Below are 57,671 nucleotides of genomic sequence, written 5' to 3' on the forward strand. Positions count from 1 at the left end.
CACAGGCGGCAACTACAACACGGATGAAGATACAGCGGTCGCGCTTACGGGCCTTACCGGTGCGCTGACGGACACTGACGGTTCCGAGACGCTGACCTATCGCGTGACGGGTGTTGATCCTGCTGCATCCTTCACCACCGGCACGGATGCTGGTGGCGGAGTGTGGACCTTCACCAAGGCCGAGCTCGACGCTGGCCTGACATACAACCCACCGCCACAGGCCGACGGCACCTTCAACATGGTGCTCGAAGCAACCGCAACCGAAGACGAAGGCGACACAGCCTCAAACACAGCTAATATTATTGTAACCGTGGCGCCTATCCTGGACGCACCTAATTTGGTGGCGGGTTCAAGTTCAGCGAACGAAGACACTGTAATCGCGCTGGGCAGCGACATTGATCTGACTATCGATGACCTCGATGGATCGCAAACACTGACTGTAGTTCTGGATGGAATTCCGGCTGCATCAATTACGTCTTTCAACGGCGGTTTGCCTGGGACAGTAACGCAGACAGGTCCTGAACAGTGGACCTTCACGGGCACGGCTGCCGAGACCAATGCGTTGCTGGACTCGTTCACGGTGCAGCCGCCAGCCGATACTGACGACAATTTCATCGTCGCTGTTTCTGCGACAACTGTTGAAAATGGTGGAGCAACGGCAACGTCCAACGCCAACCACACGGTCACGATTTCGGCTGTCGCCGATGCACCTAACCTGTCCCAGATAGCTGCTGCTACAGGTGATGAAGATACCGTCATCGATATTCCGATCACTGTGGGCCTCAACGATACAGATGGTTCCGAGACATTGGATTTCGTTTTGATTTCCGGCGTGCCAGCCAGCGCAACATTCGCCATCGCTACCACGGGCAGCGCGGTCGCTGTGGATGAAGGCGGCGGCGTGTGGCGCGTGACGGGTCTGACAGCGGATATTGTGTCGACCTTGGCCACTGGCGTTACAATTTTGCCAGGCGCCAACCTTGGCGACGACATTCCGTTGACCGTTACTGCTCAGTCCATCGAATCCAATCCAACACCGGGCGGAGAGATCGCTGTGCTGACCGCGCAGACTGTTTTGCCGATAGTCGTTGACGTCATTCCGATTGCTGATGTGGTGTCATCGACCGGTGGCAGCTATGCTGGCGAAGAAGACACCAATATCGCACTTACTGGGCTCGCTGGTAGCAGCATCGATACGGATGGTTCCGAAGTCGTAACCTTTGAAATTCAAAGCGTACCCATCGGTGCTTCCTTTGTTGACGCTGGCGGAAATCCTGTTGGTGTTAACGCGGGTGGTGGCGTGTGGGAGTTCACTGCCGCGCAGATTGCTGCTGGCATCAGTTTCACACCGCCGTTCAACACCCATGGTACCTACAATCTGATCCTTGAGGCGACAACGACAGAATTAGGAAACCCTGCCAGTTCGCAGGTTTCTACAGCGCCCATCGAAATTGTGGTCGATGCACAGGCTGACCGACCGAATATCACAGGCAACTCTAACGGGTTGGAAGATACTGCGATCAACTTTGGTGCCAGCTACAACGTTTCATTGTTCGATACAGATGGCTCTGAATCGCTCACCTCAATCACAATTGAATTGCAGGGCGGACAGACGGCGACGTTTGTTGAAACGTCCGGTGCAACGGTTGCTGTGAGCGGCACAACATACACAATCACAGGGCCGGAAGCTGGTCTGCAAGACACATTGGATACGTTTAGCCTGACGCCGCCTGCGCAGTCTGATGTTGATATTCCGGTGCGTATCATTGCCACAACAGAAGATGCCGACGGCTCTACCAATTCACGTACCAGCAACCGTAACATTCGTGTCCGCGCTGTTGCTGACACGCCGGATGGTACTGCGAACAATATCTCCGGCCAGGAAGACATGGCCATCGTGCTCAATCTCATGGCCATCGACAGTGTTGACACCGATGGGTCTGAAATTTTGTCCGTGAGGTTGTTCGATCTGCCGGCTGGTTCTGTGGTTGGAGGCAGCACTGCTGGTGGGGTGGAATACATGCGCTCTGGCAATGACTGGATCGTTACGGCGCCCGATACAGCTACACTCAATGCTGCCCTGTCCAGCGCAACATATACGCCACCGAACGATTTTTCCGGTGTGGTTTCGGCCTCTATGGAAGTGATCTCGACTGAGTCCGCAACTGGCAACCAAGTTGCGGTTCCAACGGCAAGTGTCGTGCGCACCTTCGATATTACAGTCGCGCAGGTGGCTGATGCGCCGGAATTGCGCGTTACAAATGCGACAGAGGGGGCTGCGGGTCTTGAAGATACGCCTATCCGTCTTGTTGTCGATATTCGTGCCGGTGATGATGACGGATCAGAATCGATCACGAACATCACTATTTCCGACATTCCAGCCGGCGCAACTATCGTTGATGCTGCTGGCAACCCGTTGGGTGCATTGCAGGGCGATGGCACTGTCATTTTGACCGGTGCTGAACTGCCTCAATTACATGTCTTGGCTCCAGCTGATTCAAATGATGACTTTCAGCTTTCAATCGCAGCGACGGCTACAGAAAACCCTCAGGGTCTACCCGGCGACGGGGATGCAGAAATCGGCACAGCCACAATCGATGTGGCGGTTATCGGTGTTGCTGACCCTGCAAATATCACTGTAGCTCCCATCATTTCCGATGAAGACAACGCCATACCAATTGGCGCTGCGATTACCGGTGGCTTGTCTGATACAGATGGTTCGGAGAGTTTGTTCTACGTTTTGACCGGCCTGCCTGCCGGGATCATTCCGTCCGTTGGCACCTTCATCGGTTCCGGTTGGCAGATCTCGGCTACCGACATGGCAAGCCTTACAATCCAACCGCCTGCGAATTTCTCAGGCGATTATATCGCCGAAATAGCACCGGCTTTGCAGATACGTGCCATCACGCAGGAAAATGACGGGGACCAGACATCGGTTACCGTTCCACTTTCTATAATAGTCAATCCGGTTGTTGATGCGCAGTCGTGGAATCCTAGTGCGCAGGTGCTGGAAGACAATGACATTCCGCTTTCCGGAGCAGCGCCTGCTGGTCTCGTTGATGATGATGGTTCAGAGCAAATCGTTTCATACACATTCAACCTCTCCAATATCGTAGCTGCTGCTGGTATTGGGGCCACTGTCACTGACACGGCTGATTTCATTGCGAACTTCATCAATGGCACTTTCACGGATAATCTAGACGGCACCATTACGGTGCTGCCGGGAAACCTTTCAGGTGTGTCGTTCGATGCCACAGCATTCCCGGACTCAAATCGTGATTTCGGGGTGCCTCTTGCGGTTGAGTTCTCCGATACGGCAGGCGGGACGGTCGTTACATCAGTGGTGAATGACGTGTTCGCTGTTGACCTGGTTGGTGATGCCGATCTGCCAACCGTGTTTGCCGATGACTATACAGGCGATGACAACACTATCTTCGCTCTTAACCCTACGGGTATCGAGTTCGGTGGCACGACTTCTGATGTCGATGTTGCTAACGGCCAAGCCCAGTCTGAAACGATTTATTACATCGTCTCAGGTCTGCGCGACCCAGGAACACCAATCTTGGCATTTGTTGATAGTGCGGGTGATCCGATTGGTCTGAACAACCAGGATGGCACTTGGTTGCTTACGCCTGCAGAGATTGCCGACTTGAACGTGATTACGCCGAGTGGGGAGTCTGGAACGGCAAATCTTACACTGACCACGGTAGCCACGGAAAATGATGGTGATCAGGCGACCAACGCAACCACATTTACCATTGATATAACTGCGAACGGCGTTTCTGGCACACCGATTGAGCCATTGCCACCAATTGTGACCGTTAGCCCGATGACTGTCGGTGAAGATGGAACACAGGTGGTTTTGGTGGATGTCCAGCCGGACCCCGCCGATCCGTCCACATCGACGCCATCTATTGCGGTTGTTCTAACGGGCATCCCGGCAGACGCTACGGTGACCGGTGCATTCTTCAACCCAACCAACAACACTTGGGTTACAGACGCTGCCACGATTTCTGCTGGCAATGTGACGATTGCACCTGCGGCAGACTACTCAGGACCTATAGACTTCACCGTTACAGCTACTGCGACAAATAATGAACAACAGCAGGCTTCGGCGTCGAATGTTCCGGTCAATATTGATGTAGCACCGGTTGCTGATGGCCCTGCGATTGCATTGACTTCCCCTGGTGGTGGCGAAGATTCTGCAATCGATCTCAACATCGGTTTGTCTCTGCAAGACACTAACGGCCTGGTGCCTGAGCAAATTCAGGATCCGGTGGTTATCACAATTCCTGTCGGCGCTTCTTTGTCTGCGGGTACGAATACTGGTGGAGGTGTTTGGGAACTGACACAGGCAGAGCTTGCCGGGTTGCAGATTACGCCAGCCGCTGATGACGACACCGACATCAGTGTCACTGTTCAAGCAACCAGTGTTGAACCCGCCAATGGTGACACGCGCACGACGACGGAAAATCTGACGATCCCTGTTACTGCTGCTGCGGATGCCGCCATCGTTACGGTGGCGGATTCCACCGGCGATGAGGACACGGCAATCACGCTGACGGGCTTGTCTGCAACCTTATCGGACACTGATGGATCGGAGGTTCTATCGACCACGTTGTCCGGTGTGCCGGAAGGAACGATCCTGTCTGCAGGTTCCAACAACGGTGACGGAACATGGACAATTGATCCTGCGGACTGGGCCGGGCTGACACTCACGCCGCCAATGAACTATTCAGGCACAATCGCACTCGAACTGGTCGCGTTTACTTTGGAAAGCACTGGTCAAACATCGGAGACGCGCGAAGCCTTTACGGTTACAGTTGATCCTGTGGCCGACGGAGTGGTCTTCACGGCATTACCGCAGAGCGGTGATGCAGGGGCGCCAATTGCACTCAACCTCGACCTATCACCGGGTGATGAGACAGGTAATGCGGCGGGCGAAAATCCTTCAGAGCTCATCACAGTTGTACTGACCGGGGCAGTGGATTTCGTTGCAACATCGACTGGTGGCTCACTTGTGAAAACCGGTGCCAACGAGTGGACGTTCAGCGGCACGGCTGCAGAAGGTAATTCACTCGCGGTCACGTCTTTCGGGGATACGACCGATTTCGACCTGGGGGTCTTGATCAACGCAACAGATGGTGCTTCGGTAGGAGCAGCTGTTGCTGCAACTATACCTATTACCGTCACCAACGCCGGTGGGAATTTCACTGGTACAGTTGCGTCTGAAACACTAACAGGCGGAGCAGGTGCAGACCTGATCGCTGGCGGTGGAGGGAGTGATATCCTGACGGGTGGCGCGGGTGCTGATCTGTTCACTTGGGCTGTTGGTGATACTGCAGGCGGTGCTACGGACACGGTTACGGATTTTGCTCTCGGTACAGATGTACTCGACCTCTCAGAGTTGATCTCGGCATTCGATCCGGCAACCGATGTGATCTCGGACTTCATCTCGCTCAGCGAGAGCGGGGGTGACACGACCGTTCAGATTTCACCGACCGGGACCGGCGGTCCTTTAGACGACGTTGTCGAGTTGACGGGTGTGTCTGGAACTGACCTTGCAAGCCTTATAGCTGCTGGATCATTGGTGGTCTGAAACTGAAGGGGACATCGTTTTTGATGTTTCATTAACCGCGATTAACTCGGGATTAACCATAAATGACGCATTCCTCTCGTTGAGACCAACTCTCGGTCGAAATGGGCGGAATGCGACATGGCACATAAAACACGGCGTTTAATACAACCAATTTCAACCGTTCTTCTAGCAGGCTTTCTTGTTGGCTTGGCGGGTGCCGGTACGGCCAGTGCAGAAAGTCTGGCCACTACCGCCCGTGATGCTGTTTCCTATCATCCCGACGTAAAAGTGCTTCAGGCCAACCGCGCTGCAATCGGCGAAGAGCTAGTTGCTGCCAGAGGCCTAGCTCTGCCAGGTGTGCGCCTTGAAGGCCGTACTGGTGGTATCGTCGACCGAACTGGCCGCCAAGGCTACAGCGAAGCGTCGGTCAAACTGCGTCAGCCACTTTACGACGGCGGCAAATACCGCTCCGAAACAGCCCGTCAGACTGCCCGTGTCGGTTCTGCTGATGGCCGTGTTGAGGATACAATCAACACCGTCGCGCTGAACGCTGTACAGGCATATCTCGAAGTCGTGCGTTCCCGTCGCGTGGCGCAACGCGCCCACCGCAATCGCAAAGCTATCGCTCACATCGTGTCGCGTGTCCGTAGCCGTGTCCGTGGCGGTGCTGGTAACCAAGCTGATCTGGAGCAAGCGCGTGCGCGCCTTTACGCTGCTGATAATTCGGTGGCGACCGCTGAAATTCAGGTTTCCGACGCGCTTGATCTCTTCCGCACAGCCGTTGGCCGTGAACCGGGCAAGCTTCGCCAAGACGATCTGCCGACGTCGAAATTGCCGCGTAAATTGCACGGTGTCTTGTCATCGGCCCGCGATGCCTCACCCAAGCTGATCGCCATTCGTTATGATGCTGAAGCTGCTGCCGCTGCGGTCGGTACCGCAAAATCTGTATTGCTACCGCAGGTCGCGCTGGAACTGTCTGCAAATTACAAAGACGATATCACCCGTCTGACCAACAAATCGAAAGGGCAAGATTCGCTTAAGGCGATGGTTGTTCTGTCCATGAGCCTCTACAATGGTGGCATCGATCGCGCCCGCATTCGTGAAGCTAGGCACCGTGCCGTTGAAGCTGAGCAGCAGGTTGGTTCTGCTCGCGTCAGCATCGAACGCGAACTGCGCCTGGCTTGGAACGCCTGGAAAGGCTCCACGCGTAAAGTTGGCCATCTGACCAAACAGTCTAAAGCCAATCGCCGTCTGGTTCGTCTGCGTCTCAACCAGTATGATTCCGGCCTCGCCACTTTGATTTCCATTCTTGATGCACAAAACGAAGCTTTCGTGTCGGGCGTTCAGGCGACCAACGAGTTCAACGCAGGGCGCTTCGCATTTTACAAGCTTCTTGCTGCCACCGGTGGTTTGGCCCGTACCTTCAATATCGAAAGCTAGACACGTGAACCCCGCGTCGACCAAGAGCGACGACGCTGTGCAGCGCGCCATGGACCCGATTGCTGCCGTCGCTACATCAGCGGGAGCTGCCTACACCGGAGATCACCGACACGCGATAACCGAAGCGTCGTTGCGTTCGAGCTTGCCCGATCTTGGCAGTGATCCTGATGAATCACTGCTGAAAATTGCTTTTGAGATGGCAGGCGTCGCTGGCCGCTGGCGTACCGTCGAAGCTGAAAAGCTTCGTGACGGTGATTGTCCATTCGTTGTCGTTTCCATGGCGAATGGTGCGGTTGAATGGCATGTGATCACCAGCGTGGCTCATGCAGGCCTAGCCACGCAGCGACTGCGTGATGGTTCATTGGCTCCTATCGCATTGGGACAGCTCGCAACGGGAAAAACACTTCGCGGTTGGTCAGTATCTGTGCTGGATGGGCCTAAACGTAGCGAAAGCAACCGAGTTTCCAGTGCTTCGCGTTTGAAGGCGTCTTTTTGGCCTGCCAAGCGCATACTTCCTCCACTGATCCTTGCCACCTTTGCGATCAATATTCTCGCGCTGGCCATCCCGCTTGCGACGATGAATATCTTTGACCGTGTTATTTCAAATGCCGCATTTGAGACCTTGTGGATGCTGGCTGCTGGGGTCGTAATGGCGTTGCTGTTCGACTTTGCTTTGCGGTCGTTGCGAGCTTCTGTTCTTGACCGGTCGTCTGCGCGTGCTGATGTGTTGGCCACGAATGGTGTCTTTGGACGTATTTTGGGTGCGCGGATGAAAGCTCGACGCATGGGTGTTGGCGCACAGGTGAATGGCCTGCGCGAACTCGATACCGTGCGTGAATATTTCAATGCTTCAGCCATCGCCACGTTGGGTGATTTACCGTTTGTCGCGCTCTATCTCTTGGTCATCTATCTGGTCGCGGGGTCGCTGGTTGTCGTGCCGTTGATTGCGGTTCCACTGTTTTTGATCACGGCACTGCTCATCCAGCTTCGCTTGCGGCGTATCGTAGAAGGAGCGTTCAACGACACCGCACATAAGAATGCGGTGGCAACCGAAATTCTGTCAGGCATGGAATCTGTCAAGCTTGCAGGTGGTGAGAGATGGGCCGCCGGTCGCTGGGAGAAAGCGGTCGCCTCACAGTTGAACCATTCACTGGCCGTGCGGTTTTGGACGAACCTATCCCTGCATCTCATCACTTTCTTTCAAGGTGCGGTGACGATCTCGCTTCTGGTCATCGGTGTTTATGCCGTGACAGCGGGTGATATTACTCCCGGTGCATTGTTTGCTGCTAATCTTTTGGCATCGCGTTGCCTTGCACCACTCGTTGCGGTTTCCGCGCTCGTGGCGCGCTGGACGCAGGTGAAAATGGCGCGTGATGTCGTGAATCAATTGGCGACGATGGAAAGTGAACGGCCTACAGAACGTAAGCTGGTGATACCAACTGCCCCCGTTCGCGGATTGAAATTAAACGATGTGGCCTTCGCCTATTCGGAAGATGCGCCCACTGTTTTGAATGGCGCTTCACTATCGATTTCGTCTGGCGAAAGGATCGCTGTGATCGGTGGTATTGGCTCCGGCAAGAGCACGCTAATGCGACTGCTGAGCGGTTTGGAAATGCCCACCGCAGGACAAGTTTTGGTCGATGGGCTGTCGAGCACAGATATGGACCTTGATGCGTGGCGTGGCCTTATCGGTGTTTCGCCACAGTCGCCTGCATTTTTTGCAGGCACTGTTCGTGAAGCCGTCGCTATCGGTCGTGAAACTGATGACGCAGCGATTATCAAAGCGCTGAAACTTGCTGGTGCTGACGTTTGGGTTGCCACAACCGGAATGGGTTTGGATACGCCAATCGGTGAACGTGGTGCTGGCCTTTCCGGTGGCCAATTGCAGACACTGGCCATCGCCCGAGCCGTATTGGGCAATCCCGAATTGCTGCTGTTAGACGAACCCACAAGCCATATGGATGGTCGCAGTGAAGCAGCTTTTGCAGCACGCCTTCAGGCTTTGCCACACCGTCCAACAACCATCACCGTGACCCATCGCCCGGCAATGATTGATGCTGCCGAACGGCTGATCGTTATGGAACGTGGTTCCATCATTCTCGACGGGCCACGGGCAGATGTGCTGAAGCAATTGCAGCAGGTGGTTAAAACGCGAACGACGGCGTCCGTCAAAGTGCAGGCTGCTTGATATGTTTTTACGTTCGAAGAACTCCGGCTCCGAAACACTATCTCCCGTGAGCGCCGACCTGCTGCGCCCGCGTAACGGCCTGTCTATCGCGTTGATCTGTGTGCTGGTGGGAACGTTGGCAACGGGCGTTGCATGGTCCACTCAAGCTGCCATGGTCGAGGTATCTTCGGGGCAGGGTAGGGTTATCCCATCAGGCCGCATTAAGTTGGTGCAAAACCTTGAAGGCGGCATCGTTCAAGTCATCCATGTCGATGAAGGCGAACGGGTGAATAAGGGAGATTTGTTGGTCTCTATTGACCCAATCGCGGCTGGTGCTGTGCTGGCAGAAAACAAAGCTGCTATCCGTGAGATGGACGCTGCGGTTCAATGGCTCACTGCGTTACTCAAAGACCGAGAGCCGCAATTTGCGTCCGCCGATGATACTGGTCATCAGCAATTATTGGATCGCAATCGAACCGAGTACCATTCTGTGCTGTCGGAACAAAAAGCCACGCTGAGATCCATTGCCAAGCAGGCAGAACAGAAGCGTTTGGAACTGTCTGAAACTCAGGGTCGCCTGTCCAACACAAAAGCTGCGCTGGTCGTGGCTAACGAGCAATACGGCATGATGGCGAAGCTGCGTAAAAGCCGTGCCGCAAGCCGTGCCGATGTGCTGACCGCTAAGTCCCGCAAGGTGGAACTGGAAGGCCAGCGAGACGCGATGCAGCTGGCTGTTCCCCGTCTGCGCGCTGCGATCTCCGAAGCAGAAGCCCGTCGGGAAGAACAGGTTGCGCGGTTCCGCTCGCGCATTTCCATGCGATTAAACGAAGTGTCTGCGAAACTTGCATCCGTTCGTCAGTCTGTCGCCGTCGATGTTGACCGCGTTAGCCGCGCTGAACTGCGCTCGCCTGTCAACGGCATCATCAAAGTGCTGCATGCCAACACCATCGGGCAGGTGGTCAAGCCTGCTGAGAACATCGTTGAAATTGTGCCAATTGAAGACAAGCTCTTGGTCCGTGTAGAGGTGTCTCCAAAGGATATTGCCTTCCTTCACCCCGGTCAGGAAGCAGTCGTGAAACTGACGGCTTATGACTACGCACTTTACGGTGCGCTGAAGGGTAAGGTGGTGCGTATTGGCGCTGACTCTATCGTTGATGACCGTGGCGACACCCACTTTCCCGTCGATGTCCGCAGTGATGTGAACTGGCTTGAAAGCGGCGAAGAACGCCTGCCGATCCTTCCTGGCATGGTGGCGACGGTAGATATCGTGACCGGTGACAAGACTGTTTTCGATTACATCACCAAGCCCATCCACCGCACAGCAACAGGCGCATTTGGCGAGCGTTAGACTGCTCTATCTTGGAAGATTTTTGCCATTTTGTGGACGAGGCCAGCGTCTTGTCCACCTATGAGAAGATATTGGAATTCGCCGCTCGACCAAGACGCGGCTTCCATACCTTCCATGTTTTCAACGGTCAGCTTTGATGGTTTCTCGCCATTGCGAAGAATACAAAGGGCGACGGGTACGCCACTGTTTGTGACGAAGGCGAACTGCGCCAACGCATTTCCTTCAAAGCCTAAAATTTGCGCCCGTCTGTATGTCAGATCGCCTGCCTGTTTTAAATCTGAGAGCGCGACTGGCTTTCCGATAACGCTACTGACACGGGCCAGTTCGATGTTTAATTCTGCATCGCTGCGTTCGATCGCAACAAGTGTATCGCTGGTGTAAAGCGCTTGATAGGCCGCCACATATTCCATCCAGTTAGCGGGTCTGTCGTTTGCGGTGAAGCGGCCGACAAGCACGCCCATCACGAGGCAAGCGGCCAACGCAGTTGCGGCGGTCGCAACTCCAAACGACCGGGAAAATGACTTTGTGGAAGATGCATCTGTAACGAACAATGATGGCGCAGCTTTGGTAGGTGAAATGCCATCGAACACGACCGCAACCGCGCTTCTATCCACGCGTAACGCTTCGATGCGTTCAGCCAACGCACCGTCCAATTTCGCTGCTTGGGTGATATCGTCGATGGGGGCGAATTCGGCTTCACCATCCAGCCACGCGGTCAGTTGTTCGTCGCTATAGTGTCGATTATCAATCACTGCATTTCTTCCTGCTTGGAGAAGATGTGGGACAGTTGTTTTCGAGCTGCCGCCAATCTGCTCATGACGGTGCCAACCGGAATTTCGATAATGTCTGCAGCCTCGCGATAGCTGTGTCCTTCGACATAGACAAGAAAGACGGTGCTGCGCTGCGCCTCCGGCAAACTCATCACCTCCCGCCAGACGTCTTGTCCAACTACTGATGCTTCCGGATTGGGGCTAGGGTCGATGAGATCTGCGTCTTCAATGGCGATGTGCCCGGCTCCTGTTCGCACCTTGTTTTTCCTCACCTCATTGATCCACAACCGTTGCGTTAGCCGGAACATCCACGGAGCGAACTTGATTGCCGGATCGTAGAGCGCCGACTTTTCTATGGCTCTCAAACATGCCGTTTGCGCCAGATCATCTGCATGCTCACGGCTACCTGTTAGCGCGACGCAGTAGCGCCACAGCCTTGGGTAGAGTTTTGAGATGCCTTTGCGGACAGCTCGGCCTCGGGGCGAAATCGACCAGATGATGAAGTCGGCCTCACGATAAAAATATAGGTCGCGCAGTGTTGCCAGAAATTTGCACGAACGGCGAACGCAATAGCACGATGTAACTTGAAACCTTCGTGAGTGCGCTCGTGGTCGACACCGGCTGGTTGCCAGCGCCGACCAAAAGCAATTTGCTTACTTCTCGAATACCATGCGCACCGCAACGGGTGTCACCCGCGTGATGCCGGGCAGCTTTGCCAGTTTCATGAGGGTGTCGATACCTTCGTTGATGCCCAGATCTTCAGTGGACACCATGATGAAATCGGCATTGGCGACCAGCACCCGATTTTCAGTTAATCGGGCTACGATCATTTCGGCATCAAAATCGTTTTCAGCGCCCAGGAATTTCAGGGTTCCTGTGACTTCCATGATGCTGGTGTCACCTGGCTTGAGGTTTTTCATCTCTTCCATGTCGAGCTCGCCAGTGATAGTTGCTGTAGCTTTGCCTTCCTGAAAGACCAGTTTACCCATACGCTCGTTGCGAATGTCGATATTGGTTTCGACGGAGCTAAGATCAATGTCGATACGAAGTTCACCTGCTTCGCTCACAGTGCCGGAAACCTTGTTGAAGTGATGCACTTCGCCGGTTTCATTGCTTTTGATGGAGCCAAAGGCAATGCGGGAACTGTCGTCGACGGACGTCCAGTTGGCGTGGCCACCAGCGTGTATCGGCGCAGTGATTGCCATTGCGAAAAGGCATGCCGTAGTGGCGGTTGTGCGGATTATGCGTGAAATTGTCATTGTGTCTGTCCTCCCGATAAGGTTGGCGTAATGCCTTCCTAAGGAGATGACACTTCAGCGTGCCGTTTTATTCGGATGTTCTAAGAATTATTATGAAATTTGTTCTGCTTACTAACTCGCTCCGATTTTATGGGTTTGTTCGCCAGCAACGAGGCGGTGCGTTTTCGGCAACGGCGCGCTGCTCGATAAGCACATGACCTGCCAATATTGTCTGCTCTATCTTCGGCCAAACAAAAATCTCAGTACGCGTCGAATTGCTGCAAACTGGATAAATCGCCAGTCTACTCCTGCTTGGACGTCAGAATTAAGGAAGCTCTATGTCTGTTCTCACTCGTCGTTCGTTTTCCCTCCGGTCAGTTGCACTTGCAGGTGCGGTCACTCTGGCGGCATTGCTGCCCGCCCAAGCCGCCGACACTGCGGTGAAATTCACGCTGGACTGGAAATTTGAAGGGCCGTCCGCTGGCTTCTTCCTCGCACTCGACAAGGGGTATTTCAAAGAAGAAGGCCTCGACGTCACAATCGATTCCGGCGCTGGTTCGCGGGAATCGATTCCACGTGTTGCCACCGGTACCTACGATCTGGGCTTTGGCGATATCAATGCGTTGGCCAAATTCCTCGACGAGGACGTGGCTGCCAAGGTGAAAGCTGTGATGGTCGTTTATGATCAGCCACCATTTGCCGTCATAGGTCGTAAGTCGCAGGGCATCACGTCCGATCCAAAATCGCTGGAAGGCAAGACGCTTGGTGCCCCGCCACCGGATGCTGCATTCGGCCAGTGGGCAGCCTTCAAAGATGCTGCCAAAATTGACGATTCCGCAATCAAGATTGAATCCGTCGGCTTCCCCGTTCGCGAGCCTATGCTGGCACAGGGCAAGGTCGATGCGATCTTCGGCTTCGCATTCTCATCCGTCCTGAACCTGAAGGCCAACGGCGTGCCCGCAGACGATATCGTGCCAATCATGATGTCTGAAAACGGCCTCGATCTTTATGGCAACGCGATCATGGTCAACACCGATTTTGCCGAAGCAAACCCCGAAGCTGTCAAAGGCTTCATCAAGGCTTTGACCAAAGGTTTCAAAGCGGCAATCGCAGACCCTGCAGAGGGTGTTGCCGCGGTATTGAAACGCAACCAGATCCTGGATGCCGATATTGAAGTCGAACGTCTGGGTATGGCGAATTCCATGAACATCAACACCGTCCACGTTCAAGAAAACGGCATGGGCGACATTGATGCTGACCGCATGAAAGCGTCTCTTGGGCAGCTTGCTACATCTATGGGCCTCAAAGGTAACATCACCGCAGAGCGCCTTTTTGATGCGCAATATTTGCCAGCCAAAGAAGACCGGATGCTCAAGTAGGCGCGGTCGTTCTAGGCCCATCGACATGTGCGGTGAACTTGTAAAAATCGACGCAGTCGACATGACCTATGGTGGTCATGGTGGCGGCTCTGGCACAAAGGCTGTAGCGGGTCTGAATATGGCTGTTGCGGCAGGTGAATTCGTGGCCGTGGTTGGACCCTCCGGCTGCGGTAAGTCGACACTCATGAAGCTCGTGACCGGCCTTCATATTCCCGAAGTCGGCACCATTACTGTTGCCGGAGACCGGGTCACCAAGCCCATTTCAATTGTCGGCATGGCTTTTCAAAATCCCACAATGCTGCCTTGGCGCACGACGCTGGACAACGTCTTGTTACCGCTGGAAATTGTGAAACCGCACCGATCGCGACTGCGCGCCAATAAAGCAGAATACGTGGCAAAGGCTGAAAACCTGCTCAAACTTGTCGGGCTGGAGGGTTTTGGCGACAAGTTCCCTTGGCAGCTTTCTGGCGGCATGCAGCAAAGAGCAAACCTGTGCCGCGCACTTATCCACGAGCCTGCCTTGTTGATGCTCGACGAACCGTTTGGTGCGCTGGACGCTTTTACGCGGGAAGAGCTGTGGTGTGTGATCCGTGATATTCACGCCAACACCGACGTCACCATCGTTCTCGTGACGCATGATTTGCGCGAAGCCGTTTTCCTTGCCGACCGTGTGCTCGTCATGTCGGCCCGTCCTGGTCGCATTATAGTCGATCGTACGGTCGAATTTGAACGTCCACGCCAACTCGACATCATGTATGAGCGCAGCTTCTCCAATGTTGTATCGGAACTGCGTGAACATATCGCTGAAGCGCGTGTGAAAGTGGGCGTATGACCGAACTAGCCGTCTCCGATGAACCGGACGACGCAGCTATCGCTGCCGCGCGTCGCCAATCCGGCATGTCGCCTCTCATGCTCACGCTGATGCCATGGTTGGTGACCATCGGGTTTTTGTTGGTTTGGGAATTTTCGGTTTGGGCGCTCGACGTCGCGAAATTTATCCTACCAGCACCAAGCGTCATCTTTGGCGCTATCGTACAATATTGGCCAGCCATCTGGTCGAATTCGCTGCAAACGCTCTACACGACATTGCTGGGCTTTGGCCTTGCCATCGTTTTCGGCCTTGGACTGGGTCTGGCCATCGGTTGGTCAAAAGCCGTTTATGCAGGGCTCTATCCATTGATGATCGGCTTCAATGCCATTCCCAAGGTCGCGGTTGTGCCAATCCTCGTCATCTGGATGGGCATCGGTACCGGTCCTGCGGTCGTCACAGCTTTCCTGATCGCCTTCTTCCCCATTGTCGTGAACGTCGCCACTGGCCTTGCCACCATAGAGCCGGAATCCGAGGACGTGTTGCGTGCCCTTGGGGCATCAAAGCTCGATGTGATGTGGAAAGTCGGCATTCCACGCTCGATGCCTTATTTCTTCGGCTCATTGAAGATCGCGATTACGCTGGCTTTCGTAGGCTCCGTTATTGCTGAAACCATTGCGGCCAACAGCGGCCTTGGCCACCTCATGCTGGCAGCCCAATCGCAATTCAACGTACCGTTGGTTTTCGCAGGCCTCGTTATGCTCGCCATCGAAGGCATCGCGATGTACGCCGTCATGGCCTGGATCGAAGGCCGCACCACCGGGTGGGCGCACAGGGGCGGCGTGGCCTGAGATAACTCGAGCACTAACTTCAGGTGAACAGAAAATGACTGAAGACACATCTATATCTCAGTATAGCCTGCGTATGCTGGCCAGCTAGTCGTCGCGATAGATTATGGGCACCGTGTCACTGAGGAAGCCAATATGGCAAAGATGATCGCTGCTGCTGCATGATGGGCTGCCGCTGAAACTTGCACCCATCTCGCGGAATATGGTTCTGGGCTATATCGGGCAGCACGTTTTAGGTCTGCCTCGCAGCTATTAGCCTTCAGCGGTCGTGACTGCCGTTTCGACCTCGTTGATCGTGCAAGAACTCGGTGGTTCAGAATCACAAGTAAGTGAGATTAAGGGGTGACCAAAAAAACCTCCGGCCGCCCCTTGGTTATTTTATGCGAAGTCTGCTTCCAGATCGATCACTTCATTGGTGAACTGGATCTCTTCGAAGGCGTAAAGAATGTCGTGGGTATCCTCGGCAGTGTTCCAGACAACAATACCTTCGTTGTCGAATGTGCGATCCCAACCATAGCTAGAAGAGGCGCCATCGATGACGAATGTGTCCGTCTTGTCGGTACCGGTCTCATACTGGGTCCGGGTTGGGTCGTCCTGTACGACGACACCGCCATCCGGGCCTGTCTCCGTTTTGAGTTCAACGCTTTTGTCGGCGAAGGTAATTTTCTCAAAATCGTATAGCAGGTCGTGACCTGTCGGTCCCCAGACGACGATGCCTTCGCCGTCTTGTGTTGCTCCCCATCCGTAGTCGGACGACTTTCCGTCTATAGCAAATGTGTCGCTGTCGGTTGTTCCGGTTAGATACTGTGTCTCGTTGGGAATGTCGTTGACGACATTGCCTGGTTCTTCAACACCCTTGCCATTAACCTCGAAGGTACCGCGCACGAAGTCTGGCCCTTTCCAATCGAGCTCCATGGTTGCGAAGCCTTGCTGCTCGAAGTAGCGCGCGTCCAGTGTGTGGGTGCCTGCGTCGAGCTGGATGGTAGCCTGTTTTTCGACATCAGCGTGAAGGCCGTCATTTGTGATGATCTGTTGGCCATTGATGGACAATGAGGAACCATCATCGGAGTTCAGGTAGAACGTGTACTGCCCCGCCTGAGCGACGGAGAATTCGCCGTTATATTTCGCCGCAAACTTGTCGGTGGGGCCGCCATCGTAGAACGCACCAGCAGATCCGGCCTCTTGGATTTTCGTGATGGTTTCCGTGAAGATCGGAGTGCCGTCAAAATCGACGTCGTCGAGCTTTTCAGCATCTGCGGCGAAATATTCGACATTGATCGTCCCATCGACCGGATCAAGCGCACCGGGTTCGCGGTAGAGCGCCAGCGTCGGCTCGACGGAAATGATCGGCGCAACCGACGGCACTCCTGCATCGTCGATAGCGAACAACATCCAGTTGCCTGCGCCAACAACGTTGGCGTTATCGGGCAGGGATACTTCGACGGTTGTCCCATCAATGATCTGGAAATCAAGGTCCATACGGCCCGATTCCATGTTCATGGAGTGGGTCACGGCACCGGTTTTCACGAAAGACAGGCGAGCGAGGTCGGATGTGTCGTCCATCTCGATGGTGAAGCTGTCACCCGGCTCCAGTGATTCCGGAGCGGCCAGCACTTCGGGACGCTCAGCCAAAGTGCCGTCGTCATTGTAGAGGTAATCCGGCGTGTAGACTTGTGCATCCATAAAATCGACAGTGCCGTTCAGGCCACCGCCGCCCATGGACACGATCGTTCCGTCGTTTAGCAACATGCTGGAGGAGTGGTAGAGGCGCATAACGGCTTCTGCGTCGGCTTCGGTCACTTCACCGGTGAATGGATCGAAGATGACGGATTCCAAAATCGCCTTGTTCGGGTCCTGACTGTTGCCTTCTTCGGTGCCGCCGTTGATGAGCACGCGGCCGTCAGCCATCACGGTCATGTCGGAATTGTTCCGGTCACCGCCTAGATCAGCGACCTTTTCGAAGGTCGGCGTATCGGCGTTGATGTCCATGGTCCACAGGTCACCATCATCGGCCATGATGATGATCTTGCCGACATCATACATCGCAGAAGGTGATGCGACGTCCATGTCGAAAGGCAATTCGCCGATCTGGCGGATGGAGCCGTCACCGGACGGATCGAGCGCCATGACTTCTTTCGTGCTGCCGTTACCGGAGCTTGCGTTCTGATTGCCAGCGCTGATCGCAAAATAAACAATCTCGCCATCATCGTTCACCCAACTGCGCGGATACCACCAGTTGGCACCGAGGTCATTGTCCTTGGCACCGTCCAGCGTGCGCCAGCCTTCGCCGAGCGTGAAGATTTCAGGCGTACCGCGAAGATCTGCATTGCCGTTGCCGCCCATTACGACGACCTGACCGCTGGAGAGCGATACGACCGACGGGTAAAAACGACCGTTCGCCATATCGTTGGCGCCCTCTTTGACGAGTTCCATATCCGATAAGTCGAAAATCTGACCACCGGCTGCACCGCTACCATTGCCGCCTGCAATCAGAACCTTGTCGGTGCCCGGAATGACGACACCAGCGCCGCAGAACATGCGCACGAAGTGATCTGCTTCAAGGATTTCATGTTCGCCCGTCGATGGATCGAACACACCGTATTTCTGCGTGTTGGAGAAAGCGTTGCCGTTGCCGTCGCCTCCCCAATACAAAACTCGACCATCTTCCATCATAACCTGATGGATCCCGATGATCGTTGTGTCGAAAACGTTGCCCCAGTCACCCGTTACCGCATTCATGGCTTCTCTCCGTTGTTATGGAGCGATACGTGCGGTGTTCGTAATTCCAACAAGGCTGCTGCCGCATCATTGCCGGAATGAAACAGCCGCAGTGCCGTCCCCTTCTGGTTCATCGCCTTCAGCAGAAGTGTTTCAAAATGAAACAGGCTATATCTGCATCAGGCCCTTGCAAGGAGAGTTGCAAGGTATGTGCCAATTCTAGTGGGCGTTATCACGCGACTTATATTTTTGCATCGAGTTGCCAGAGGCAATCATTATTCACAGTTGCTCGGTTAGGGTCGTTCCGAGAAGACATGCCTTTATAAACCTGAGCTAGAGCAGACCGTCCGGCATTTTCTGTTCGCTGGCTGTATTGGCGCGGCGGAAATAGAGCGTGATCAGCGTCGATACGATCACGATAAACAGGGAATAGAGAACGGGCACGGCGTTGATCGCTTGTTGCTCGGTTCCTGTGAACGTGAATGCGATGATCGCAATTGCGAGCGGGCCGTTTTGAATGCCTGTTTCAAGACCCACCGTGCGTGCATTTCGTGGATGGAGCTTCAAAGCTTTGGCAAATAGGTAGCCGGTCGTTATGCCGATGAGGCCGATGGCGATTGAGGCAACATAGGTAGCCCAACCGGTTTCCATGAGAAACGCAAAGTTACGTGGAATCCAGGAGACGATCAGAAACACGATGAAGAAGATGGCGAGCATGGAACCCATGAATTCTGTCACCGCACCTATATTGGCGTTCAGTTTTCGCAAACCCATGCCGATCGCGACCGGGACGAGAAGAAGGACAAGGGTTGCGATGATGTTTTCGCGTGGAATATCTACGTCTAATGCACCAGCATAAACCACGAGCACGATGGGTATGAGCAGCACACCAAAGACCGTTGATGTGACCGTCATCAAAACGGATAGCGCCAAGTTGCCCTTCGAAAAATAGGTGAAGATGTTCGACGTGGTGCCGCCCGGCATACACGACATAATCAGGATGCCGATCTTAATCGGGTCTGACACGGGTAGTGTTATCGCCAAGAGAAAGCCGATGAACGGCATGAAGCCGTATTGCGAGATGACACCAATCATCAATCCGTAAGGCCGCTTCAAAGCCAGCATGAAATCACGTGGTGTGAGCGATGCGCCCATGCCCAGCATGATGACGAAAATCATCAATGCCAGAATTGCCTGTTCGAACTGTCCGACCATTTTGAATATTTACCGTAGAAAAGAGGGGAGTCTTAAGCGGCGTTGCGCGCGGCGAGTTCTTCGTTGCGAAGATCCTTGCGTAGGATTTTTCCGACGTTGGATTTCGGCAAATCTTCGCGGAATTCGACCATTTTTGGCACCTTGTATCCTGTGAGATGGTCCTTGCAGTAAGCGCGGATGGCATCGCTCTTTAGAGATTGATCACTGAGGACCACGTAGGCTTTCACTGCCTCTCCTGATGCGCCGTCTGGCACGCCGATGACGGCAGCTTCAAGAATTCCTGGATGGGTGACGAGGCAATCTTCGATCTCGTTGGGGTAAACGTTGAAGCCCGAAACGAGAACCATATCCTTCTTGCGATCAACGATGGAGAAATAACCGTTAGCGTCCATTACGCCGATGTCTCCCGTGAGCAACCAGTCGCCGAGCATGGTTTTGGCTGTCTCTTCTGGCTTGTTCCAATAGCCCTTCATGATCTGAGGTCCACGAGCGGCAAGCTCTCCTGCTTCGCCCTGCGGCACTTCTTTGCCTTCTTCATTGAGGCAACGAAGCTCGGTAGACGGCACTGGAATGCCGATGGAGCCGGCGCGTGTTTTGCCCAAGGGATTGAACGTGATGACTGGTGAAGACTCGGTTAGACCATAACCTTCAAGCACCGGCTTACCTGACATTTTTTCCCAGCGTTCCGCCACGGAGCTTTGCAACGCCATGCCACCGGCGGATGCGAATTTGAGATGCTTGGGTGGAGAATCTTGGAACCACACCTCGTTGCTCAGGCCGTTGAACAGTGTGTTCACGCCGCTCATCCAAGTTATCGGATAATTCTCAAACGCCCGTTTGAGATTTTGAAGTGGGCGCGGATTGGGTATTAGGATGTTGCGCGCACCAAGATAGTAGAAACCGAGTAGGTTCACCGTGAAAGCGAAGATGTGGTAAAGTGGTAGCGCGGTGAGCGCGACTTCCTTGCCTTTTTCTACGCCGCTGATCATTTCCATGGCTTGTTCCATGTTCATCATCAGGTTGCTGTGGGTCAGCATCGCGCCTTTGGAAACACCAGTGGTGCCGCCGGTATATTGCAGGCAGGCGACGTCGTCGGCCGATAGCTCCGCGCGATAATCAGCAACCGAAATGTTGGCGGTGGACTTTGCCTTGCGACCCGCATCGACAGCATCCGGGAAACGGGTGTGAGGCACGGTGATCGGTGCCAGCGTTTTGTCCCAATGCTTCTGCACCAATCGTACGATGCCGCGGGGCATGGCGGGGAAGAATTCCGCTACCTGCGTGACGATGATGTTGGGAACAGGATGAGCCTTGAGGGCTTCTGCCAGTTTTTCAGAAAACACATCGACCACAATCAGCGCCTGTGGTTCGGCGTCGTCGAATTGATGCGCCATTTCTTCGGCGGTGTAGAGCGGGTTGACGTTCACCAACACGCAACCGGCCTTCAAAATGGCGAAGGCAGCGATAGGGAACGAAAGACCGTTGGGCACTTGCAGTGCAACACGATCGCCCTTTTTCAAGCTGCACGTTTCACGTAAATACACAGCCAATGAATCTGACATTTCTTCGACCTGACGGAACGTCAGTGTGCCGTTCATGCCGTTCGGCAAACAGGTCGTGAAAGCCGGTTTCTTGTCATACATCTGCGCGATGGCGCTGATCATATCACCGACCGTGCGGTATTGCGCCTTTTCGATTTCAGTACGTACAGACGGGCCATAAAATGCCGTCCAAGGGCGAAGATTGTCGCTCATGGTTCCTCCCAGAATACGCGGAAAGTAGCGTAAAATCTTACCTTTACAAGCGAATTAGAGATGTAACCTGTGACTGATAGTTGTAATCTATCGAGTGAACGCGATCTTCGTGATTTTTAATCGGTTATGTCGTTCGCAGAAGACACTGACACTTTTACATGCTCGAACCAGAAGGTGACGGACGTTTAAGCCTGACAGATTGTAGGGAATTTATTTGATTGGCAGAAGAAGATCTCAACTCTGAGTCACCGGATCACGGTTGATATCGTCACTAAATTTAGTTTTGGCCGGAGTGACCTCATTGGTTCAAAGTTAGGAGAGAATGCTTCCATAAAATCTGGGGCTGTACAGCAATTGAAACGCCCTTGCTGTAGCTGAAAAATTGATCGCGGCAGATTTTCTGTTCTGTAAAAAGACCTGCCTAGACCAAATCAGCCAAGGTCGTACGGTCTAATTCCTGACGCATACTGCGGCTGGCGCGTTTGAGCGCTTGGTCGAGGCGATCATCGAGACGACCGGCAATTTTACAGGTGTGAGTGTGGGCGTCTTCGGTTTCAGGTGGCGCTAGCGCTGCATGGATATCACCCAAGGTGATTTCGGCAGGCCCTCTGGTCAAAGTCCAACCTCCGCTGCGCCCACGTGCTGACACGCACAAATCGGCCCGTCGCAGCACACCAAGAATGCGTCGCACCACCACAGGGTTCGTGCCAGCACAGGACGCCAACTGCTCACTGGTCATGGGTTCGCCAGCCGATGCCGCGATATGGCCCAGCGTGTGCAAAGCAACGTTCAATTGAGAATTTGTCTTCACATCAATCGCCCGTAAAACCCAAAACGGCCTCTATTGTAATTAAATTTGTTACGACATACCAATATCGCGCCTCTCCCCAATACAGGATTTATCCCGTGCAAGCACCAGTCATCGCTATTGCCGCCATTGCAGCGCTAACCATTGGCGTTGTCCCGCTCTATGCTGAAGATAAGCGCGAACTCGATAGCCATGAACATGGTCACGTGAAAATGGAAATCGCGATTGAGAAAAACGTGATGACCATTGCGCTGGAAGCCCCCGGTGAGAGTATCGTAGGTTTTGAATACGCTCCCAAATCCGATGAAGAGAAAGCAGCCGTCGACGCTGCCACCAAGCAGCTTTCCGATGCAGGCTCTGTGTTCACCTTTCCAGACGCCGCAGGTTGCACCGTAAAATCGTCTGATGTGGAACTTCATCAGCATGGTGATCACAATGAATTTGAAGCGTCGTATACGTTCAATTGTTCTGACATGGCGGCGCTCGGCAGCATGGAAACCAATCTCTTTGCGCTCTACCCATCCATTGAGGAAATCGATGTGGACTACGTTGCGCCGGGCGGACAGGGTAGTGCTGAACTGGAAGCGGATACGCCAACTGTCACGTTTGCACCGGCCAGCTAAATCGCCAATGCTGCCCCAATTATGAAAAGACCATGAGACGACTGTGATCCGGGCCAGCGAACCGATGCCAGCTGCAAACATAAAGCCGACGCTTGCCATGAGCAGCGTCGGTTTTACCTACCCGTCAACGGGCTTTGCCATGCAGATCGACCGGTTTGACCTTGGCGTTGGCGAACGTGTTTTTCTGCGTGGACCATCGGGTTCCGGCAAGACAACATTTCTGTCGCTCGCAACGGGTTTGTTGGCAGCTGACACTGGCGAAATCTCCATCACCGGACAGCTCATGCCCAAACGGGCTGCTGGCCGCGATGCGCTGCGTGCGGGTGCAATCGGGATCATCCATCAGCAATTCAATCTGCTGCCCTATCTCGACACGCTGTCCAACGTCCTACTGCCGCTGGCCTTTGGCCGTGCGGCGGAATCGAAAGACAATATCGACGATGCCCGCGACCTTCTGGAGCAACTGGGCGTGCAGGCGCATTTGCACAATGTTCCGGCCCGCGCGCTATCGGTGGGGCAGCAACAACGCGTTGCCATCGCCCGCGCGCTGCTTGGTAAACCTGCCCTCGTGGTAGCTGATGAACCTACCAGCGCATTGGATGGTGAAACCCGTGACGCCTTCCTCGATGTTCTCTTCACCTGCGTCGATGATGCAAGATCTTCGTTGCTGATGGTCAGCCATGATCCCGTTATCGGCGAACGGTTCGAGCGAGCCATTGATTTGTGTGACGTCGCGCAAATTTCAATGGGGCAAGCGGCATGAGCAAACTGCGTCTGCTGCTGCGATTGGTAGTTGCCTCGCTTTGGTCGCGCAGGCTCGCAGTGCTGTTTGTTGTGCTGGCCGTCTCAGTCTCTACGGTTCTTTATCTCTCCGTCGAACGCCTGCGGGTAGGTGCGTGGCAAAGCTTCTCGTCCACCGTTTCTGGCACAGATCTCATCGTTGGCGCACGCTCCGGTGGCGTGCAGTTGATGCTTTACTCTGTCTTCCGCATTGGCAACGCCACTAACAACATCACCATGCAATCCGTCCGTGATATTCAAACCATTGCAGATGTCGCCTGGACTGTGCCGCTGAGCTTGGGTGATTCCTATCGCGGTTACCGCGTGGTCGGCACCAATGATGCCTATTTCGAACGCTACCGCTATGGTCGGGACCGCAAGCTGGAGCTGGCGCAGGGTGCTGCGTTTGGTGATTTGTTCGACGTTGTGCTCGGCTCTGAAGTGGCTGACGCTTTGAACTATGTGATCGGAGATCGCGTGGTGGTCGCGCACGGGTTGGGTCGCGCAGGACTGGTAACCCATGATGATCTGCCGTTCACCGTATCGGGCATTCTTGCGCCCACCGGAACGCCGGTGGATCGCTCGCTGCACGTGTCGCTGCCGGCGATCACCGCTATCCATGTGGACTGGTCCACCGGTGCCCGTGCCCGCAACACAACACCTGCTGATGTGTTACGCCAACGTGCTGCTGCAGGTGAATTGGAAGCAGAGGCCATCACGGCATTGCTGGTGGGGATGAAGAGCAAATTATCAGTCTTTCGCACCGCCCGCGCGATAAACGATTACCGGCAAGAACCGCTGCTTGCGGTGCTGCCCGGTGTTGCGCTTCAGGAGCTATGGGGCGTCATCGGCACAGCAGAACGGGCGCTGTCGGCGGTGGCCTTCATGGTCGTGCTCACCTCTATTATTGGTCTCGTGGCAACCATTCTGGCAACACTGGAACAGCGGCGGCGCGAAATCGCCATTCTGCGCTCGCTGGGTGCAAGACCGCTCGTTATTTCTGGCCTGTTGGTCGCTGAGTCCGCGCTCGTAACGTTGGCGGGCCTCGTGCTTGGCGTGCTTATCGTCACCATTGCCACACCTCTTGCAGCAGGGTGGTTGCGGGCAAACTATGGTCTTGATCTGCCGCTCACGTTATCTTCAGGCGACATTGCGGTTCTTGCTGCTATTCTTGCGTCCAGCATAGTCGCCGCATTGCTGCCCGCCTGGCGTGCTTACCGTATGAGCCTGGGCGAAGGTTTGGGCGCGACAACCTAAGCAGCCTGCACACAATGGAGTGTTTCCAATGAAGATAACCGCTGCCGGGCTGTTTCTGGTGACCTCTGTTATTTTGGGCGGCGGAGCTTTGATTGTTAGCCACCAAGGCACCGATGACACATCTGTTTTCAACACCGAAGCGAAAGCGGCAAAGTCCTCGCCTGATCTCGCCAACCCAAAAGTTCTGGGCTGGTCAGATTTGCTGCCTGATGGGGAAAGCGATTTTGCGCCACCACAAGTGGATCTGGATTTTCTACACATGCAGTCCTCGCCGTTTCCGTCTTCCGAAACCGGTAGAATGAGCGGACCGATGGCAATGATGATGATGCCGGCACCTGCAGCCTCTGGCAGACAAGATCTTGCAGATACGGCTGTGAAGCTTGCAGGCTACATGACACCATTGAATGTCGAGCAGGGTAAAACGAGCACATTCCTGCTCGTTCCTTACGTTGGTGCATGCATCCACGTTCCAGCCCCACCGGCAAACCAGATCGTGCTTGTTGAAACGAAAGAACCTGTCGAAGTTCGCGAAATGTGGGAGCCCTTCGAAGCAATAGGCACCCTGCGCGTTGAAAGCATGAGCACCGGACTTGCAGAAGTAAGTTACACAATGGATCTCGACCGCATCGAAGCTTACGCCGATGAGCAAAATTTGGTCAGATAAAACGCTATGCGCCAATGACCATAACACGGGCGTTTATAAGCTGCTTATGAGAAGAGAATGCCGCCGTTGATGTCGAGGCAGGTGCCGGTCATGAAGGACGATTCGTCTGAGGCTAGGAACGCTACCAGATTGGCAACTTCATCTGACGTACCTTCACGTTTGACCAGAGCGGCTTTTGATACGTTGGCCCGAACCTCGTCTTTCGTGAAGACGTTGTGGAAGTCGGTATCGATCATACCTGGGCAAAGCGAATTGACGCGAATGTTTGGCCCAAATTCTTTCGCCATACCGCGCGTCATTGTCATGACTGCGCCTTTGGAGGCTGCATAGGCAATTGCGCCCGGTCCGCCGCCATCGCGTCCAGCCTGCGATGCGAAAGTTACGATGCTGCTGCCAGTGGGCATGTGAGGCACTGCAGCTTTTGCAAGCAGGTAGAGTGATGTGACATTAAGATCCATCACTGCATTCCAGTGGTCGATTTCCATATCAGCGATGGTCTTGCGCGCCACGAGGCCACCCGTGACGTGGACGAGAATGCCAATATCGTCACCAAATTGGGAGCGAGTTTCAGCGACCAGCTTGGCCACATCGTCAGCCTTGGTCATGTCGCCTTGCAGCGCGAACGCTTTGCCACCTGCTTTGGTGATTTCCGCTACCGCAGAATCTGCGCCTTCACTACTGGAGTGATAATTGATGGCAACGCTTGCGCCTTCTTTGGCCAATCGCATGGCACAGGCGCGGCCAATATCACGCCCGCCACCGGTGATGATCGCTGTTTTTCCGTTCATGTTCATGTGTTCTATCATCCCGATGAGGGCCAAATTTGCTCGGCGCTAACTCAAACTGGTATGGTAGATATAGGGGTGTGTCAATCGCGGCTAACGTCCGTTACCGCGTTTCAAACTAGTCTTCGAAGAAGTGCGGATAGGCTTCCTGCACATGTTCGATAGTGCTGTCGAGATGACGCAGATGAACTCGTGTGGCGGTCACTGCAGCTTCTATATCGCCACGTGAAATAGCTTCAAACATATCCGTATGGCCTGCCAGAACCTCAGCCATGCTGTCTGCGTCTTGCAATTCCAGCGTGCAAACTCTGTTCGTATGCGCCTTGTTTTCAGAGATTGTCTGGAAAGCTGTAGGTCGCCCGGCAGCGGTACAGATGAGGCTGTGGAATTGGTAATCTAAACCGTGCAGCAGGGCGGGGTCACACTCTTCAACCGCAGCAGCTTGAAGCTTCAGATTGCTCGCGATGTTTCCAAGGTCAGTGTCGTTGGCGCTTACGCAAGCCTGACGTACCACCTCAATTTCAACTGCGGCCCGAATAAAACGTGAATTTTCAAGCTCTGTTAGTGATATCCGTCGCACACGCGTCGCTTTTTGTGGAACGATTTGAAGAAGCTTCAGGTTGCCCAGCCGCATAAAAGCTTCCCGGACAGGTTGCCGTGAAACATTGCACCTTTTTGCGATCTCAACCTCGGACAACTTGGTGTCTGGTGTAAGGCGCATAGAAATGATGTCGGACTTCAGTTTACGAAAAACTTCGTCCGCGCTGGTGCGCCGCTTTGTTTCGCCATCAATCAATTGGACGTTCATTGGGCTTTCCATTTCGTATTCGTACATGGCAACGGCGAAAGTTCCGCCCTTCTCTACACCGCAAGCGGAGGGAATTGAACTGTGAGCAGCTCGGGCTAGGTGCCCTCTTTCGCCGTACTGTGACGAAACTTCGGTCCGCTAGATAAAATATGCTTACCATAACTAGCATACTAGTCTGCATTTTGATTGACGTCACGCCTTTTCTCTCGCTACGATCACCGCAGTCTGGAAAATCGGACACGTCGCTACCGCTTTCGTTGGCGACTTATTATTTTGGGAGGAAATAGACATGCTCAATTTCGATGGAATGAAACGCAAGACGCTCGGCTTGGCTTTGGGCCTCGCACTTGCAGCCGGTACCGGCGCAGCTTTCGCACCTACCGCTCACGCGCAAGAAGTTACATTGCGTGGCGCAAGCATGTTCGATGAAAACCACGCATTTACCAAGACGATGGTGAAATTCGCTGAACTCGTTGATCAATATTACGACGGTGAGACCAAGTTCGACCTTCGCCTTAACGGCGAGCTGGGCGTGGAAAAAGACTACGTCAATTTCCTGCAGCAGGGTGTTGCGATCGACTACACCATCATGGCTCCGTCCAACATGGCGAAATTTGCGCCATCCATTCCACTGATGGACATGCCTTTCCTCTTCCGCGATCTTGATCACTGGAACAAAGTTCTTTCCAGCGATGCATTTGGCCCTCTTGAAGCCGAGCTTGAAAAGAACGCCGACATCATGGTCATAGGCTACACTGGCGGTGGCGTTCGCAACCTGGTGTCCAGCAAGCCTATCACCAATCTCGATGAATTGGCCGGTCACAAGATGCGGGTCATGGGCGCGCCAATTCAAGCGCAGATCTTCGCAGCGCTGACGGCAGCCCCTTCTGCTATCGCCTATAACGAGGTCTACAACGCCATCCAGTCCGGCGTGATTGCTGGTTTTGAGAACGAAGCTGCCAGCATTCAGAACCTCAAGTTCTACGAGGTTGCACCAAACGTCACGCTGACGAAGCACACGATCACAGTTCGTCCAATTGTGATGAGCGGTAAGAGCTTCCGCAAACTGCCGGAAGCGCTTCAGGCGGCAATTAAGAAAGCTGGATCGGAAGCTGGTGCATTTGGTCGGGAGCTTGAATCCCGCGAAGATGGCATCAAGCTTCAGGAAATGGTCGATGCTGGCCAGATCAAAGTGTCTGAATTCGAGGGGCGTGATAAGCTTCTGGAAATGGTGATCCCGGTTCAGGACGCTTTTGCGGCAGAGATTAACGCCAGCGATCTGTTGACCGCTGTTCGCGGCATGTAGTCCAAAATATCAAGGGCGCTCTTTCAACTAGCGCCCTTGATTTCTACCTCGGAGACCCGTTCTTCGTTATCAGGGACGGTTCTAATGTTCGGACACGCACTCGAAACACTTTGTACAGGTTTGAAGATTCTGCTCGGCTTCCTAATGGCGACACTAGCCATTCCAGTAGGCATGCAGGTCATCTCTCGTTACACGGGCATTATTCCTATCTATTTGTGGACCGAAGAACTCGCCACATTCATCTTCGTCTGGATCGTGATGATCGGGTCTATGGTCGCGGTGTGGGAGGGAACGCACTTCGATGTAGCGGTCACTCCTGATGCTAGAAGCCCTCTCGGGCGGCTGGTTCAAAAAGGTATTATTCTCGTCTTCGTCATGGTCTTTGCGGTGTTATTCGCATGGTACGGCATCGAATATGCCAAGATCGGTTCTATCCAGAGTTCGGTGATGATGCGCGCTAATCTCCTATGGATTTACGTTTCTGTGCCGCTTGCAGGTTTCGTTTGGGCGTTGTTTGCCGGATATCGGTTGAGCGAGGCCGTGGCTGAATATCGAACCGGCGCGGAGTTAATCCGATGATCGTTTCCACGGGTCTGGCATGCGCCATCCTTGTTGGTTGCTTTCTACTGCTGATCCTAATCCGCGTTCCGGTAGCATTCGCCCTTGGTATCGCGACGATACCTATCGTCATGCTGGATATACGCCTTACGCCATTCATTATTCTCGACCGGATGTTCCAGTCCTATAATTCCTTCATTCTATTGGCTGTGCCGTTCTTTCTTCTGGCCGCCAACCTGATGAACTCCGGCAAGATCACCGACAAGATGATCGCTCTTGCCCGAGTGTTGACCGGCTGGATGCCCGGCGGTTTGGGGCATGTGAATGTCGCCGTCTCAATGTTGTTTGCAGGTATATCCGGCTCATCCACTGCCGACGCTGCAGGCTGCGGTAAAATCCTGATTCCCGCTATGGTGAAAGAGGGTTACGACGTGCGTTTTGCCGTCGCACTGACGGCTTGCTCCTCAGTGATGGGCGTCATCATCCCACCCAGTATCTTGATGGTCGTCTGGGGTGGCGTGATGCAGGTGTCGGTGGGAGCTTTGTTTCTCGCCGGTGCCATACCGGGTTTTTTGATCGGCGCAGCGCTGATGGGTACAGTTTATGCTTATGCGAAAATCTACGACTATCCGATTGTGGCGCGGCCTACCTTCAACGACTTCTGGGTCGCATTCAAAGGTGCTGCCCTTGCTATCCTCACACCGGTTCTTGTGATCGGCGGTATTGTGGCCGGTCTCGTTACGCCTACAGAAAGCGCCATCATCGCGGCGGGTTACGCGCTGCTGCTAGGCGTCTTTGTCTATCGCACCGTGTCGGTTCATGATCTTGGCGGAATCTTCTATGAGACGGGTCGCTTCGCTTCCATTTCGCTTTTTGCTATCGGCACGGCATCAGCCTTCGGCTGGATGCTAGCCTTCTACAATGTGCCCCGGTTGATCGTTGATTTCATGGGAACCATGGAATTCGGGCCTGTTGCGACAGCAATTGCTATTGCTTGCCTGTTTCTGTTCTTCGGTCTGTTCATTGACGCCATTCCCGCGATCATCATTCTTGGTTCTGTGCTGCTGCCGGTCGCGACTGCAGTGGGTATTGATCCGGTCGTATTTGCCATCATCGGTATCGTGTCGCTCGCTTTCGGCCTTGTAACCCCACCTTACGGATTGTGTTTGCTTATCTCCGCAGCGATTGGGCAGGTGAATGTCGTTAAGGTGCTGCCCAACGTTCTGACCATTCTTGCCCCGATGCTTCTGATCCTGATGCTTATCATCCTGTTGCCGCAGATCGCGCTGTGGTTGCCGATGACGCTGATGCCAGACTCTTTCCGGTAGCGTGTGTGTTGGATGAAGTGTGCGGAGCATCCGCATTCAACTCACACAGCAACAATGACACCGTGAAGTTCAGCAAACCCGCATAGGCGTTCGATTTGCGGGTAACCTGGATGCGTGTTGCGACCGATAACCGATAATAATTCATGCTCGTGGTCCGGCTGCACACTTTGATCGGTTTCAAGACTCTGGACGAGTTCATGATATTTATCGGCTAACTACCTGGCTGATAGGATTGTAACGCGAGTAAGCTCGCGGCAGGCGGTTCAGCGTTCGAGGCAAACTCAGAACGCATGGCCGCGCTAATCAACTAGCCTGCAGAAACGTTAAAACACCACTTGCCAAATGCGAGCTATTCACACCCCGTCAGTTGTTCAATAATGAACTGCGGAAGCCATCACTCGACAGTTATTCAGCCTGTGAATTTTATCGCTCAAGCAACATTTATCGAGTATTGGTATCTCCCGATCCAAACCATCTGGTGAATGGGAACAAGCGGTGCGCGTAATAGACATTTGTGAAGTTTCAAAACTAATCGCATCGCCTATTCGAAATGCGTTTATCGACTTTACGAAGATGACCACCAGTCTCGTGGCGGTGGTTACGGATGTGGTTGTCGATGGGCAGCGCGTCGTCGGATATGGGTTCAACTCCAATGGTCGCTATGGGCAGGGCGGGCTTATCCGTGAACGGTTTCGGGACCGTGTGCTGGAGACCGAGCCCGATAGCTTGCTGAATGATGAGGGCAGCAATCTTGACCCACACCGGATCTGGGATGTGATGATGACCAATGAGAAGCCGGGCGGTCATGGTGAGCGTTCAGTTGCCGTCGGCACCATCGATATGGCGGTATGGGATGCCGTGGCAAAGATTGAGGGAAAGCCGTTGTTTCGCATGTTGGCGGAGCGCGAAGGGCGCGAGGCAGAGCCGCGTGTGTTCGTTTATGCGGCGGGCGGCTACTACTATCCCGGTAAGAGCAATGACGCGCTTTGCGCTGAAATGCGCAGCTATCTTAACCGTGGCTATACCGTGGTGAAGATGAAAATTGGCGGCGCGACGCTTGATGAGGACCGCGCCCGCATTGAAGCAGTGTTAGATGAAATCGGCACCGAAGCGCAGCTGGCCGTGGACGCGAATGGTCGCTTTGATCTGGAAACCGGCATCGCCTATGCCAAGATGCTGCGTGACTATCCGCTGTTCTGGTATGAGGAGATCGGCGACCCATTAGACTATGCTTTGCAGGCCGCCATGTCGGAATTCTACGATGCACCCATGGCCACCGGCGAAAACCTGTTCTCCCATCAAGATGCGCGCAATTTGCTCCGCTATGGTGGCATGAGACCTGATCGGGATTTTCTGCAATTCGACTGCGCCCTATCCTACGGGTTGGTGGAATATCTGCGCACGCTGGACATACTGCAGCAGTTCGGCTGGTCACGTAGACAATGCATTCCACATGGAGGCCATCAGATGTCGTTGAACATTGCTGCCGGTTTGGGGCTGGGTGGCAATGAAAGTTATCCGGACCTGTTCCAGCCCTATGGTGGGTTTCCCGATAGTGTGAGTGTGGAGGATGGCCACATCACCATGCCTGATCTACCGGGCATCGGTTTTGAGGGGAAGTCAGACCTGATTGCCGTGATGCGCGAGCTGGCTGTTTAGAGCGCTTGTTGAAACCGACATGCAATCGAGTGTCGCCCCGACGCTCATGCGCTACTCCCGCGTAGCGGAGCTAAGGGTAAAAGCCCAATTGTGTGAACTAAAATGAGAAAGCTTTACGGCAGCGGGACCAGCAAGACGTAGCGGAACAACGTATAGAAGGCGGTCATCACCACTAGGCCAGAGCCGCCGTAAAGCAGGGCCTTCGTTATCGTCCAGCGGTCGTGCATCGCGGCGATTAACCCGCCCGCAAAGGCAACGATCCCGGCTAGCAAAAAGCCGATATAGGGCATGAGGAAACACGCTAGCAGCAGTGAGGCGACGAGCAACACGCGCCGCCACCATATGCCTTCGCCAAAGCCTCCTTCGCTCTCACCCTTCAGCCATGACGTGAGAAGCGAGATGGTGGCGCAGATGATGAGTACGATAGCCACCGTTTGCGGGAAGACTTGGGAGTCTGAATCGCTGTAACTTTGCGTGTCCCAAAGCACGACGATGCCCGCGACCACGAAAAAAGAGGAAATGAGCAGGGAACCTGTGCGTGCGCCGCCCTGCCTTTTGTCGCCATCAAGCATTGGTCACTCCTGCTGCTTCTGTTCGTCTTTTTTCCCGCCACAATTTGAAAGCTGGATAGAACAACGACAACAGAGTGAAGGCCACGATTGCTTGTGAGATTGGCCTGCCAAAGAACATGCCGGCGAGATTGTTAGTGGCCGCGCCGATGGTCCAGCTCTGCACGAAGCCCTGTTCTGCGATTGGCCCCAGAATGAGGCCCAGCACGATGGGAGATGCGGCAAAACCGAAGCGCCCCACCACCCAGCCGAACACGCCGAGCCCCAGCATGATAACGACATCGGAGATGGAGTTGCGGATGGCATAGGTGCCGATCAACGTCATGAAGCCCACCAGCGGCACCAGTACCGCCTTGGGAATGGTAACGATGGATTTATAGGCGTAGCGGCCGATCAACAGGCCCACAGGCAACATCAAAATGGTCGCTATGATGAGGCCATAGATGAAGGTGTAGACGATGGAGCCGCCGGTTTCGAACAGGGCAGGCCCCGTACGGACGCCCTGCACCAGCAGCGCGCCGAGGATGACAGCGTCCGGCGGTGTCCCTGGAATACCCAGCACCAGCGTGGGAATAAAACCGCCGCCCACAGTGGCGTTATTGGCGGCTTCTGTCGCCATGATGCCGTCGGGTTCGCCTTCGCCAAATTTCTGGCCCGGCTTGGCGCTGCGTTTGGCTTCTGAATAGGCCACCAACCCCGCTACCGACCCACCCGCGCCGGGCAAGATGCCCACCAATGTGCCGATGATAGAAGAGCGAATGAGATTGAATTTAGAGCGCCAAGCGATACCAGCCGCCTCACCGATGCGAACGGATTTGACGTCGTTTTCCACTTTCAGATGCCGGTCCGGCGTAGCCACAAGGTCGATGAGAACGGGAATGCAGTAGAGGCCGATCAACGCGCCCACGACGCCGAAGCCGCTGATGAGCGTCTGGCTGCCGAACGTAAGGCGGATGTCGGCAGAAATTTCTGCCACGCCCACCGTCGATAGGATCATGCCGAAAGCGCCGCCTACAAGACCTTTCATCAGGTTGCCGGTGGAGAGTGAGGCGATGAGAGACAGGCCGAAAATAGACAGCCAGAAATATTCGATAGGTCCGAAGGCAAGCGCCACAGAAGATAGTGGCGGCGCGATGAACAGTAGCGCTACCGCGCCAACCATGCCCCCCACCACTGATGCGTAGCAGGCAATTGCGACAGCCAAATCACCATCGCCGCGCTTGGCCATAGGGTAGCCGTCAAAGGTGGTGGCGATGGCAGACGGCGTGCCGGGTGTGTTGAGAAGAATGGCGGCATAGGCGCCGCCATAAATCGCGCCGGTATAGATCGCCCCCAACAGGATCAACGCCGAAGCGGGGTCCATGGAGAAGGTGATCGGGACGAGGACGGCCACCGCCATGGTGGCCGTTAGCCCAGGTATGGAGCCGATGACGGTGCCCGCCACCACGCCCAACAACGCCAATAGAAAGTTGTACGGCGTGAACGCGGCGGCGATATGGCTAAGTTCCATCAGATAGGCTCCATTAGTCCGGCAGTCGAGAGTTTACTGAATGAGGCCTGCTTCGCGCGCGTCCTTCAGATATTCCTCTTTTTTGCCTGCCATGAAGTCGGCCATACCAGCAGAGTCAACATCGAGCATGGCAAAGCCACCGTCGAGCATCTTCTGGCGGAAAGCCGGATCGGCATTGATCTCGCTGACCATGTCGGACCACATTTTGGTGACTTCAGGCGTTGCCGAATTGGGCAGCGCGATACCTCGATAGGCACCCCCCACCATATCGTAGCCAAGCTCCTTGAAGGTCGGCACGTCGGGGAACAGCGGATGACGTTCTTCCATGGCAACTGCGAGCATACGCACGGCTTCACCCTGTGCAGCGCCCACGGTTGTGTATCCCCACTGCGCCTTCACCTGACCGCCAAGCAGCGCCGTGACGGACGCACCGGTGCCCTTGAACGGCACGTAGGTGGTTTTGCCGCCGGTCAGCTTATCGAACTTGATCTGGGCAAGATGGTTGGCAGATGCCTTGCCCGAACCGGACATGGTGACCTGGCCGGGATTGGCCTTCATATCGTCGACGATATCTTTCAGGGACATGTATGGACTGTCAGCCTTCACCACGATGGCGTCGGGTGTGTAATGGAACATATGGAACGTGTTCAGATCGTCTGTCTTGAAGCCCACATCCTTCTGCGCCGGTTTGATAATGATATGAGGAAGGTTCACGCCCATGATGGTCTGGCCGTCCGCGTTCAGCCCGTTGAGCGAAGCCCAACCTGCTGCGCCGCCACCACCGGGCTTGTAGGAAATGACCAGATCCTGACCGAATTTCTCCTTGAAGAAGGATTGCTGCATGCGTGCAGAAATATCGGATTCACCGCCTGGACCGAATGGAATGACGTAATCGACGGGACCGGATAATTCGGCCGCCATGGCCAGACTTGTCGAGGCTGCAAGTGCCATCGCGGCGGCGGTTTTCAACAGTGTTCTTCTCAGCATGTTTTTCTCCCTAGCTGTGTCAAAGCGACATCGTCACGAAAGAATTCGAGCCGAGGTGACGCTTTGGGAGAGACAGTGTGGGGCACGATAAAATTTTATACTAGTGCCGTTTTCTCGTGTTTGCTTAATACGAAGGCTCGCAAAGCGTTATTCGATTATGTTTCATTGAGATAGCAATCACGTACCCCGCAAAAGATTGCACATAAACGCCGCTCGATGTTCCTTTTAAGAATGTCGGTACTGGCGGAACATTCTCTGTTTAACTCCCAACCTTGGGACGAAGGAGATGTTCATGGACAAGAACCGACGCGAGATCGCGCGGAGGCGTTTTAAGACAAACTAAGTTGAGTTCGGATTAGATCTGCGTCGGGGATCTTCAAGCCGCGCTGAGCTGCTGCCATTCACCCAAGCAACATCGCGGTTTGCCTTGAAATAATAGCGACTGGTGAGATGACGTTGCTGATTGAAGTGGTTGTGGACGGAGGCGTGGATTGATGCGAATTTCTGCAGCGTTCCCGATGACTTTCATGGCCGTAGCGTAAGACCGCAGCTTGTCCGTCACGATAAAAATATGGTCGGCCGTGACACTTCGGAAGTTTCCTGAGGAATTTCAATGCCGTGCTGCGATCTCGGTGTTTGGTAACGTAGGATTCTCGAACCTAGCCTTCGTGATCTACAGCCCGCTACAAGTAGTGCCTTTCCCCGTTGATCCTTACGAAGGCTTCGTCCAGATGCCACTGCAAATGTGAATGGACACTCATCTTCTGGACGCGTCTTTTGCGGATTTCACCTGCGAACATTGGACCAAATCTGTTCCACCAGAAGCGGATGGTTTCGTGACTGATATTGATGCCGCGCTCATGTAACAGGTCCTCGGCGTTCCGCAGCGAGAGCGGGAATCGGACACACATCATCACGGCTGCCCGGATGGCCTCTGATGATATTTTGAAATAGCGAACGGGCAAGCGATTGGTCATTGCAAGACGCTAAACGGTCGACACCGATCTCGAGAACGTTCCTCTGACAACACCTGAAACCGACCTTAGCTGCCTTCGGTAGTTCATTGGTTAGTATTTGAAGGCTCTTGCCACGGTAGCGAGGGCTCTCGGTTTTGTTTGTAAGGTGCTCTACCCAGCAAACCGCTGGTCCAGTCGCCGATGACGCGGCAGACCACGTAAAATACGGGTGTGAACAGTAAGCCGAAGACAGTTACGCCGAGCATGCCGTAAAAAACGGATGTGCCAAGCGACTGGCGCATTTCTGCTCCGGGCCCTGTCGCGATCATCAACGGCACGACGCCGAGAATGAAGGCAAATGAGGTCATCACAATGGGACGTAACCGTAGGCGGGCTGCTTCACGGGCCGCTTCGCGGATCGGGCGGCCTTCGTCCTCGGCTTGCTTGGCAAATTCGACAATAAGAATTGCGTTCTTGGACGCCAATCCTACAAGAACCACCAATCCAATCTGCACCAGAATATTGACGTCTAGGCCTGTCCAGATGACGCCGACGATTGCCGATAATAGGCACATCGGCACGATCAGAACGACAGCCATTGGCAGCATCCAGCTTTCATACTGCGCGGCTAAGACAAGGAAGACAAAAACGACTGCGGCGATGAACGCGTAGATTGCGGTGTTGCCAGAGAGCTTTTCCTGCAGGGCTAATTCCGTCCATTCGTAGGAAAAGCCGAGAGGCAGATTTTCGTCCAACACTTCTTCCATTGCGGTGATGGCCTCGCCTGTCGAGAAGCCGGGCTGCGTGGCACCTTGAATCGCACCTGCTGCGAACAAGTTGTAACGCGGCACGCGATAAGCGCCGGTCTTGTCGGTGATCGTTACGATGGAACCTAACGGTACCATATTTCCTGTTTTGGAACGTGCCTTCAGCCTCATTATATCGCCGGGAGTATCACGGTAGACGCCATCCGCCTGCGCCGTGACGCGGTAGGTGCGACCAATGAAATTGAAATCATTCACGAAGGCCGAGCCGAGATAGACCTCCAACGTTTCGTAAAGATCCCGCGGCAGCACACCAATTTTCTGGGCTTTCACGCGGTCGATTTCTGCAAAGAGGGCAGGCGTCCGCGTGTCGAACTGGCTACGGACACCTGCCAGTTCCGAGCGCTGATTTGCAGCTGCAACAACTTCACCAATGGCACCTTCCAGCGCAGGCAGGCCTCGGCCACGCGCGTCCTGAACATAGAGTTTCCAGCCTCCTTGCGAGCCGATCCCGCGCACAGGCGGAGGTGCAATCACGAAAATACGCGCTTGCATGATCTGTTGTACCGCACCGAACGCGCGACCTTGAATAGCGCCAGCAGACATTTGATCGTTGCCAGCGCGCTCATCGAAGGGATCGAGCGTCAAGAAGAAGACGCCCGCATTGGAAGCCAGTGTAAAAGTGGCTCCATCGAGGCCAGAAATCGCAATCGTATTCGCAATACCGTCGACGCCCCGCAGCACCTCATCAGCTTGTCGCATGACCTCTTCCGTGCGGTCTAGCGAAGCCCCAGGCGGCAAAGCGACAGCGGCGATAAGATAGCCTTGATCTTGCGCGGGAATGAAGCCTTGCGGAGCCGCTGCAAATTGTTGGCCGGTGAGGTAGAGTAGTCCACCATAGACAGCCAGCACCACCAGCGACAAACGGATGAGCCCTCTGGTTAGCGCCGCATAACCGCCTGTGAACCGGTCAAACATCCAGTTGAACGCGTCCCCAGCCTTCCGCAGAGGCCATGTAATCGCAGCACCGGCTTTGCCTAGAGCTCCAGTTGGTCCGCGCTCCTTTTCTTCCTTCGATTGCAGGAAGAGTGAAGCCATGGCGGGTGACAGCGTAAGCGACACTATGCTGGATATGACTGTGGCAGTGGCAATCGTAACCGCGAACTGACGAAAGAACTGACCAGTAATGCCGGTGATGAATGCCGTCGGTACAAACACCGCCAAGAGCACGAAACTGGTTGCGATAAGTGCGCCGGAAACCTCTTTCATCGAGTCCTTGGCGGCCTCGTAAGGACTCATTCCTTCATTGATCTTCCGTTCGACATTTTCCACCACTACGATGGCATCGTCGACCACTATGCCCACCGCCAGCACGAGACCGAACAGGGTGAGATTGTTGATCGAGAACCCGAAGCTCGACATCACGAAGAATGTACCGATCAGCGAAATCGGGATTGCGATGATGGGAATGATCGCGGCGCGCCAAGACTGCAAAAACACGATGATCACGACTATGACCAGCAGCACTGCTTCCAGAATTGTCGTGATGACGGCGTCGACCGATTCTTCGATGAACTCGGTCGGATTGTAAACGATGCGATGCTCCAGACCGGGTGGGAAGCTGGTCGACAGCTGCTCCATCAGATCAATAACCTGCTGCGATGTTTCCAACGCATTGGAGCCGGGGCGTTGGAATATGCCGATGGGTATCGCTGTGCGGCCGTCCAGGAACCCGTTGCCGGAATAGTTTTGAGCACCAAGCTCCACCCTACCGATGTCACTGACGCGAACCTGCTCGCCATTATCGCCCGTGCGGACGATGATGTTGGCGAAATCTTCCGGTGTTGCCAGCCGTCCTTGCGTTTCGACATTTAGCCTGAAAGCTCCCACAACAGGCACTGGTGACTGGTTTATCGTACCGGCGGCAACCTGGAGGTTGTTGGCCCGCAATGCAGCCACAACCTCTCCAGCCGTAAGGTTGCGTGCAGACATGCGGTTGGGGTCCAGCCAGACCCGCATCGAGTAGGCTCGTTCACCAAAGATCGTGACCTGTCCGACGCCGCCAATGCGGGTCAGCCGGTCCGTGATCTGGGTAGAGGCATAGTTGGAAATATAGAGCCGGTCGCGGGAATCGTCCGGCGAAACCAAGTGCACCACCATCATCAGATCCGGTGAATTTTGTCGGGTGGTCACGCCCAATGCGCGCACGATTTCAGGCAGCCGAGGTTCAGCCAGCGATACCCGATTTTGAACGAGCACTTGGGCCTCGTCCAAATCTGTGCCCAGTTGAAACGTGACGGTAATTGTAACACGGCCATCACCGGTGGACTGTGACAGCATGTAGAGCATGCCCTCGACACCGTTGATCTGCTGCTCGATGGGACTGGACACGGTGTCCGCCACCACCTCTGCAGATGCGCCCGGATAGGTAGCCGTCACCGATACTGTAGGCGGGGCAATCTCTGGATATTGGGCAACCGGAAGCTGGATATAGGAAATTGCGCCGATTAACACGATGACGATGGAGAGCACCGTGGCGAAGATGGGCCGATCTATGAAGAAGCGCGACAGCATTTGGCTTAACCCTCCTGATCGGTTGATTGCGGACCGTCGGCTTTGCCGCGGTCGCGATCTATTTCCAGCTCCCTTTCGGTTGGATCCACCTGTGCATTGGCGCGTACCCGCAATATGCCTTCAACGACTACCCGCTCTTCAGCAGTAAGGCCGGAGCGAACCACGCGTAGATTTTCAAACAACTCGCCTAGCTGAACGGCGCGGCTCTCCACCACACCTTTATCGTTGACGACATAGACAATTTTTCTGTTCTGATCGGAGACCACAGCAGCGTCAGGAATAAGAACCGCATCATACAGGCCGGAGGCCGGTAGGCGAAGCCGTCCGTAGAGACCAGGCGTCAGAAGACGGTCTTGGTTATCAAACACTGCACGTCCTTCGATGGTTCCGGAATTGGCATCAAGCACGTTGTCCACAAAGGTCATCCGCCCCTTGCGGGACCAGTCTTGTTCGCCGGTCAGTCGAACGGAAACCTCGTTCTGGAAGTTGCGAGAAGATGAACGCGAACCATCCTTCGCCAATCGTTGATAACGCAGATATTGCGCTTCCGAGGCTTCGAAAGTGAATTCAACTGGGTCGACCGCAACGATATTGGTCAGCACACTGGCGGTGGTCACCAAGTTGCCGCGATCCACTCGAACGGCTGAAATTCGACCCGAAATAGGTGCTGTCAGTTTGGAGAAACTGAGGTTCAGTTCTGCTGTATCCACCTGCGCCTGCGCGACACCGACGCTGGCTTGCGCTTGCGCCAGTTCGGCCTGTGCCGTGTCGGCATCGGACTGTGTACCAACACGTCGCCGCAGCAACTCACTCGCTCGGCTTTCATTGGAGACAGCCAAATCGCGGCCAGCGTTTGCAAGAGCGAGATTGGCCTTTGCCTGTGCAACTTCGGCTTCGAAAGGTCGTGGATCGAGAGTGAACAACAGGTCGCCTTCTTCGACGACGGCCCCTTCTTCGAAATGGACCTCACGCAGATAACCCTGGACCCTCGCCTGAATGATCACGGTCTGGCGGGCTTGAAATTGCCCGGTGAAGTAATCGAAATCGATAATTCTCTCGGTCAACGGCTTCGCCACGATGACCTTAGGTGGAGGGCGACTGCCGCCCTGCTGCGCCAATGCTTTTTGACCGGCGATGGGACTAAACAGAGCGCCCGCAAGTGCGATCGACATCAGATATGCCAATCGAGCAACGGTCTGTGGTGCCGGTCTGGGTGTCATGTTTCGGCAGTGCTCCCCTGCGTAGAATTTTCGCGTCGTCATTTTCTTGGGGACCCATTTGCGAGAAGCCGTTGTTATTAGGGTCGCAGAAATTGCTATGTTTGCAAGAGGTGCTAGCGCATCAACTGGACGGATCAAGAATTCTATCGGTGGTAATACGGCACGGTTCAAAAAATTGGCTAAGGGCTTGAACCACCCAAGCCTCTCATTCCGAGTTCCGGGATACCCAGTCACCAAGGATAGTTCGTCGTGTTGACTGCTAAGTTGTTCAATTTGGAGCAGCCCACCCTTGATCATAAAAGCTCTTCGCCACGACCCACCATCGATGTCCGCTTTCTGCGGGAATGCAGTTTTGTTTCGAACGCCCATTAGGCGCGTGTAACGGACGTTAGAGGGTTGTCATGATCGGTCGACTGCTGACCTTGCAGACTAAGGCTCGCTGGCCGGATAGCAGACAGATTCAACAAATGAGCCACCACTTAAGTTTGCCGATAGCAGGCCTTGTCACCCGCAAAGATCCGGCGAGAAACTAGGGGGCTGTTTACGGCTAATACGGTGCAAAACAGTGCGCGTTTGGCCAGTCGTATATCAGTTCTCAAAGACGTAAGCCCCGACAAACGAGCAAGCATTAATGGCAATTTTTCATCCGGTTCAAATGTTGACATAGCGGTGTCGTGTGGCGACCATGTTTTGGAGGCGAGATGGTCGATGAACGACCGCAGCCCTTGCGAATCTGGGAGAATAACAATATGAAAATGCGCAAACTTTTACTATCGGCTACCGTCGCTGCAACTTCGGTGTGGACGGCGTCGGCTTCTGCCGCCGAGATTCAATTCTGGCACGCTTTCACCGGTCGCTTGGGCGAACTCGTTGCCGAGCAGGTGGAAACTTTCAACAAGAGCCAGGACCAGCACACGGTTACAGCCTCGCACAAAGGCAATTACTCCGAAACTTTGAACGCCGGCATCGCGGCATTCCGCGCTGGCGAGCAGCCGCATGTTCTCATGGTCTTTGAAGTCGGGACGGCCACCATGATGTCCGCCAAAGGCGCGACCAAACCTGTCTATCAAGTGATGGAAGAGGCGGGTGCCACGTTCGATCCCAATGCCTATATTGGCTCCGTAAAGGGCTACTACACGACGACTGATGGCAAGATGCTGTCGCTGCCGTTCAACTCGTCGACCCCCGTGCTTTGGGTGAACAAAGACCTGATGACCAAGGCTGGGTTGTCGGCTGACACGGATCTGTCGACTTGGGAAAATGTTGGCAAGGCGCTGGATGCGGCGAAGGCTGCGGGGATTTCTTGCCCTATGACAACGGCCTGGCAGAGCTGGATCCATTTGGAAAACCTGTCGGCCTATCACAACACGCCATTCGCCACTCAGGACAATGGCTTTGCCGGAAACGACACGGAACTGGCTCTCAATTCGCCGCTACAGGTGAAGCATATTCAGGCGCTAGGCGACTGGGCCAAGGATGGCAAGTTCATCTATGCTGGCCGTCGCAATGAGGGTGGTGCAAACTTTCGCGCCGGTGAATGCATGCTCTTCACCGAGTCCTCCGCTGGCTATGCGGGTATTAAGGCGGAAGCGAAGTTCGACTTTGCTGTGAATCAGCTTCCGTACTGGGAAGGCACGGAAGGCGCACCGCAAAACACCATCATTGGCGGGGCATCGTTGTGGGTTATGGAAGGTCATGAGGCTGAAGAATACAAAGCGGCTGCGGACTTCTTGAACTTCCTGTCATCAACCGACATCCAGGCCAAATGGCATCAGGATACGGGGTATCTGCCGATCACCACGGCAGCCGGTGATAAGACGAAGGCCGATGGCTTCTACGATGCCAACCCCGGCACCGATATCGCGGTCATTCAGATGACTGCGAAGGAGCCGACGGCAAATTCGAAGGGCCTACGTTTAGGTTCTTTCGATCAGATCCGCGGTATCATTGATGAAGAGCTCGAAGGTGTGTGGGCTGGTGATAAAACGGCACAGGCCGCACTCGACAGCGCCAAGGAACGTGGCGATCGCCTCCTTCGCCGCTTCGAGCAAGCCAACAAGTAAGAGCCCGATACGAACACATGCCGGGGGCGGTTTGCTGCCCCCGGCATGTACCGTCTTGGAAGGGGGCCGGTATGGAAAAGCGAGTGACTTTCAAAGGCTGGTTGCTGCCGCTTGCACTTGTCTTTCCGCAAATCCTGATCTCGGCCGTCTTCTTCTTTTATCCGGCTGGCCAAGCCATCTGGCAATCCTTGTTCATACCGGACCCGTTCGGCCTTTCTTCGCAATTCGTGGGTCTCGGTAATTTTGAATTCTTGCTATCCGATCCTTACTATCGGGCGTCCTTCGTCACGACCGCAGTTTTTTCCGGGCTAGTGACAGTGGTCTCTATGGTGCCGGCGCTGTTTCTTGCCGTGTTGGCGGACCGGTTGATCAAAGGCGCCGGTACTTATCGCACGTTGCTCATCTGGCCTTATGCAGTTGCGCCCGCGATTGCAGGAGTATTGTGGCTGTTCATGTTCAACACCCGTGTTGGTGTCGTGTCTTGGTATGTCGGACAGCTGGGCTATGACTGGAACCATGTATTGAACGAAGCCGAAGCCATGGGCCTTGTTGTGGTGGCATCGTCATGGGGGCGCATCAGCTACAATTTCCTATTTTTCTACGCGGCCCTTCAGGCTGTGCCACGCTCCGTCATCGAAGCGGCCGCTATCGACGGCGCTCATTTCTGGAAGCGCTTTACAACTATCGTGCTGCCGCTCTTGTCACCGACCACATTCTTCTTGCTGGTGGTCAACGTGGTCTACGCCTTCTTCGAAACTTTCGGCGTGATCCACACCATAACCGGCGGTGGCCCGCAGCAGGCGACGACGATCCTCGTCTACAAGGTTTTCTCTGATGGGTTCGTAGGCCAAGACCTTGGCTCGTCGGCGGCGCAATCCGTCATCCTGCTTTTCGTGGTGGGCATGCTGACGGTGCTGCAGTTCAAGTTCGTGGAAAAGAAGGTGCACTACTAATGCCCGCTGTTCGCGAAACCGGGGTGCGCAATGACCCACCGCCAGGCATGGTGCAACGGCGGGGCTCGTCGCTTTGGCTGACCCATGTGCTCATGTGCCTAGGCGTGTTGGTTGTGTTTTTTCCCATCTGGCTTGCCTTCGTGGCATCCACGATCACACAAGCCGAAATCGTCTCGCCGCCGATGCCACTCTGGCCGGGCGCGCAGTTCCTCGACAATTACAAGCGTGCATTGTTTTCCGGTGTGAACGTGCCAGTCGCCACTATGCTGTTAAATTCGCTCGTGATGGCGTTAGGCATTGCCATCGGTAAGATCGCCATTTCGCTGCTCTCGGCTTTTGCGATCGTCTATTTTCGCTTTCCAGGCCGCAACACGTTTTTCTGGGTCATCTTCATCACCCTCATGTTGCCTGTCGAGGTTCGCATCGTGCCGACCTACGAAGTGATCGCAGGTTTTGGCATGTTGAACTCCTATTCAGGTCTTATCTTCCCGCTCATCGCATCAGCCACGGCGACGTTTCTGTTCCGCCAATTCTTCATGACGATACCGGACGAGCTTGCGGAAGCCGCACGTGTGGATGGCGCAAGCCCAATGCGTTTCTTCTTCGATATTGTCATTCCGATGAGCCGCACAAACATTGCCGCGCTCTTCGTCATCCTCTTCATCTATGGCTGGAACCAGTATCTGTGGCCGCTGCTCATCACTACCGAACCGGACATGAACACGGTCGTCATGGGCATCAAGCAGATGTTCCCCAGCGGCGATGACACAGCCGACTGGCCGGTCATCATGGCGACCTCGATCTTGGCGATGATCCCACCCGTTTTGGTGGTAGTGTCGATGCAGAAACTGTTCGTCCGCGGACTCGTGGACAGTGAGAAATAGGGCGCACCATCATGGCAACCGTTGAACTAGAGGATGTGAAGAAGCGTTTTGGCATGACTGAGGTCATTCACGGCGTCAGCACGGAAATCGCAGACGGCGAGTTCATTGTAATCGTTGGCCCATCAGGCTGTGGCAAGTCTACCTTGCTGCGCATGGTGGCGGGGCTGGAAAGCGTAAGCGACGGCGAAGTGCGTATAGGCGGCGCTCGCGTCAACGAGATGGAGCCGATGGAGCGCGACATCGCGATGGTGTTCCAGAATTACGCGCTCTACCCGCACATGTCCGTTCGCCAGAACATGGCCTACGGCCTGAAGATCGCGAAGATGGCTGCACCGGAAATCGAGTCCCGAGTTGCAGAAGCCGCGCGCCTTTTGCAACTGGAAGAATATCTCGATCGCAAGCCAAAAGACCTGTCGGGTGGTCAACGTCAGCGTGTCGCCATGGGCCGCGCTATCGTGCGCGAACCAGCCGTGTTCCTGTTCGATGAACCACTGTCCAATCTCGACGCCAAGCTGCGCGTGCAGATGCGGCTGGAAATCAAGGAACTGCAATCCAAGCTCGGAATTACAGCTCTTTACGTCACTCACGATCAGGTGGAAGCCATGACCATGGCTGACCGGATGATCGTGATGAATGCAGGTATCGTAGAACAGATTGGCACGCCGTTAGATGTCTACGAACGCCCCGAAACGATATTCGCAGCGCAATTTATCGGCAGCCCATCCATGAATACAATGTATGCGGAGTTGATGGATGGTCAAGCGATCCTCCACGGCGGCGGAGCGAGAATCCCGTGCGAGGCAAACGCTGATGGCGAAGTCGTAATTGGTGTGCGGCCCGAACATCTTATTTTGGATGAAAAAGGACCTCTACAAATGCAGGTCAGCTTCAGCGAACCGTTGGGCGCAAACACGCTGCTGCACGGTCGCCTCAGCGATCAAAGTGAAGCCTTCACCGCAAGTTTGCCAGGTGTTCACCTTGCAAAAGACCGAGGCGAAACAGTTCGGTTTTCAGTGGAGGCCAAGAATGTGCACGTCTTTGATCCCAAATCAGGACGAGCAGTCTAGGAACTCGCCTAGAAAAACGATCTGTCTATGCTTCTCCATCATCTAAGTTTTTTGGTGCGTCGTGCATGATGGCAGAGAACGAAAGTGATATTGAAGCCACCGCGATCCAACTCATCGCAACGCAGGCAATCTTGAGCTTCCACCCGCGACAAGGTGATTTCTATCATAGTCGGCTCGAAGCGGACCAATGGGTCAACTTGCTCTATCATTTTTCTCTCTGACAATGCCGTTTAAAGGCAAGCGATAAGAAGTTTCGTAGTATTCTCTTTCTTCATCTCTAAAGGATTGCCGCCAGTACTGGGATCGTTAAGGGCTCCAGCAACGATGCGCTCGATGTCAGGATTTTTTACGCCTAACTCTGTCAGTGTTTTCGGAACTCCAAGTGATGCGTTGAGGCAATCTACATAAGCGCAAAAGCCATCAAAGCCCCCCTCGATCTCCAAATACGCTGCAACCGTTCCGAGCCTGCCTTTGATTGCAGGCCTGTTGAACTGCAGAACAGCCGGCATGCACACCGCGTTGGTTGTACCATGATGCGTGTGGTGGATTGCACCAATAGGGTGGGACAGAGCATGGATCGCACCAAGACCTTTCTGAAAAGCCGTAGCTCCCATGGCTGCCGCAGACATCATATGCGCCCGCGCTTCCATGTCGTTGCCGTCGGCATAGGCGCGTAGAAGGTAGTCTTTCACCAGTCGCATCCCTTCCAGCGCCATACCTTGCGACATGGGATGGTAGTGCGGAGAGCAGAAAGCTTCGACGCAATGGGCAAAGGCGTCGAGGCCAGTGCCAGCTGTGATAGATTTTGGCATGCCAATCGTAAGTTCAGGGTCGCAGATCACGACCGTTGGCAGGAATTTCGGATGAAAGATGATCTTCTTTTCTGCGGTCACTGAGTTGGTGATGACCGAGGCCCGTCCGACTTCAGAACCTGTACCGGCCGTAGTCGGCACCGCAACAATAGGTGCGATTGCAGCGGCATTAGCGCGGGTCCACCAATCACCGATATCTTCAAAGTCCCACAAAGGGCGTGTCTGCCCCGCCAGAAAAGCGACCAGCTTGCCAAGATCCAGGCCGGAGCCACCTCCGAAAGCGATGACACCATCGTGACCGCCTTCCTTGAAAGCCCGAACACCAGCATCGGCATTTTTCTCGTTAGGGTTGGGATCAACCTCCGCAAACATCGCGCGACCCAAGCCGGCGGCCTCCATCAGATCAAGCGTGCGTCTGGTTATGTCCATTTTAGCCAAGCCCCGATCGGTGACGAGCAGTGGCTTTGAGATGTTAGCCGCAGCGCAAGCGTCGGCAATTTCCAATATGCGCCCAGCACCGAAACGGATCGCCGTGGGATAGGACCAGTTTGCTGTTAGTGTCATTGGTTCAAGCCCTTTCAAAGCCACGGGCAATTTCCCAATCAGTGACCGCACCGTCGAATTCTTCCTGCTCCCATTCAGCAGCTCTGGCGTAGTGGTTCACCACATCGCCGCCCAATGCCTCGCGCAGGAATTGCGAATTGCGCAATAGTTCAGTCGCGGCGCGTAGCGTTTGGGGAATGCTAGCCGCCACCTCATCTTGATAGACATCACCTGCCGTGGCGGGGGCGAGTTCAAGTTGGTCCTCAATTCCCTTCATACCTGCAGCCAACATCACGGCTTGGGCGAGATAGGGATTAAGATCGGACCCACCGATACGACACTCGACACGCACGCCCTCCGTGCCCTCGCCACACAGACGGAAGCCAGCTGTGCGGTTATCGACAGACCATACAGTCTTGGTCGGCGCGAATGTGCCTTTGGAAAAGCGCTTGTAGCTGTTGACGTAGGGAGCAAGAAAATAGGTGTAGTCCGGCGCGTATTTTATCAGTCCGGCCATGTAGTGGCTCATCAGTTTCGACATGCCATGCTGGCCGGATGGGTCGAAGAACGCAGCTTCCCCATCATGCCATAAGGACTGGTGTATATGACTGGAAGAGCCCACACGGTCTTTGTTCCACTTGGGTAGAAACGTAGCGGCACGGCCGTGCTGCCAAGCGATTTCCTTGATCGCATGCTTGGCAATTGAGTGGTGATCGGCACAATCCAGCGCTGGAGAATATCGAATATTCAACTCTTCCTGCCCTGCTTCCGCTTCGCCTTTAGAGTTTTCGATGGGCAAGCCAGCAGCATAAAGATGGTTGCGGATCGGCCGCATTACATCCTCTTCCTTAGTGGTCTGGAAAATGTGGTAGTCTTCATTATAACCGCTGATCGGCTGCAGATCGCGGAAGCCATCCTTTCGGATTTCATCGAAGCTTTTCTCGAAGAGAAAGAACTCCAGTTCCGTTGCCATTTTGGCTTCAAATCCCATCGCATCCAAACGCGCAATTTGCTTCTGCAACATCGCGCGGGGCGAGTGCGAAACTGGATGGTGGTGATGGTGATCGAGAATATCGCACAGCACCATGGCGGTGCCGTCCAGCCACGGAACCAGACGAATGGTCGTCAGATCAGGCTTCATCACGTAATCGCCATAGCCGGTTTCCCAACTGGTGGAGGCATACCCATCGGGCGTCGCCATCTCCAAGTCGGTCGCCAGCAAATAGTTGCAACAGTGAGTTTCCTCAAACGAGGTCTCCACGAAATTCACGCCATGAAAACGCTTGCCCATCAACCGTCCTTGCATGTCGACAAAACAGGCCAGAATAGTGTCCACCGACCCGTCATGCACGCGCGCCTTTAGATCATCGAAGACAAGTGTTCCGGGCATATAGTTGATCCATCATCAAAACGGGCGGCTACTGAATTATAAGGCGCAAAACATCTTGCGAATGTCCAGTTCGAACGTGACAATTTTCCTCAGACTAAATTCCGAAGCTATCTGAAACACTTTTGGGGCGTTTTAAGACAAACTAAGTTGAGTTAGGATTAGATCTGCGTCGGGGGTCTTCAAGCCGCGCTGAGCTGCTGCCACTCACCCAAAGCAACATCGCGGTTTGCCTTGAAATGATGGTGACTGGTGAGATGACGTTGCTGATTGAAGTGGTTGTGGACGGAGGCGTGAACTGACGAGAACTTCTGCAGCGTTTCTATCGATCGGAACCGCTGCATGGCCCGTTCCCGTCTTCGAAAGGTAAGGTGTAAATTCTTGGCTCGGTTGTTGAGCCTGCGTCCTGTTTCTTGTCGATCAGCGTTCCCGATGACTTTCATGGCCGCAGTGTAAGACCGCAGCTTGTCCGTCACGATAAAAATATGGTCGACCGTGACACTTCGGAAGTTTCCTGAGGAATTTCAATGCCGTGCTGCGATCTCGGTGTTTGGTAACGTAGGATTCTCGAACCTAGCCTTCGTGATCTACAGCCCGCTACAAGTAGTGCCTTTCCCCGTTGATCCTTACGAAGGCTTCGTCCAGATGCCACTGCAAATGTGAATGGACACTCATCTTCTGGACGCGTCTTTTGCGGATTTCACCTGCGAACATTGGACCAAATCTGTTCCACCAGAAGCGGATGGTTTCGTGGCTGATGACGATGCCGCGCTCACGTAACAGGTCCTCGGCGTTCCGCAGCGAGGGCGGAAATCGGACACACATCATCACGGCTACCCGGATGACCTCTGATGATATTTTGAAATAACGAAGTGGCGAGCGACGGGTTATTGCACGGCGCTAGATGGTCGACAAACCGACCTAAAAAACGTTCCTCTCACAACGCCCATTGTTAGACAAAACCAAATCGTCAAACCAACGCGAGTGGTCTTAGCGGAGAGCCGGTCGCGCCCTTGAACGCTATTGGAGCTACGATGATACAAAAAGACGTGATCCGCTCTGCGACAAGTGGCGTTAGGTCGAGGTTCTCAATCAGGTTCACGCCAGCATCTACGAGACAGTGCAGATGCACTGGCATCTGCACTTCAGGAAATTCTGCACCCGGCAGCACTTCCACCGCCATCGTATCGGCGCCGATTGCAATCACTCGGGCATCGGTCAGGAACTTCGCTGCCGCTTTGTCGATGCCTGGTTCGCTAGCGATGTAGCGAGCTGGATCATCTTGGTAGAATTGCCCCCAACCAGTATGGATGAACACGACATCGCCGGCTTGCACCGACAGTTGTGCGGCGGCCAAAGCTGCTTCGATATCAACACGCGAAATTGTTCGCCCACCTTCAAGATACTCACCATCATCGAGGGCAGACATGTCCAAACACAAGCCGCGTGTGACCATCGGCGGAATATGCTCGACACCTAAATCGTCTAAACCGGCAGGCCCTGTCATAGCCGCAGCAGAGCGATTTCCATACATTGCATCACCACGCGCAAAGTGGCCCAGCGCGTCGATATGAGTGCCTACATGCGTCGTCATGCCGATACGCTCCAAAATGGCGCCTGCATCATTGATACCTCCGCGAGCGCGACGCATGGCAACATTATCGCTGGCACGCACTGTTGGAGACATTGTGAAGGGTGTCATCAGCAATGGGTTGGCAGGTGCGCCTGAGGCCACCGAGCGGGCGAGATCTATAACGCGCCCTTCAAGCACCAGCGATAGTGCATCCAGAGTGGTCTTCGGATTTAGATATCGCGCAGCTGCGCCGCCACTATGCTGAGGTGTCCAATCGCTGTGGTCATGAAGACATGATGTCATGGACTGTTCTCCGTATGCCAGTTGCGATCATTTTTGGTTGTCCCAACGGCGTTGCTCGACAAATCGAAAATCAGTGTTTGTCAGTCGAAAGTGCCGGAAGTCCTAAAGGCAGGCAACACGACGAGCCGTGCTCATGTCGTGGGCAAATGCTGCCCGCCGCCGCACATCTCGCAAAGTGCTGTCTGACTGACTCTTGACAATCACTACTCTCTCAACTGGTATGACCAGTTGGTGGGGGCGGTGCAAGCAGCACCGAAACCGACCTGCATCCAACGTGGTGCGTTTCTTAAGGGAGGTTATTCATGACTGATTTGTCCAAACGAAAGTTTCTACGTAGTGCCGGTATCGGCGCAGCAGGTGTAGCGGCGGCTACGACGTTGGCCACACCCGCTTTGTCGCAGAACAAAGTGCAAATGCGTTTCGTCACCACTTTTCCAAAAATGTTTCCCGGCCTCGGCACCTCTGCTCGCCGCCTGACCGACCGTATTAATTTGGCGACTGATGGTCGCGTGGAAGTAAAGCTGTATGATCGGGGCGCATTGGTACCCGGAGGTGTCGGGGTGTTCGACGCTGTCGCCGCGGGTAACGCCGATATGTATTATTCATCCGAATATTATCATCCATCCAAGAGCCAAGCCTACAACATCTATGGCGCCGTGCCGTTCGGCATGACGACCCCGGAAGTCTACGCTTGGCTTCAATATGGTGGTGGTCAGGAATTGTGGGATGAATTGCATGCCGGCTTCAACATGAAGCCATTCGCCGGACCTTCCACTGGTGTGCAGATGGGCGGCTGGTTCAACAAACCCATCAAATCGCTCGACGATATGCGTGGCGTGAAGTTCCGCATGCCTGGTATCGGTGGTGAAGTGCTACGCTCGGTCGGCGTGGCCGTGGTCAATTTGCCCGGCTCGGAAGTGTTCGCCGCCCTGCAATCAGGTGCGATCGATGGCGCAGAATGGGTCGGTCCTTGGCACGACTTGGCGTTCGGCTTTCACAAAGTGGTCAAGCACTACCATTGGCCCGGTTTTCATGAGCCCGGAAACATTGGCTCCTACGGCATCAATCTCGATTTCTGGAAAACTGTATCGGATGCCGACAAGCAGATCATCACAGGCCTTATGGAAGCGGAATGCCATGTGCAGACGGCGGAATATAACGGCGCCAGCCCACCAGCACTCGATAAATTGCTGACTGAGCATGGTGTACAACTGCACCAATATCCTGATGAGGTATTGCTCGAACTTGCCAAAGCATCTCGCGACGTGATGGAGAACCTCGCTGCCGGAGACGAAATGACGGGCCGCGTATGGGAAAGCTACAAGGCGTTCCGTAAGCAATCCATGGTCTGGTCGAAGCTGGGCATTCAGGGGTTCCTCAATGCACGTGAAATGACTGAGGAAGCGCTGAAGGGCTAAACCCGAGCAGATCGCGCACCCATGGCCGCAATCGTGCGGATACTAGACGCCCTGACCGAATGGTCGGGGCGTTCGCTCGCCTGGCTAGCGGTAGCCATGGTGCTGCTGCAAGGAGTTGTGGTGTTTATGCGCTACGTCTTCGGGCTGTCGGTGTTGTGGATGCAGGAATCGATCCTCTATTTGCACGCCATGATCTTTTTATGCGCGGCCGGTTACACCCTGCTTCACCAAGCGCATGTGCGCGTCGACGTGCTCTACGGCCCGGCAAGCGAACGCACCAAAGCAAAGATAGACATTGCGGGCATCCTCGTGCTGCTAGCCCCGGTCTGCAGCCTCATCTTGTGGTATGGCTGGTCTTATGTCGCAGCCTCTTGGCGGGTGCTGGAAGGCTCGATCGAACCAAGCGGCATACCCGCCGTCTATTTGCTCAAAACCTGCATTCTCCTCTTTGCCGCCACGTTGGTGTTGGCGGGGCTTTCGCATCTGCTGCGCTGTATCCTCGTGCTGCGCGGTGAGCGGGACTATGTGAGCAGTCAGTCGATTCAGGACAACACACCATGAACCTGGATTTCGATAACATGCAGGACACGCGCCCATGACCAATGAACTGGTCGTCGCGCTCATGGTCGCCTTCGTGTTTGGCACGTTGATGGCGGGTTTTCCTGTCGCTTTCACATTAGCCGGATCATCAATCCTGTTCGGGTTGGTGGGATGGATGGCGGGCTTGTTCGACCTTACCTTCTTCGCGGTGCTGCCCAACCGCATCTACGGGATCATGATCAATCAGGTTCTTCTGGCGATCCCGCTCTTCATTTTCATGGGCGTGATGTTGGAACGTTCGCGCGTAGCAGAAGAACTGCTGGACACGATGGGCGTGTTGTTTGGCCGCGTGCGTGGTGGTTTGGGCATATCGGTCGCGATTGTGGGCGCTATGCTCGCGGCTTCCACCGGCATCGTGGGTGCTACCGTTGTAACCATGGGCCTTGTCGCACTGCCCACCATGCTGAAACGCGGCTACGATCCTGCGCTGTCCACGGGCATCATCGCCGCTTCCGGCACGTTGGGGCAGATCATCCCGCCATCCATCGTTCTGGTTGTGCTGGGCGATCAAATTTCCACCGCCTATCAAGAGGCACAGCGCAGCCTCGGCAACTGGTCACCCGACCCGGTATCCGTGGGCGACCTCTTCGCCGGGGCGCTCATTCCCGGCTTCGTGCTCGTCGGGCTCTACATCACATATGTAGCGGTTCTGGCCTTCTTCAAACCCTCCGTCGGTCCCGTCGTGCCACGCGAAGAGATGGTAGATGATGGCGGATCGCTGCTGCCTCGCCTCGTGCAAGCGCTACTGGCGCCAGCCGTGCTCATCATCTCCGTGCTAGGGTCTATATTGGCAGGTGTCGCAACGCCTACGGAAGCGGCGGCACTTGGTGCGCTTGGGGCCACAATGCTCGGCGGCTATCGTCTGGCACCGGATCGCAAATTGCCTGTGCTAGCTGCGCTAGTAGGCCTCGCGACTCTCATTACGCTAGTCAGCACGGTGGACATGCGGGTGTCGCGGTTGGGCGGCACACTCGTGGAACGTGCCGCTATCTGGGTAGCTGTAGTTGCTTGCGCGCTAGTTGCTTGGGGCCTGATTGTCTGCCTGTGGCGTACCTATGCAAACGGCACGCTCGCTGCAGTGAACCAGCAAACCATCCGCATCACCGCGATGGTGTTTGCGATCGTTATTTGTGCGCAATTGTTCTCACTCGTCTTTCTTGGCCTCGGTGGTGACGAGATGGTGGGTGACATTTTACGCTCATTACCCGGTGGCACATTTGGTGCGATGGTCACGGTGCTCGCCGTTATCTTCGTGCTTGGCTTTTTTCTGGACGTGCTGGAAATTGCCTTCGTGGTCGTACCCATCGTAGCGCCAATCCTGCTCTCTATGGGGCTGGATCCGGTTTGGCTCGGCATTATGATCGCGGTGAATCTGCAGACGTCCTACCTAACGCCGCCATTCGGCTTCGCGCTATTTTATCTGCGCGGCGTAGCACCACCCGAAATTTCCACCGGCACAATCTATCGCGGCGTCGTGCCCTTCGTGCTGATCCAGCTTCTCATGCTGGCAATTCTGGCGCTGTTTCCAAGCCTTGCAACGTGGTTGCCGAGTGTAGTTTTCAGCTAAGCACAATCGTGCTTGGCGCATCGTCTTCTAAATAGACCTGTAGAACCTCGTCGAATGATGTTTCAGCTACGAAACCCAACTTCAGTGCTCTCTCCGCTTCAAAACCCTTCGGCCAACCGGCAATGATGGTCGCGACTTCTTCGTTGGGAATGTGCTTTATAAGCGCCACGGCGTCTGAACCGGCAAGCTGTTCAAGCGCGTTCATGGCGTCGCCTACCGTTGCCGAAAGTCCCGGCATCGAAAGGCTCGCGTGGGGGCCAACTTTTGCCATTTCGATACAAGAGGCATGGATCAGGAATTGCACCGCAGCGCGGGGGCTGGCGAACCAGTGCCGCGTTTCTGGCGAGACGGGTAACACTGCATTTTCTCCTGCCAACGGCTCACGAAGAATACCCGAGAAGAAGCCGGACGCAGCAGCATTAGGCAGCCCTGGGCGAACGACGATTGTAGGAAGGCGCAAGGATAACCCTTCGCAATGACCTCGCCGCGTGTGGTCTGCGACCAGCAATTCGCACATGGCCTTTTGCGTGCCGTAACTCGTGAGCGGCGTCAGTTGCTGGGAGTCGGGTATGGTGTCCGGCAGCGGTTGACCGAACACAGCAAGCGACGACGTGAATACCAACCGAGGGCAGTATCCATCAGCTTCATGCGCTGTGCGAATGGCCTCCAGAAGTGCGCGTGTTCCATCAAAATTTACCCGGTACCCTTTGTCGAAATCCCGCTCTGCTTCGCCAGATACGATCGCCGCTAGATGAAAAATCACATCAGGCCGATCCGCCACCAGTGCGACCAGCGCGCCATCGTCAGAAAGGTCTCTCTGCAGGCAATCAATTGTAGTCGAACGATCACCGATAGTCGGGCTCTGCGGTTGTACGACATCGACCAACGTTAGGTGTTCGATCCGATTGTTTGCCAAGCCGTCATGAACAAGTTTCTTGGCTAATTTTGAACCAAGCATACCAGCAGCGCCGATCACCAAAATGTCCATGAAGCCGCACTTTTCCTGTCGAGAGTTCCGATCTCGACTATGTCGCACCGCGTGGAGTAAGTCACTGGTCTGACCAGTTTAATGTAACCGATGAGTTGGAATTTGTGGAGATCCCGTCAGGATTAGTTCCAACAGTTGGTCTGCAGCATGACGTTGGAAGGCATCGCGAAATCTTGCCCTATCTAACTCCCGCCTTGCCCTTGTTTTGAGACGAGCGCGGGCGTCCGAAATAGGGTTACTGCAAAACCTCACAGCACTTTTGCACAGGATGGAACGTGCCATTGACGTTCCTGATTTCGCGGTGTGGTATACCACATCACAAACGCCACATATTTGGTGTCGCGGTATTGCGAATTTGAAGATCCGAAGCTGGGAGGCTGACTGCCGACAATGTCGATTACCGGAAAGCTGGCACCAATCGCTGTGAACTTCACTCTGAAGGATCACACGTATGACGTTTTAAAAGACGCTATTTTGGATATGAACATCTATGCTGAAGATGCTGATCTTCGCCTTGATGAACGCCAGATGGCGCAACGATTAGGAATTTCCCGCACGCCGATTAGGGAAGCGTTGGCTCGCTTGGCCCAAGATGGCCTGGTGGACATTCAACCACGTCGCGGCGTGTTCATCATTCGAAAAAACATGAACGAAGTGCTGGAAATGATCGTCACATGGGCTGCGTTGGAAAGCATGGCAGCCCGTCTGACAGCCGAACGTGCAACGGATGCAGAGCTGCGTGAACTGCGAAAATTCGCATTGTTACATAGCATCGAAGCAAAGACGGCGCGGCTGTCGGAGTATTCGGAGGCCAACATCGAGTTCCATCAGCGGATTTTGAACCTTTCGGGCTGCGCGCTTTTGCGCACCACAGCTGACGGGCTCTTCCAACACATGCACGCCGTTCGCAAGCGAGCGATGGGCGAAGCTGATCGGGCAACGCAATCCGTTGCCGACCACATGGAAATTATCGAAGCATTGGAAGCCCGGGATCAGAATCTCGCGTCCCGTCTGGTGCGTGAGCATACGATGAGACTGCACGACCATGTTCGCGCGACATGGATGCGAATTGAGAACACCAGCTCTGACCAAGCAGCGGCTAGCTGAGAAGACCTAGGGAGAGGATCAAAATGGATACAGCAGACGCGGCAAGCGGCGATCACAGTGCCGGTGACATCACGGATGGCTTTCATCTTTTAATCGACGCGCTGAAGTTGAACGACGTCGAAACGATCTATGGCGTTCCCGGTATCCCGATTACCGATCTGGGACGAATGATGCAGGAAGAAGGCCTCAGGGTGTTATCTTTCAGACATGAACAAAACGCGGGCAATGCTGCTGCCATCGCTGGATATCTTACAAAGAAGCCCGGCGTTTGCCTCACGGTTTCAGCTCCGGGTTTTCTCAACGGTCTCACCGCACTGGCCCACGCCACGACCAACTGCTGGCCAATGATTCTCATTTCCGGATCGTCCGAGCGGGAGGTCGTTGACCTCATGCAGGGCGACTACGAAGAGATGGATCAACTCGCCATTGCAAAGCCGCTCTGCAAAGCCGCGTTTCGCGTACTGCATGCCCAAGACATTGGGATCGCTGTTGCCCGCGCCGTTCGTGCCGCCGTTTCAGGCCGTCCCGGGGGTGTTTACCTCGACATTCCTGGCGCGCTTTTGGGTCAGGTTATGGATGCCGTTGAGGGGGCTCAGTCGCTTGTCAAAGTCATCGATCCTGCGCCGGCGCAACACCCCGCACCGGAAGCTGTTAAACGAGCGCTCGACGTCATCAAAAGTGCCAAACGCCCTCTTATCATTCTTGGCAAAGGCGCTGCTTATGCTCAGGCTGATGACGTAGTACGGGAATTTGTTGAGAAAAGCGGAATTCCCTATCTTCCCATGAGCATGGCCAAGGGCCTGTTGCCCGATGGCCATGACCAATCTGCAGGTGCCGCCCGTTCGCTGGCGCTAAAGGAATCCGATGTCGTCATCATGGTCGGCGCACGTCTCAATTGGTTGTTGTCGCACGGTAAAGGCAAGCAGTGGGGACCTGCCCACTCAACCCGCTTTGTGCAGATCGACATTGAACCACGAGAAATGGATTCCAATGTCGAAATCGCGGCACCTCTGGTGGGTGACATTGAATCCTGCCTCTCGGCGCTAACGAAAGCTATGGGCAAGAACTGGAAAACACCTCCAGCCGAATGGACAGACGCCGTCCGCGAAAAGCGCGATGCCAACGTCGCCAAGATGGCGCCATCGCTTCAGAACAATGCATCGCCCATGAATTATGCTGGCGCGCTGGGCGCTATAAAACGCATCATCGATAAGAACCCTGAAACGATGTTCGTCAACGAAGGCGCAAACACGTTGGATTTCGCCCGTTCGATGGTCGACATGCACCGCCCGCGCAAACGTTTGGACGTTGGCACATGGGGCGTCATGGGAGTTGGCATGGGAACGGCGATTGCCGCCGCAGTCGAATCCGACCTGCCTGTACTTGCAGTGGAAGGCGATAGCGCCTTCGGCTTTTCCGGCATGGAGGTGGAGACCATCTGCCGATACAATCTGCCGATCTGCATTGTCGTCTTCAATAACAATGGCATCTATCGCGGCACCGACGTCAATCGTGCCGGTGGAGAAGATCCTGCACCAACGGTGTTTGTCGAAGGTGCCCGTTATGACAAGATGATGGAAGCTTTCGGTGGTGTTGGCGCTTATGCGACAAACCCCGACGAACTTCATCAGGCCGTTAGTGATGCGCTAAAATCCGGTAAGCCAACTCTAGTCAACGCGGTCATCGACCCCGCAGCTGGCAAGGAAAGCGGCAATATCGGCTCCCTCAATCCAACCAGCGTCGTTGTCAAACGAATGGGCGGCAAGGTTCTCGAAATTATCAAGCAGAAAGCATCCCGATGAAGGCTCTTGAAGGCATTCGCATTCTCGATTTCACCCACGTCCAATCCGGTCCCACATGCACGCAGTTGCTGGCTTGGTTCGGGGCTGACGTCATCAAGGTGGAGCGGCCCGGTGTGGGCGATGCAACGCGCAAGCAGTTGCAAGACGTGCCTGATGCGGATTCGCTCTATTTCACGATGTTGAAC

The 57,671-nt window shown here is 54.6% G+C and carries 44 protein-coding genes (1 of these 44 running past the window's edge); 25 read left to right on the forward strand and 19 right to left on the reverse strand.

Annotation, left to right across the window (positions count from 1 at the left end):
• The 4 genes from R2A130_RS16900 to R2A130_RS16915 all read left to right on the forward strand — a co-directional run.
• Window positions 1-5,599: type I secretion C-terminal target domain-containing protein (locus tag R2A130_RS16900; protein WP_009465418.1), on the forward strand; the 5,599-nt coding region annotated here is incomplete at its 5' end.
• A gap of 117 nt (window positions 5,600-5,716) precedes the next feature.
• On the forward strand, window positions 5,717-7,018 hold the full coding sequence (locus R2A130_RS16905; RefSeq protein ID WP_009465419.1) for a TolC family protein: 1,302 nt from the start codon (window positions 5,717-5,719) through the stop codon (window positions 7,016-7,018).
• Window positions 7,019-7,022: 4 nt separating this feature from the next.
• Complete coding sequence (locus R2A130_RS16910; RefSeq protein ID WP_009465420.1) at window positions 7,023-9,206, forward strand: ATP-binding cassette domain-containing protein; 2,184 nt, start codon at window positions 7,023-7,025, stop codon at window positions 9,204-9,206.
• A gap of 1 nt (window position 9,207) precedes the next feature.
• A complete protein-coding gene (locus R2A130_RS16915; RefSeq protein ID WP_050786211.1) occupies window positions 9,208-10,533 on the forward strand; it encodes an HlyD family type I secretion periplasmic adaptor subunit in 1,326 nt (441 codons plus the stop codon).
• Here R2A130_RS16915 and R2A130_RS16920 read toward each other — a convergent pair.
• The 3 genes from R2A130_RS16920 to R2A130_RS16930 are packed head-to-tail and all read right to left on the reverse strand — an operon-like array spanning window position 10,530 to window position 12,562.
• A complete protein-coding gene (locus R2A130_RS16920; RefSeq protein ID WP_009465422.1) occupies window positions 10,530-11,285 on the reverse strand; it encodes a hypothetical protein in 756 nt (251 codons plus the stop codon). The two genes, R2A130_RS16915 and R2A130_RS16920, sit on opposite strands and share 4 nt — an antisense overlap.
• Window positions 11,282-11,935 carry an RNA polymerase sigma factor gene (locus R2A130_RS16925; protein WP_371179403.1) on the reverse strand — a complete coding sequence of 218 codons (654 nt, stop codon included), beginning with the start codon at window positions 11,933-11,935 and terminating at the stop codon, window positions 11,282-11,284. Before R2A130_RS16925 ends, R2A130_RS16920 begins: the two co-directional genes overlap by 4 nt.
• A 21-nt stretch (window positions 11,936-11,956) precedes the next feature.
• Window positions 11,957-12,562, reverse strand: coding sequence for a YceI family protein (locus R2A130_RS16930; protein ID WP_009465424.1), 606 nt, complete (start codon window positions 12,560-12,562; stop codon window positions 11,957-11,959).
• A 317-nt stretch (window positions 12,563-12,879) separates the two neighbouring features.
• On the opposite strand from R2A130_RS16930, the gene R2A130_RS16935 reads away from it, so the two are divergent.
• The 3 genes from R2A130_RS16935 to R2A130_RS16945 all read left to right on the forward strand — a co-directional run bounded on the left by R2A130_RS16935 (window position 12,880) and on the right by R2A130_RS16945 (window position 15,579).
• Complete coding sequence (locus R2A130_RS16935) at window positions 12,880-13,920, forward strand: ABC transporter substrate-binding protein (protein ID WP_009465425.1); 1,041 nt, start codon at window positions 12,880-12,882, stop codon at window positions 13,918-13,920.
• A gap of 25 nt (window positions 13,921-13,945) precedes the next feature.
• Window positions 13,946-14,752 (forward strand): ABC transporter ATP-binding protein, encoded by an 807-nt coding sequence (locus R2A130_RS16940; protein WP_009465426.1) that lies wholly within the window; start codon window positions 13,946-13,948, stop codon window positions 14,750-14,752.
• A 65-nt stretch (window positions 14,753-14,817) separates the two neighbouring features.
• Window positions 14,818-15,579 carry an ABC transporter permease gene (locus R2A130_RS16945; RefSeq protein WP_040306505.1) on the forward strand — a complete coding sequence of 254 codons (762 nt, stop codon included), beginning with the start codon at window positions 14,818-14,820 and terminating at the stop codon, window positions 15,577-15,579.
• Window positions 15,580-15,954: 375 nt separating this feature from the next.
• Here the strand turns inward: R2A130_RS16945 and R2A130_RS16950 are convergent, their stop codons facing one another.
• From R2A130_RS16950 to R2A130_RS16965, 4 genes are all read right to left on the reverse strand, one after another.
• On the reverse strand, window positions 15,955-18,315 hold the full coding sequence (locus R2A130_RS16950) for a galactose oxidase-like domain-containing protein (protein ID WP_009465428.1): 2,361 nt from the start codon (window positions 18,313-18,315) through the stop codon (window positions 15,955-15,957).
• A 312-nt stretch (window positions 18,316-18,627) separates the two neighbouring features.
• A complete protein-coding gene (locus R2A130_RS16955) occupies window positions 18,628-19,509 on the reverse strand; it encodes a bile acid:sodium symporter family protein (protein ID WP_009465430.1) in 882 nt (293 codons plus the stop codon).
• Window positions 19,510-19,541: 32 nt separating this feature from the next.
• Window positions 19,542-21,263, reverse strand: a complete 1,722-nt coding sequence (locus tag R2A130_RS16960; RefSeq protein ID WP_009465431.1) for an AMP-binding protein — start codon at window positions 21,261-21,263, stop codon at window positions 19,542-19,544.
• A gap of 421 nt (window positions 21,264-21,684) precedes the next feature.
• A complete protein-coding gene (locus tag R2A130_RS16965) occupies window positions 21,685-22,074 on the reverse strand; it encodes an Rrf2 family transcriptional regulator (RefSeq protein WP_009465432.1) in 390 nt (129 codons plus the stop codon).
• 95 nt (window positions 22,075-22,169) lie between these two features.
• On the opposite strand from R2A130_RS16965, the gene R2A130_RS16970 reads away from it, so the two are divergent.
• The 4 genes from R2A130_RS16970 (at window position 22,170) to R2A130_RS16985 (ending at window position 25,395) form a co-directional block, all read left to right on the forward strand.
• Window positions 22,170-22,694: a DUF2796 domain-containing protein gene (locus tag R2A130_RS16970; protein WP_009465433.1), complete on the forward strand. Its 525-nt coding sequence runs from the start codon at window positions 22,170-22,172 to the stop codon at window positions 22,692-22,694.
• Between the two features lie 97 nt (window positions 22,695-22,791).
• Complete coding sequence (locus R2A130_RS16975) at window positions 22,792-23,457, forward strand: ABC transporter ATP-binding protein (RefSeq protein WP_211098071.1); 666 nt, start codon at window positions 22,792-22,794, stop codon at window positions 23,455-23,457.
• Window positions 23,454-24,731 (forward strand): ABC transporter permease, encoded by a 1,278-nt coding sequence (locus tag R2A130_RS16980; protein ID WP_009465435.1) that lies wholly within the window; start codon window positions 23,454-23,456, stop codon window positions 24,729-24,731. Before R2A130_RS16975 ends, R2A130_RS16980 begins: the two co-directional genes overlap by 4 nt.
• 28 nt (window positions 24,732-24,759) lie before the next feature.
• Window positions 24,760-25,395: a DUF3299 domain-containing protein gene (locus R2A130_RS16985; protein ID WP_009465436.1), complete on the forward strand. Its 636-nt coding sequence runs from the start codon at window positions 24,760-24,762 to the stop codon at window positions 25,393-25,395.
• Window positions 25,396-25,439: 44 nt separating this feature from the next.
• On the opposite strand, the gene R2A130_RS16990 is transcribed toward R2A130_RS16985, so the two are convergent.
• Together R2A130_RS16990 and R2A130_RS16995 are read right to left on the reverse strand one after the other, a co-directional pair.
• Window positions 25,440-26,189, reverse strand: a complete 750-nt coding sequence (locus R2A130_RS16990; RefSeq protein ID WP_009465437.1) for an SDR family NAD(P)-dependent oxidoreductase — start codon at window positions 26,187-26,189, stop codon at window positions 25,440-25,442.
• A 109-nt stretch (window positions 26,190-26,298) separates the two neighbouring features.
• Window positions 26,299-27,015: a GntR family transcriptional regulator gene (locus R2A130_RS16995; RefSeq protein ID WP_009465438.1), complete on the reverse strand. Its 717-nt coding sequence runs from the start codon at window positions 27,013-27,015 to the stop codon at window positions 26,299-26,301.
• A gap of 262 nt (window positions 27,016-27,277) precedes the next feature.
• On the opposite strand from R2A130_RS16995, the gene R2A130_RS17000 reads away from it, so the two are divergent.
• The 4 genes from R2A130_RS17000 to R2A130_RS17015 all read left to right on the forward strand — a co-directional run bounded on the left by R2A130_RS17000 (window position 27,278) and on the right by R2A130_RS17015 (window position 31,839).
• Entirely contained in the window at window positions 27,278-28,294 is a 1,017-nt protein-coding gene (locus R2A130_RS17000; protein WP_009465439.1) for a TRAP transporter substrate-binding protein, read from the forward strand.
• Between the two features lie 84 nt (window positions 28,295-28,378).
• The gene (locus R2A130_RS17005; RefSeq protein WP_009465440.1) at window positions 28,379-28,873 is read left to right on the forward strand and encodes a TRAP transporter small permease; all 495 of its coding nucleotides are present in this window, start codon (window positions 28,379-28,381) and stop codon (window positions 28,871-28,873) included.
• The gene (locus R2A130_RS17010) at window positions 28,870-30,180 is read left to right on the forward strand and encodes a TRAP transporter large permease (RefSeq protein ID WP_009465441.1); all 1,311 of its coding nucleotides are present in this window, start codon (window positions 28,870-28,872) and stop codon (window positions 30,178-30,180) included. Before R2A130_RS17005 ends, R2A130_RS17010 begins: the two co-directional genes overlap by 4 nt.
• Window positions 30,181-30,675: 495 nt before the next feature.
• Complete coding sequence (locus R2A130_RS17015) at window positions 30,676-31,839, forward strand: mandelate racemase/muconate lactonizing enzyme family protein (RefSeq protein WP_009465443.1); 1,164 nt, start codon at window positions 30,676-30,678, stop codon at window positions 31,837-31,839.
• 113 nt (window positions 31,840-31,952) lie between these two features.
• Here R2A130_RS17015 and R2A130_RS17020 read toward each other — a convergent pair whose 3' ends face one another.
• From R2A130_RS17020 to R2A130_RS17040, 5 genes are all read right to left on the reverse strand, one after another.
• Window positions 31,953-32,411: a tripartite tricarboxylate transporter TctB family protein gene (locus tag R2A130_RS17020; protein ID WP_009465444.1), complete on the reverse strand. Its 459-nt coding sequence runs from the start codon at window positions 32,409-32,411 to the stop codon at window positions 31,953-31,955.
• A complete protein-coding gene (locus R2A130_RS17025; RefSeq protein ID WP_009465445.1) occupies window positions 32,404-33,918 on the reverse strand; it encodes a tripartite tricarboxylate transporter permease in 1,515 nt (504 codons plus the stop codon). Before R2A130_RS17025 ends, R2A130_RS17020 begins: the two co-directional genes overlap by 8 nt.
• A gap of 33 nt (window positions 33,919-33,951) precedes the next feature.
• Window positions 33,952-34,905 carry a tripartite tricarboxylate transporter substrate binding protein gene (locus R2A130_RS17030; protein WP_009465446.1) on the reverse strand — a complete coding sequence of 318 codons (954 nt, stop codon included), beginning with the start codon at window positions 34,903-34,905 and terminating at the stop codon, window positions 33,952-33,954.
• Between the two features lie 1,060 nt (window positions 34,906-35,965).
• A complete protein-coding gene (locus R2A130_RS17035) occupies window positions 35,966-39,199 on the reverse strand; it encodes an efflux RND transporter permease subunit (protein ID WP_009465449.1) in 3,234 nt (1,077 codons plus the stop codon).
• 5 nt (window positions 39,200-39,204) lie between these two features.
• The gene (locus tag R2A130_RS17040; RefSeq protein WP_009465450.1) at window positions 39,205-40,419 is read right to left on the reverse strand and encodes an efflux RND transporter periplasmic adaptor subunit; all 1,215 of its coding nucleotides are present in this window, start codon (window positions 40,417-40,419) and stop codon (window positions 39,205-39,207) included.
• Window positions 40,420-41,168: 749 nt separating this feature from the next.
• Here R2A130_RS17040 and ugpB point away from each other — a divergent pair.
• From ugpB to R2A130_RS17060, 4 genes are all read left to right on the forward strand, one after another.
• Window positions 41,169-42,482, forward strand: coding sequence for a sn-glycerol-3-phosphate ABC transporter substrate-binding protein UgpB (gene ugpB / locus R2A130_RS17045; protein ID WP_009465451.1), 1,314 nt, complete (start codon window positions 41,169-41,171; stop codon window positions 42,480-42,482).
• Between the two features lie 71 nt (window positions 42,483-42,553).
• Window positions 42,554-43,435: a sn-glycerol-3-phosphate ABC transporter permease UgpA gene (gene ugpA, locus R2A130_RS17050; protein WP_009465452.1), complete on the forward strand. Its 882-nt coding sequence runs from the start codon at window positions 42,554-42,556 to the stop codon at window positions 43,433-43,435.
• Window positions 43,435-44,319, forward strand: a complete 885-nt coding sequence (gene ugpE, locus R2A130_RS17055; protein WP_009465453.1) for a sn-glycerol-3-phosphate ABC transporter permease UgpE — start codon at window positions 43,435-43,437, stop codon at window positions 44,317-44,319. Before ugpA ends, ugpE begins: the two co-directional genes overlap by 1 nt.
• A gap of 11 nt (window positions 44,320-44,330) precedes the next feature.
• Entirely contained in the window at window positions 44,331-45,386 is a 1,056-nt protein-coding gene (locus R2A130_RS17060) for an ABC transporter ATP-binding protein (protein ID WP_009465454.1), read from the forward strand.
• Between the two features lie 230 nt (window positions 45,387-45,616).
• On the opposite strand, the gene R2A130_RS17065 is transcribed toward R2A130_RS17060, so the two are convergent.
• From R2A130_RS17065 to R2A130_RS17080, 4 genes are all read right to left on the reverse strand, one after another.
• Window positions 45,617-46,762 (reverse strand): iron-containing alcohol dehydrogenase, encoded by a 1,146-nt coding sequence (locus tag R2A130_RS17065; protein ID WP_009465456.1) that lies wholly within the window; start codon window positions 46,760-46,762, stop codon window positions 45,617-45,619.
• A 4-nt stretch (window positions 46,763-46,766) separates the two neighbouring features.
• Window positions 46,767-48,131, reverse strand: a complete 1,365-nt coding sequence (locus R2A130_RS17070) for a glutamine synthetase family protein (RefSeq protein ID WP_009465457.1) — start codon at window positions 48,129-48,131, stop codon at window positions 46,767-46,769.
• A 179-nt stretch (window positions 48,132-48,310) separates the two neighbouring features.
• Window positions 48,311-48,571: a DDE-type integrase/transposase/recombinase gene (locus tag R2A130_RS19195; RefSeq protein ID WP_371179404.1), complete on the reverse strand. Its 261-nt coding sequence runs from the start codon at window positions 48,569-48,571 to the stop codon at window positions 48,311-48,313.
• A 527-nt stretch (window positions 48,572-49,098) separates the two neighbouring features.
• Window positions 49,099-50,004 carry a cyclase family protein gene (locus R2A130_RS17080; RefSeq protein WP_009465460.1) on the reverse strand — a complete coding sequence of 302 codons (906 nt, stop codon included), beginning with the start codon at window positions 50,002-50,004 and terminating at the stop codon, window positions 49,099-49,101.
• A 302-nt stretch (window positions 50,005-50,306) separates the two neighbouring features.
• Between R2A130_RS17080 and R2A130_RS17085 the strand changes: the two genes are divergently transcribed.
• From R2A130_RS17085 to R2A130_RS17095, 3 genes are read left to right on the forward strand one after another with little or no spacing between them, the layout of a single operon-like run.
• Complete coding sequence (locus R2A130_RS17085) at window positions 50,307-51,422, forward strand: TRAP transporter substrate-binding protein (protein ID WP_009465461.1); 1,116 nt, start codon at window positions 50,307-50,309, stop codon at window positions 51,420-51,422.
• A 21-nt stretch (window positions 51,423-51,443) separates the two neighbouring features.
• The gene (locus R2A130_RS17090) at window positions 51,444-51,983 is read left to right on the forward strand and encodes a TRAP transporter small permease subunit (protein WP_009465462.1); all 540 of its coding nucleotides are present in this window, start codon (window positions 51,444-51,446) and stop codon (window positions 51,981-51,983) included.
• A gap of 34 nt (window positions 51,984-52,017) precedes the next feature.
• Complete coding sequence (locus R2A130_RS17095) at window positions 52,018-53,589, forward strand: TRAP transporter large permease subunit (protein ID WP_009465463.1); 1,572 nt, start codon at window positions 52,018-52,020, stop codon at window positions 53,587-53,589.
• Here R2A130_RS17095 and denD read toward each other — a convergent pair.
• Window positions 53,582-54,577: a D-erythronate dehydrogenase gene (gene denD / locus R2A130_RS17100; protein ID WP_009465464.1), complete on the reverse strand. Its 996-nt coding sequence runs from the start codon at window positions 54,575-54,577 to the stop codon at window positions 53,582-53,584. The two genes, R2A130_RS17095 and denD, sit on opposite strands and share 8 nt — an antisense overlap.
• A 390-nt stretch (window positions 54,578-54,967) precedes the next feature.
• On the opposite strand from denD, the gene R2A130_RS17105 reads away from it, so the two are divergent.
• The 3 genes in view from R2A130_RS17105 to frc are tightly spaced (at most 23 nt apart) and all read left to right on the forward strand, a layout consistent with a single transcriptional unit that may run on beyond the window.
• Window positions 54,968-55,684 carry a GntR family transcriptional regulator gene (locus R2A130_RS17105; RefSeq protein ID WP_009465465.1) on the forward strand — a complete coding sequence of 239 codons (717 nt, stop codon included), beginning with the start codon at window positions 54,968-54,970 and terminating at the stop codon, window positions 55,682-55,684.
• Window positions 55,685-55,707: 23 nt separating this feature from the next.
• The gene (oxc, locus tag R2A130_RS17110; protein WP_009465466.1) at window positions 55,708-57,486 is read left to right on the forward strand and encodes an oxalyl-CoA decarboxylase; all 1,779 of its coding nucleotides are present in this window, start codon (window positions 55,708-55,710) and stop codon (window positions 57,484-57,486) included.
• Window positions 57,483-57,671, forward strand: partial view of a formyl-CoA transferase gene (gene frc, locus R2A130_RS17115; RefSeq protein ID WP_009465467.1) — the 5' portion only. It continues 1,077 nt past the right edge of the window; only the first 189 of its 1,266 coding nucleotides appear in the window; the start codon lies at window positions 57,483-57,485; its stop codon lies beyond the right edge, outside the window. Before oxc ends, frc begins: the two co-directional genes overlap by 4 nt.

Source organism: Ahrensia sp. R2A130, assembly GCF_000179775.1.
Classification (GTDB): Bacteria; Pseudomonadota; Alphaproteobacteria; order Rhizobiales; family Rhizobiaceae; genus Pseudahrensia.

What these genes read in the sequence shown, in the direction of transcription:
- R2A130_RS17080 (WP_009465460.1), bottom strand. Translation starts at nt 50,004, where the DNA reads ATGACATCATGTCTTCATGACCACAGCGATTGGACACCTCAGCATAGT.
- R2A130_RS17070 (WP_009465457.1), bottom strand. Translation starts at nt 48,131, where the DNA reads ATGCCCGGAACACTTGTCTTCGATGATCTAAAGGCGCGCGTGCATGAC.
- oxc (WP_009465466.1), top strand. Translation starts at nt 55,708, where the DNA reads ATGGATACAGCAGACGCGGCAAGCGGCGATCACAGTGCCGGTGACATC.
- R2A130_RS17000 (WP_009465439.1), top strand. Translation starts at nt 27,278, where the DNA reads ATGCTCAATTTCGATGGAATGAAACGCAAGACGCTCGGCTTGGCTTTG.
- R2A130_RS16995 (WP_009465438.1), bottom strand. Translation starts at nt 27,015, where the DNA reads ATGTACGAATACGAAATGGAAAGCCCAATGAACGTCCAATTGATTGAT.
- R2A130_RS16930 (WP_009465424.1), bottom strand. Translation starts at nt 12,562, where the DNA reads ATGACAATTTCACGCATAATCCGCACAACCGCCACTACGGCATGCCTT.
- R2A130_RS16955 (WP_009465430.1), bottom strand. Translation starts at nt 19,509, where the DNA reads ATGGTCGGACAGTTCGAACAGGCAATTCTGGCATTGATGATTTTCGTC.
- R2A130_RS17020 (WP_009465444.1), bottom strand. Translation starts at nt 32,411, where the DNA reads ATGCTTGATGGCGACAAAAGGCAGGGCGGCGCACGCACAGGTTCCCTG.
- R2A130_RS16935 (WP_009465425.1), top strand. Translation starts at nt 12,880, where the DNA reads ATGTCTGTTCTCACTCGTCGTTCGTTTTCCCTCCGGTCAGTTGCACTT.
- R2A130_RS16980 (WP_009465435.1), top strand. Translation starts at nt 23,454, where the DNA reads ATGAGCAAACTGCGTCTGCTGCTGCGATTGGTAGTTGCCTCGCTTTGG.
- R2A130_RS17060 (WP_009465454.1), top strand. Translation starts at nt 44,331, where the DNA reads ATGGCAACCGTTGAACTAGAGGATGTGAAGAAGCGTTTTGGCATGACT.
- R2A130_RS16905 (WP_009465419.1), top strand. Translation starts at nt 5,717, where the DNA reads ATGGCACATAAAACACGGCGTTTAATACAACCAATTTCAACCGTTCTT.
- R2A130_RS17090 (WP_009465462.1), top strand. Translation starts at nt 51,444, where the DNA reads ATGGCCGCAATCGTGCGGATACTAGACGCCCTGACCGAATGGTCGGGG.
- R2A130_RS16945 (WP_040306505.1), top strand. Translation starts at nt 14,818, where the DNA reads ATGTCGCCTCTCATGCTCACGCTGATGCCATGGTTGGTGACCATCGGG.
- R2A130_RS17040 (WP_009465450.1), bottom strand. Translation starts at nt 40,419, where the DNA reads ATGACACCCAGACCGGCACCACAGACCGTTGCTCGATTGGCATATCTG.
- ugpA (WP_009465452.1), top strand. Translation starts at nt 42,554, where the DNA reads ATGGAAAAGCGAGTGACTTTCAAAGGCTGGTTGCTGCCGCTTGCACTT.
- ugpE (WP_009465453.1), top strand. Translation starts at nt 43,435, where the DNA reads ATGCCCGCTGTTCGCGAAACCGGGGTGCGCAATGACCCACCGCCAGGC.
- R2A130_RS16960 (WP_009465431.1), bottom strand. Translation starts at nt 21,263, where the DNA reads ATGAGCGACAATCTTCGCCCTTGGACGGCATTTTATGGCCCGTCTGTA.
- R2A130_RS16950 (WP_009465428.1), bottom strand. Translation starts at nt 18,315, where the DNA reads ATGAATGCGGTAACGGGTGACTGGGGCAACGTTTTCGACACAACGATC.
- R2A130_RS17095 (WP_009465463.1), top strand. Translation starts at nt 52,018, where the DNA reads ATGACCAATGAACTGGTCGTCGCGCTCATGGTCGCCTTCGTGTTTGGC.
- ugpB (WP_009465451.1), top strand. Translation starts at nt 41,169, where the DNA reads ATGAAAATGCGCAAACTTTTACTATCGGCTACCGTCGCTGCAACTTCG.
- R2A130_RS17085 (WP_009465461.1), top strand. Translation starts at nt 50,307, where the DNA reads ATGACTGATTTGTCCAAACGAAAGTTTCTACGTAGTGCCGGTATCGGC.
- R2A130_RS17005 (WP_009465440.1), top strand. Translation starts at nt 28,379, where the DNA reads ATGTTCGGACACGCACTCGAAACACTTTGTACAGGTTTGAAGATTCTG.
- R2A130_RS17010 (WP_009465441.1), top strand. Translation starts at nt 28,870, where the DNA reads ATGATCGTTTCCACGGGTCTGGCATGCGCCATCCTTGTTGGTTGCTTT.
- R2A130_RS16990 (WP_009465437.1), bottom strand. Translation starts at nt 26,189, where the DNA reads ATGAACATGAACGGAAAAACAGCGATCATCACCGGTGGCGGGCGTGAT.
- R2A130_RS19195 (WP_371179404.1), bottom strand. Translation starts at nt 48,571, where the DNA reads ATGAAAGTCATCGGGAACGCTGATCGACAAGAAACAGGACGCAGGCTC.
- R2A130_RS16985 (WP_009465436.1), top strand. Translation starts at nt 24,760, where the DNA reads ATGAAGATAACCGCTGCCGGGCTGTTTCTGGTGACCTCTGTTATTTTG.
- R2A130_RS17025 (WP_009465445.1), bottom strand. Translation starts at nt 33,918, where the DNA reads ATGGAACTTAGCCATATCGCCGCCGCGTTCACGCCGTACAACTTTCTA.
- R2A130_RS16940 (WP_009465426.1), top strand. Translation starts at nt 13,946, where the DNA reads ATGTGCGGTGAACTTGTAAAAATCGACGCAGTCGACATGACCTATGGT.
- R2A130_RS17035 (WP_009465449.1), bottom strand. Translation starts at nt 39,199, where the DNA reads ATGCTGTCGCGCTTCTTCATAGATCGGCCCATCTTCGCCACGGTGCTC.
- R2A130_RS17030 (WP_009465446.1), bottom strand. Translation starts at nt 34,905, where the DNA reads ATGCTGAGAAGAACACTGTTGAAAACCGCCGCCGCGATGGCACTTGCA.
- denD (WP_009465464.1), bottom strand. Translation starts at nt 54,577, where the DNA reads ATGGACATTTTGGTGATCGGCGCTGCTGGTATGCTTGGTTCAAAATTA.
- R2A130_RS17065 (WP_009465456.1), bottom strand. Translation starts at nt 46,762, where the DNA reads ATGACACTAACAGCAAACTGGTCCTATCCCACGGCGATCCGTTTCGGT.
- R2A130_RS16975 (WP_211098071.1), top strand. Translation starts at nt 22,792, where the DNA reads ATGAGCAGCGTCGGTTTTACCTACCCGTCAACGGGCTTTGCCATGCAG.
- R2A130_RS16915 (WP_050786211.1), top strand. Translation starts at nt 9,208, where the DNA reads ATGTTTTTACGTTCGAAGAACTCCGGCTCCGAAACACTATCTCCCGTG.
- R2A130_RS17105 (WP_009465465.1), top strand. Translation starts at nt 54,968, where the DNA reads ATGTCGATTACCGGAAAGCTGGCACCAATCGCTGTGAACTTCACTCTG.